Source organism: Vibrio sabulosilitoris, assembly GCF_055391395.1.
Genome location: NZ_AP029600.1, coordinates 1 through 57,671, shown reverse-complemented (window position 1 = coordinate 57,671; position 57,671 = coordinate 1). Strand labels below are relative to the sequence as shown.

The 57,671-nt window shown below is 47.3% G+C and carries 51 protein-coding genes and 1 pseudogene (1 of these 52 running past the window's edge); 36 read left to right on the top strand and 16 right to left on the bottom strand.

All coding sequences use genetic code 11. From position 1 onward, the window contains the following. The 4 genes from ACZ5R2_RS16235 to ACZ5R2_RS16220 form a co-directional block, all read left to right on the top strand. A protein-coding gene (locus ACZ5R2_RS16235; RefSeq protein WP_464903535.1) for a GntR family transcriptional regulator crosses the window boundary here: on the top strand, positions 1-250 show its final stretch. Its footprint begins 476 nt before the window's first position; 250 of the gene's 726 nt are visible here — the last part of the coding sequence; the start codon falls outside the window, past its left edge; its stop codon occupies positions 248-250. Between the two features lie 186 nt (positions 251-436). Next, entirely contained in the window at positions 437-1,804 is a 1,368-nt protein-coding gene (locus tag ACZ5R2_RS16230; RefSeq protein WP_464903536.1) for a PTS transporter subunit EIIC, read from the top strand. 61 nt (positions 1,805-1,865) lie between these two features. Continuing rightward, entirely contained in the window at positions 1,866-3,293 is a 1,428-nt protein-coding gene (locus tag ACZ5R2_RS16225; protein ID WP_464903537.1) for a glycoside hydrolase family 32 protein, read from the top strand. A 378-nt stretch (positions 3,294-3,671) separates the two neighbouring features. Then, complete coding sequence (locus ACZ5R2_RS16220) at positions 3,672-4,766, top strand: carbohydrate porin (RefSeq protein ID WP_464903538.1); 1,095 nt, start codon at positions 3,672-3,674, stop codon at positions 4,764-4,766. A 158-nt stretch (positions 4,767-4,924) separates the two neighbouring features. Here the strand turns inward: ACZ5R2_RS16220 and ACZ5R2_RS16215 are convergent, their stop codons facing one another. After that, positions 4,925-5,176: a hypothetical protein gene (locus ACZ5R2_RS16215; protein ID WP_464903539.1), complete on the bottom strand. Its 252-nt coding sequence runs from the start codon at positions 5,174-5,176 to the stop codon at positions 4,925-4,927. 188 nt (positions 5,177-5,364) lie between these two features. Continuing rightward, a complete protein-coding gene (locus ACZ5R2_RS16210) occupies positions 5,365-5,814 on the bottom strand; it encodes a dCMP deaminase family protein (RefSeq protein WP_464903540.1) in 450 nt (149 codons plus the stop codon). A 307-nt stretch (positions 5,815-6,121) separates the two neighbouring features. Here ACZ5R2_RS16210 and ACZ5R2_RS16205 point away from each other — a divergent pair, with 307 nt between their 5' ends. Continuing rightward, positions 6,122-6,817 (top strand): MaoC family dehydratase, encoded by a 696-nt coding sequence (locus ACZ5R2_RS16205; RefSeq protein ID WP_464903541.1) that lies wholly within the window; start codon positions 6,122-6,124, stop codon positions 6,815-6,817. A gap of 151 nt (positions 6,818-6,968) precedes the next feature. On the opposite strand, the gene ACZ5R2_RS16200 is transcribed toward ACZ5R2_RS16205, so the two are convergent. Beyond that, positions 6,969-7,793 carry a phosphate ABC transporter substrate-binding protein gene (locus tag ACZ5R2_RS16200; protein WP_464903542.1) on the bottom strand — a complete coding sequence of 275 codons (825 nt, stop codon included), beginning with the start codon at positions 7,791-7,793 and terminating at the stop codon, positions 6,969-6,971. Positions 7,794-8,057: 264 nt separating this feature from the next. Here ACZ5R2_RS16200 and ACZ5R2_RS16195 point away from each other — a divergent pair, with 264 nt between their 5' ends. Continuing rightward, entirely contained in the window at positions 8,058-8,426 is a 369-nt protein-coding gene (locus tag ACZ5R2_RS16195) for a DUF3024 domain-containing protein (protein WP_464903543.1), read from the top strand. 106 nt (positions 8,427-8,532) lie between these two features. On the opposite strand, the gene ACZ5R2_RS16190 is transcribed toward ACZ5R2_RS16195, so the two are convergent. Together ACZ5R2_RS16190 and rnb are read right to left on the bottom strand one after the other, a co-directional pair. Then, the gene (locus ACZ5R2_RS16190) at positions 8,533-9,144 is read right to left on the bottom strand and encodes a YitT family protein (RefSeq protein ID WP_464903544.1); all 612 of its coding nucleotides are present in this window, start codon (positions 9,142-9,144) and stop codon (positions 8,533-8,535) included. A 374-nt stretch (positions 9,145-9,518) separates the two neighbouring features. Beyond that, a complete protein-coding gene (rnb, locus tag ACZ5R2_RS16185) occupies positions 9,519-11,480 on the bottom strand; it encodes an exoribonuclease II (protein WP_464903545.1) in 1,962 nt (653 codons plus the stop codon). A gap of 411 nt (positions 11,481-11,891) precedes the next feature. Here rnb and ACZ5R2_RS16180 point away from each other — a divergent pair, with 411 nt between their 5' ends. Continuing rightward, complete coding sequence (locus tag ACZ5R2_RS16180; RefSeq protein ID WP_464903546.1) at positions 11,892-13,823, top strand: DEAD/DEAH box helicase; 1,932 nt, start codon at positions 11,892-11,894, stop codon at positions 13,821-13,823. Positions 13,824-13,994: 171 nt separating this feature from the next. Here the strand turns inward: ACZ5R2_RS16180 and ACZ5R2_RS16175 are convergent, their stop codons facing one another. Next, positions 13,995-14,288: a hypothetical protein gene (locus tag ACZ5R2_RS16175; protein WP_464903547.1), complete on the bottom strand. Its 294-nt coding sequence runs from the start codon at positions 14,286-14,288 to the stop codon at positions 13,995-13,997. A 78-nt stretch (positions 14,289-14,366) separates the two neighbouring features. Here ACZ5R2_RS16175 and ACZ5R2_RS16170 point away from each other — a divergent pair, with 78 nt between their 5' ends. The 3 genes from ACZ5R2_RS16170 to ACZ5R2_RS16160 all read left to right on the top strand — a co-directional run bounded on the left by ACZ5R2_RS16170 (position 14,367) and on the right by ACZ5R2_RS16160 (position 20,442). Beyond that, positions 14,367-18,602, top strand: a complete 4,236-nt coding sequence (locus tag ACZ5R2_RS16170; RefSeq protein WP_464903548.1) for an Ig-like domain-containing protein — start codon at positions 14,367-14,369, stop codon at positions 18,600-18,602. A gap of 155 nt (positions 18,603-18,757) precedes the next feature. After that, on the top strand, positions 18,758-19,297 hold the full coding sequence (locus ACZ5R2_RS16165) for a DNA mismatch repair protein (protein WP_464903549.1): 540 nt from the start codon (positions 18,758-18,760) through the stop codon (positions 19,295-19,297). 500 nt (positions 19,298-19,797) lie between these two features. Beyond that, entirely contained in the window at positions 19,798-20,442 is a 645-nt protein-coding gene (locus tag ACZ5R2_RS16160; protein ID WP_464903550.1) for a murein L,D-transpeptidase catalytic domain family protein, read from the top strand. Positions 20,443-20,720: 278 nt separating this feature from the next. Here the strand turns inward: ACZ5R2_RS16160 and phnX are convergent, their stop codons facing one another. Genes phnX through phnW form a run of 3 tightly spaced genes read right to left on the bottom strand, consistent with a single transcriptional unit; the run spans position 20,721 to position 24,078 of the window. Next, positions 20,721-21,539: a phosphonoacetaldehyde hydrolase gene (gene phnX, locus ACZ5R2_RS16155; protein ID WP_464903551.1), complete on the bottom strand. Its 819-nt coding sequence runs from the start codon at positions 21,537-21,539 to the stop codon at positions 20,721-20,723. Between the two features lie 14 nt (positions 21,540-21,553). Beyond that, entirely contained in the window at positions 21,554-22,954 is a 1,401-nt protein-coding gene (locus ACZ5R2_RS16150) for an aspartate aminotransferase family protein (protein WP_464903683.1), read from the bottom strand. 11 nt (positions 22,955-22,965) lie between these two features. Continuing rightward, entirely contained in the window at positions 22,966-24,078 is a 1,113-nt protein-coding gene (gene phnW / locus ACZ5R2_RS16145; protein WP_464903552.1) for a 2-aminoethylphosphonate--pyruvate transaminase, read from the bottom strand. Between the two features lie 277 nt (positions 24,079-24,355). Here phnW and ACZ5R2_RS16140 point away from each other — a divergent pair, with 277 nt between their 5' ends. The 5 genes from ACZ5R2_RS16140 (at position 24,356) to ACZ5R2_RS16120 (ending at position 30,273) form a co-directional block, all read left to right on the top strand. Further along, a complete protein-coding gene (locus ACZ5R2_RS16140; RefSeq protein WP_464903553.1) occupies positions 24,356-25,363 on the top strand; it encodes a putative 2-aminoethylphosphonate ABC transporter substrate-binding protein in 1,008 nt (335 codons plus the stop codon). Positions 25,364-25,701: 338 nt separating this feature from the next. Continuing rightward, a complete protein-coding gene (locus tag ACZ5R2_RS16135; protein WP_464903554.1) occupies positions 25,702-26,853 on the top strand; it encodes a putative 2-aminoethylphosphonate ABC transporter ATP-binding protein in 1,152 nt (383 codons plus the stop codon). A 10-nt stretch (positions 26,854-26,863) separates the two neighbouring features. Then, positions 26,864-28,576 carry a putative 2-aminoethylphosphonate ABC transporter permease subunit gene (locus ACZ5R2_RS16130; RefSeq protein WP_464903555.1) on the top strand — a complete coding sequence of 571 codons (1,713 nt, stop codon included), beginning with the start codon at positions 26,864-26,866 and terminating at the stop codon, positions 28,574-28,576. A 78-nt stretch (positions 28,577-28,654) separates the two neighbouring features. After that, positions 28,655-29,359 (top strand): phosphonate utilization transcriptional regulator PhnR, encoded by a 705-nt coding sequence (gene phnR / locus ACZ5R2_RS16125; protein WP_464903556.1) that lies wholly within the window; start codon positions 28,655-28,657, stop codon positions 29,357-29,359. Positions 29,360-29,370: 11 nt separating this feature from the next. Next, positions 29,371-30,273: an EamA family transporter gene (locus tag ACZ5R2_RS16120; protein WP_464903557.1), complete on the top strand. Its 903-nt coding sequence runs from the start codon at positions 29,371-29,373 to the stop codon at positions 30,271-30,273. Positions 30,274-30,339: 66 nt separating this feature from the next. On the opposite strand, the gene ACZ5R2_RS16115 is transcribed toward ACZ5R2_RS16120, so the two are convergent. Continuing rightward, on the bottom strand, positions 30,340-31,992 hold the full coding sequence (locus ACZ5R2_RS16115; RefSeq protein ID WP_464903558.1) for an FAD-dependent oxidoreductase: 1,653 nt from the start codon (positions 31,990-31,992) through the stop codon (positions 30,340-30,342). A gap of 182 nt (positions 31,993-32,174) precedes the next feature. Between ACZ5R2_RS16115 and ACZ5R2_RS16110 the strand changes: the two genes are divergently transcribed. From ACZ5R2_RS16110 to cobA, 7 genes are all read left to right on the top strand, one after another. Next, positions 32,175-32,492 (top strand): ArsR/SmtB family transcription factor, encoded by a 318-nt coding sequence (locus ACZ5R2_RS16110; RefSeq protein ID WP_464903559.1) that lies wholly within the window; start codon positions 32,175-32,177, stop codon positions 32,490-32,492. 3 nt (positions 32,493-32,495) lie between these two features. After that, positions 32,496-32,918 (top strand): YeeE/YedE family protein, encoded by a 423-nt coding sequence (locus tag ACZ5R2_RS16105; RefSeq protein ID WP_464903560.1) that lies wholly within the window; start codon positions 32,496-32,498, stop codon positions 32,916-32,918. Positions 32,919-32,920: 2 nt separating this feature from the next. Further along, positions 32,921-33,346, top strand: a complete 426-nt coding sequence (locus ACZ5R2_RS16100; protein WP_464903561.1) for a DUF6691 family protein — start codon at positions 32,921-32,923, stop codon at positions 33,344-33,346. Between the two features lie 355 nt (positions 33,347-33,701). Next, on the top strand, positions 33,702-36,260 hold the full coding sequence (gene nirB / locus ACZ5R2_RS16095; RefSeq protein ID WP_464903562.1) for a nitrite reductase large subunit NirB: 2,559 nt from the start codon (positions 33,702-33,704) through the stop codon (positions 36,258-36,260). Between the two features lie 16 nt (positions 36,261-36,276). Continuing rightward, complete coding sequence (gene nirD / locus ACZ5R2_RS16090) at positions 36,277-36,600, top strand: nitrite reductase small subunit NirD (RefSeq protein ID WP_464903563.1); 324 nt, start codon at positions 36,277-36,279, stop codon at positions 36,598-36,600. Between the two features lie 119 nt (positions 36,601-36,719). After that, positions 36,720-37,571, top strand: a complete 852-nt coding sequence (locus ACZ5R2_RS16085; protein ID WP_464903564.1) for a formate/nitrite transporter family protein — start codon at positions 36,720-36,722, stop codon at positions 37,569-37,571. Between the two features lie 111 nt (positions 37,572-37,682). Further along, on the top strand, positions 37,683-38,441 hold the full coding sequence (gene cobA / locus ACZ5R2_RS16080; protein WP_464903565.1) for a uroporphyrinogen-III C-methyltransferase: 759 nt from the start codon (positions 37,683-37,685) through the stop codon (positions 38,439-38,441). A 3-nt stretch (positions 38,442-38,444) separates the two neighbouring features. On the opposite strand, the gene ACZ5R2_RS16075 is transcribed toward cobA, so the two are convergent. Further along, complete coding sequence (locus ACZ5R2_RS16075) at positions 38,445-39,413, bottom strand: integron integrase (protein WP_464903566.1); 969 nt, start codon at positions 39,411-39,413, stop codon at positions 38,445-38,447. Between the two features lie 297 nt (positions 39,414-39,710). Here ACZ5R2_RS16075 and ACZ5R2_RS16070 point away from each other — a divergent pair, with 297 nt between their 5' ends. From ACZ5R2_RS16070 to ACZ5R2_RS16060, 3 genes are all read left to right on the top strand, one after another. Continuing rightward, positions 39,711-40,097 (top strand): hypothetical protein, encoded by a 387-nt coding sequence (locus tag ACZ5R2_RS16070; RefSeq protein WP_464903567.1) that lies wholly within the window; start codon positions 39,711-39,713, stop codon positions 40,095-40,097. Continuing rightward, a complete protein-coding gene (locus tag ACZ5R2_RS16065) occupies positions 40,094-40,405 on the top strand; it encodes a hypothetical protein (protein ID WP_464903568.1) in 312 nt (103 codons plus the stop codon). Before ACZ5R2_RS16070 ends, ACZ5R2_RS16065 begins: the two co-directional genes overlap by 4 nt. A 118-nt stretch (positions 40,406-40,523) precedes the next feature. Beyond that, a complete protein-coding gene (locus tag ACZ5R2_RS16060; RefSeq protein ID WP_464903569.1) occupies positions 40,524-41,042 on the top strand; it encodes a hypothetical protein in 519 nt (172 codons plus the stop codon). A gap of 472 nt (positions 41,043-41,514) precedes the next feature. On the opposite strand, the gene ACZ5R2_RS16055 is transcribed toward ACZ5R2_RS16060, so the two are convergent. After that, positions 41,515-42,558 carry an IS110 family RNA-guided transposase gene (locus tag ACZ5R2_RS16055; protein ID WP_464903570.1) on the bottom strand — a complete coding sequence of 348 codons (1,044 nt, stop codon included), beginning with the start codon at positions 42,556-42,558 and terminating at the stop codon, positions 41,515-41,517. A gap of 229 nt (positions 42,559-42,787) precedes the next feature. Here ACZ5R2_RS16055 and ACZ5R2_RS16050 point away from each other — a divergent pair, with 229 nt between their 5' ends. After that, positions 42,788-43,213, top strand: coding sequence for a hypothetical protein (locus ACZ5R2_RS16050; RefSeq protein WP_464903571.1), 426 nt, complete (start codon positions 42,788-42,790; stop codon positions 43,211-43,213). A 467-nt stretch (positions 43,214-43,680) separates the two neighbouring features. Here the strand turns inward: ACZ5R2_RS16050 and ACZ5R2_RS16045 are convergent, their stop codons facing one another. Further along, positions 43,681-44,733, bottom strand: coding sequence for an IS110 family RNA-guided transposase (locus tag ACZ5R2_RS16045; RefSeq protein ID WP_464903572.1), 1,053 nt, complete (start codon positions 44,731-44,733; stop codon positions 43,681-43,683). A 234-nt stretch (positions 44,734-44,967) separates the two neighbouring features. On the opposite strand from ACZ5R2_RS16045, the gene ACZ5R2_RS16040 reads away from it, so the two are divergent. From ACZ5R2_RS16040 to ACZ5R2_RS16010, 7 genes are all read left to right on the top strand, one after another. Continuing rightward, positions 44,968-45,252 carry a MazG nucleotide pyrophosphohydrolase domain-containing protein gene (locus ACZ5R2_RS16040; RefSeq protein WP_464903573.1) on the top strand — a complete coding sequence of 95 codons (285 nt, stop codon included), beginning with the start codon at positions 44,968-44,970 and terminating at the stop codon, positions 45,250-45,252. 169 nt (positions 45,253-45,421) lie between these two features. Continuing rightward, entirely contained in the window at positions 45,422-46,654 is a 1,233-nt protein-coding gene (locus ACZ5R2_RS16035) for a hypothetical protein (RefSeq protein ID WP_464903574.1), read from the top strand. 128 nt (positions 46,655-46,782) lie between these two features. Continuing rightward, positions 46,783-47,310, top strand: a complete 528-nt coding sequence (locus tag ACZ5R2_RS16030) for a hypothetical protein (RefSeq protein WP_464903575.1) — start codon at positions 46,783-46,785, stop codon at positions 47,308-47,310. After that, entirely contained in the window at positions 47,234-48,181 is a 948-nt protein-coding gene (locus ACZ5R2_RS16025) for an IS30 family transposase (protein ID WP_464899512.1), read from the top strand. Before ACZ5R2_RS16030 ends, ACZ5R2_RS16025 begins: the two co-directional genes overlap by 77 nt. A 57-nt stretch (positions 48,182-48,238) precedes the next feature. After that, positions 48,239-48,541 carry a hypothetical protein gene (locus ACZ5R2_RS16020; protein WP_464903576.1) on the top strand — a complete coding sequence of 101 codons (303 nt, stop codon included), beginning with the start codon at positions 48,239-48,241 and terminating at the stop codon, positions 48,539-48,541. A gap of 75 nt (positions 48,542-48,616) precedes the next feature. Next, complete coding sequence (locus ACZ5R2_RS16015; RefSeq protein ID WP_464899543.1) at positions 48,617-50,230, top strand: IS1634 family transposase; 1,614 nt, start codon at positions 48,617-48,619, stop codon at positions 50,228-50,230. A gap of 121 nt (positions 50,231-50,351) precedes the next feature. Continuing rightward, the gene (locus tag ACZ5R2_RS16010) at positions 50,352-50,600 is read left to right on the top strand and encodes a hypothetical protein (protein WP_464903577.1); all 249 of its coding nucleotides are present in this window, start codon (positions 50,352-50,354) and stop codon (positions 50,598-50,600) included. Between the two features lie 538 nt (positions 50,601-51,138). On the opposite strand, the gene istB is transcribed toward ACZ5R2_RS16010, so the two are convergent. The 3 genes and pseudogenes from istB to ACZ5R2_RS15995 form a co-directional block, all read right to left on the bottom strand. After that, a complete protein-coding gene (gene istB / locus ACZ5R2_RS16005; protein ID WP_464899937.1) occupies positions 51,139-51,861 on the bottom strand; it encodes an IS21-like element ISVch3 family helper ATPase IstB in 723 nt (240 codons plus the stop codon). A gap of 10 nt (positions 51,862-51,871) precedes the next feature. Then, positions 51,872-53,404, bottom strand: coding sequence for an IS21 family transposase (istA, locus tag ACZ5R2_RS16000; protein WP_464899936.1), 1,533 nt, complete (start codon positions 53,402-53,404; stop codon positions 51,872-51,874). A gap of 249 nt (positions 53,405-53,653) precedes the next feature. Next, positions 53,654-54,699: pseudogene (locus tag ACZ5R2_RS15995) on the bottom strand (IS110 family RNA-guided transposase). 214 nt (positions 54,700-54,913) lie between these two features. On the opposite strand from ACZ5R2_RS15995, the gene ACZ5R2_RS15990 reads away from it, so the two are divergent. The 3 genes from ACZ5R2_RS15990 (at position 54,914) to ACZ5R2_RS15980 (ending at position 57,637) form a co-directional block, all read left to right on the top strand. After that, positions 54,914-55,336, top strand: a complete 423-nt coding sequence (locus tag ACZ5R2_RS15990; protein ID WP_464903578.1) for an SMI1/KNR4 family protein — start codon at positions 54,914-54,916, stop codon at positions 55,334-55,336. Between the two features lie 173 nt (positions 55,337-55,509). Then, entirely contained in the window at positions 55,510-56,178 is a 669-nt protein-coding gene (locus ACZ5R2_RS15985) for a hypothetical protein (protein WP_464903579.1), read from the top strand. 511 nt (positions 56,179-56,689) lie between these two features. Beyond that, positions 56,690-57,637, top strand: coding sequence for an IS30 family transposase (locus ACZ5R2_RS15980; RefSeq protein ID WP_464899512.1), 948 nt, complete (start codon positions 56,690-56,692; stop codon positions 57,635-57,637). Positions 57,638-57,671 lie beyond the last annotated feature (34 nt).

The following is a 57,671-nucleotide window of genomic DNA, read 5'->3' as shown; positions in this document are numbered from 1 at the left end:
GCAGTCGGACTTGGCGGCGTCAAAGTTTGAGTATCTCTCTCGGCATGGGATAGAGATGGTTAAAACCCATCAAAAACTGATACCAGCACTGGCTGAGCCTAGGATCCAAGAACTGCTTGATGTGAGTGAGCAAGAGCCAATACTGATCAACCAGTCACGGAATTTTTGCACGGAGAACGACGTGTTTGAATACTCGGTAGTGTATTACAAGTCGAGCTTATATGACTTTGAGATTATCGCTAGAGCCTAATACTTGCCCACTTTATGTGGGCTTTTTTGTCACTTTTGTTCCAGGTCAGCCACACTGAAAAGTGTGATGAGTCGCAAGATTACGTCGATGACTGACAAGAAGTAGTACAACCTGTATTTAACTTGTATTAATGTAATGCAGGTTTAATACAGGTTGTTATTTTTTGCTCTTTGGAGAACAAAACACATGGCGAGAGATGCGAATACCGTCGCGAATAAGGTGCTCAGCTTACTTGGAGGCGAAGCCAACATAGACAAGCTCAATCACTGTGCAACGCGATTGCGGGTAGTGGTACATGATGATGAAAAGGTAGACAGTGAGGCGCTGAGTTCAACCCCCGGAGTGCATGGGTATTTCTTTCAGAATGGTCAGCACCAAGTGATACTGGGTACCGGTTTTGTCGGTAAGGTATTTGAGGTGTTGAAATCAGGTGATACTGATCAGGTCAATCAGCCAGCGAGTCAGGACAAAGTGAACAAGGTCAGCACCTTCCAGTCGATTACACGCACCTTCTCAGACATTTTTGTCGCGATTATTCCAGCGTTAGTCGCTACCGGCTTGTTGATGGGGCTGCGAGGTCTAATTGTGAGCGGATTTGGTATTGAACTTTCACCACAGCTCACCATTCTTTCTCAGGTGTTAACCGATACCGCATTTATCTTTATTCCAGTGTTAGTCACTTGGTCGGCGATGCGCGTCTTTGGTGGTAATCCGGTACTCGGTATTGTGCTTGGTTTGATGCTGGTAGCTCCTCAATTAGCCAGTAAGTGGGACGTGGCGTTTGGCAGTGCTGAAGCGATGATCATCCCGTTCATGGGATTTGATATCGAGGTGACGGGTTTACAAAGCTCTATCCTACCAGCGGTGTTTATGGGCTGGTTTGCCGCGCTTATTGAGCGTACCTCGAGAAAGCTAGTGCCTGAAGTGCTGGATCTGATTCTCACTCCGTTTTTCACCCTGCTTATCTCCTTGATTGCCGGTTTGGTATTTGTTGGTCCAATCCTTCACGGGGTAGAGAAGCTGATCACCGACTTGGTGCTGTACTTTCTTAACATCCCTTACGGCATTAGCGGACTCATTTATGGGGGTGCGATCCAGTTTATGGCCGTCACGGGTATGCATCACACCATAGTGCCGGTGACGATTGCCATGGTCACTGAAACCGGCTTTGACTACATCAACCCTCTAGGTACGGCAGCGATTGCGGGTCAGTTTGGGGCGGCGATGGCAGTGGTCATGATGCAGACGGATAAAGTCAAAAAATCTGGTATGTTTGGCGCGACCTTGCCTGCGTTGTTTGGGATCACCGAGCCGGCGATGTTTGCCATCACCCTGCCCCGAGTGAAGCCTTTTCTTTATGGCTGTATTGGTGGTGCAATCGGTGGTTGCGTTGCGGCGATTGCAGGTATTGGCTCTGCTGGCACCGGTGCGACCATGCTACCGGGAATTTTGCTCTATCTTGGTGGCGGACTTGGCATGTATATCGTGGTGATGGTCATCGCCGCCATCGTCGCATTTACCCTCACCAAGCTGTTTTATAAAGAAACAAACTAATCAGCATTAGAGATAGGCTCCCACTCAGGTGGGGGCCTTTTGCTATTTTTCTGGAGTCGTTATGGATTTTTCTAATCGTCAAAACCGGTTTGTAAGACTGGATGAGGTCAGTGACGAGTATTTGGCTGACATTAAGCAACAAGCAAAAACCGACCCTTATTACCCGAGTTACCATATTGCCCCTCATCATGGGTTGATCAATGATCCCAATGGACTGAGCTTCTTTAACGGCGAGCATCATATCTTCTATCAATGGTTTCCACTTGGGCCTGTTCATGGTTTAAAGCACTGGTATCACGTTTCAACCAAAGACTTTGTTCACTATCAGGATCGTGGTATCGCAATGTATCCCGATCAACCCTACGACCAGCATGGGTGTTATACCGGGGTAGGCGTAGAGCATCAGGGCGCACTTCATCTTTTTTATACGGCCAACCTGCTTGATAAAGACGGGCGAGGTTACCCATCTCAGGCGTTGGCCGTGATGGATAGTCAAGGAAAGATAGATAAAAAGGGTGTGATTGTGCCGTTTAACTCCGAGTCATACACTCAGGAGTTTCGCGATCCGGTGATTGTTCAGCGTGGTGATAAGTTCCATATGTTGATTGGTGCTCAAACACACGACAAGTGTGGATGCCTCGCGCTTTACAGTGGTGATGCGATTGACCGCTATCAACACCAAGGGGATATTGATGTCGGTCTAGCGGATTTTGGCTATATGTGGGAGTGTCCAAATTATTACGAAGATGAAGAGCATGGAGTGTTTATCTTTTCTCCCCAAGGGGTGAGTTCAGACAGCAAGTATGATCTAAATAATGTGTTTTCAGTCGTATACATGCTTGGTGAACCGATCGATTTTAATAGTAAAAGTTTTAGCAATCAGGGCTATATCGAGCTAGATAAGGGCTTTGATTTCTATGCACCACAAACTTACCTTGATGACAAAGGGCGGCGTATCCTGATTGGCTGGCTTGGAAATTCGAAAAGCGAGTATCCTACTGATAAAAATAATTGGGCGCATATGCTGACGTTGCCACGTGAGCTGACCATCGACCAAGATAGATTGGTGCAAACGCCGATTAAAGAGCTGGAATCACTACGCCAAAGCACGCTCTCGTTAAAGCCAAGTCAAACCCTACAATCTACTGCGTTTGAGTTGGAGGTATTGGTCAAAGATGAATTTTCAATTACTTTTGCCAATCGACTTGGGCACAAACTGGTGTTTCGTGGTAACCGCGACGAGTTGACCTTAGACCGGACCCTAGTTTCCCAACCGCATGCTGAACGATTTGGCACTGTGCGTTATGCCAAGCGCCTTTTGCGAGAGCAAACCATAAGGATTTACGTTGATCACTCATCGTTGGAGATCTTTGCTGACCATGGCAAAACCACATTTACCAGCCGCCTATTTATTCACAAACTCGATCAGTTGGTCATTGAGCAGGGGGAGGGGAAACTCCACTATCTAAGCTCGTTGAGTTATTTATAGATAACAAACTAATTGCATAAAAAGGCCAGTCGAGAGACTGGTTTTTTTATTGAAAACGACTCAAGCGAAGCACAGGTTGACCTAAACATGATGAGAGCTAGCTCTCTTTTTAGGTATAAATACACATAAAAAATATAAATTTTAGATTTACATTTTTTATGTCACTGTTTTTAATGGATATTTTATGAATATCCTGTCTGTGATCTCTGTCCGCTAAATCGATTTAGCATGTTGTTTTACAGGCCGGGATTGATCAAGAATTCGCATGTCTTCTGCACATACATGAAGAAAACACAAAGTCTCCACTACACGAGAGACGTGTCTATTACTCGTTTCATATCGAGTGATTACGAATAACTATTCAACCCCGGGGTTAATATGAACAATACATTTAAGCTTTCTCTTGCAGCTGTAATCGTTTCCACTGCCATTTCAGCCAATGCTGGAATTAGCGTCATTGACAACGATAAGGGAAACTTCTCTATCGGCGGTAACGTAGAGTTGAACTTCAACTACCAAGACCGAGAGTCGAACACGAATGGCAACAGTGAATTTAATCAAGACGGTCGTGTACTGATAGAGTTTGCCGGTGAAAAATATTCGTCCACGGGTTACTACGTCGGCGTCAAAGCAGAGCCTCTGTTTGAAAGTACAGGTGCCGTTGCGCTGGATGATGCGTACTTCACCTTTGGTAAGCAAGATGGATGGGCAATCACGGCAGGACGTTTTGAGGCATACGATATGTTCCCAGTCGGCTTAGACGTCTTTCTTGAGTACTCGGGCGATACCGCAAACGACCTATACAGTGGCGATAGCGCTTACATCTATCAAATGAAAGAGGCACGTGGTCGCGGCTCAGACGGTCAAATCATGTATAACCAGACATTTGGTGATCTGTACTTAGAACTGAGTAGCATGATTGGCGATCGCACGGATTTGTTTGCCGACACTTATCATGGCGTTGAAATAGACAGAGAAGCATCAAAAGACTCGTTTATCGTTCGTCCGGTTATCGCTTATCAAATGGGTGACGTTACCCTAGCGGCTGCAATGGAGAAAAACCTGGTCAGCGATGCGATTGTGGATGTAAACGGCAGAGATATTTCGGATAGAACGGGTTATGGTCTAACAGCTAATTGGACAGCAGGTGATTGGGCAGTGAATGCAAACCTTGCGTACCTTGATGCTGTCGATGAGACCAACTCATCAGTTGGTGTGAACGCCTTGTACTCTGGTTTCGGCCTTGGTTACATCTACGCCGCGAATGAGTACGACTCAAGTTGGGCTACGGGTGATGTGAACGTTGGAACAGTATACGCTTCTTATGAGTTCAGCGATGTTCTGAATGTTGAAGACTTCTCTGTGCTTCTTGGTAGCTATTACACCTCGGTAGAAAATGACACTGCCCACAGCGAAGCTTTCGCTGAGCACGATGACTTTGGCGCACGAGTTCGTCTATTTTACGAGTTTTAATTAGAGCATCTTGAACAAAGTTGGCACAACCTTGCTTGGTCATGCTCTTAACGCTTATCTTTAATCCCCCGCAGTGATGGATAAGCGACGGGTGACCAAATGCGCTACAGTCTCTAATGCTGTAGCGCATTGGCAACGGGGATGTCTGGGTTTTTGAGTTACATCTCTTTGTTAGATGGAGCACAACCGAGATGTTGAAGGAGAATATAAAGACTTTCTTGGTCAAGGGCGACGCGGCGAAATAGGTCGGCAAACAAATCGTCGCCACCAAAGCAGGTCTGGATGTAGTGATTGATCTCTTGCTCGTTGTAGCCTTCGACATACATGGTTCTCACCCACTGATACTCGACCGATTGAAGGTTGTTGAGCGTTTGCTCACTAAGCGTAGGGCGTGCCAAAGGTAACTCCATGCATAAATTTCATTGCACAACATGATGTGCGTGTAACTTTCCTAACGTGCCACTGATTTAAACAGCTCAAAGTTAAGGAATGATGACAGCATCGAGTGTAGGGGTTGGAATGTCGCAGATATGCGCATTGCTTGGAATAGAAAAGCCTGAGTTTTACTCAGGCTTTTTAGTCATTCTATTTTGGTGGCTTAGGGCTGTTCGAGCTGGTCAATAGGGAGCCAGTTGACCTTGACCCCAGCTTGCAGAAACATATCTTGGCTGACCTTAATCTTATCTCCCCAGCGTGACAGAAAGTCTTCACTTTGCTCAGGGCAGTGCACCGCAGCAATGCCAGTTTGAATGATCTTGGCTGCACAGTTTGGGCAAGGAAAGTGCGTTACCCAGATATCACAACCATCGAGGTCACGCTTGGCAAACAGGATAGCGTTCTCTTCGGCATGCAGAGTCTTTAGGTACTTCATATCGCGATCATCGGTATCAGCACTGTCAGAGATCCCGTGTGGATAGCCATTGAAGCCGACAGAAACAATCCGGTTATTTTTGGTGATCACGGCACCGACTTGTGTCGAAGGATCTTTACTCCACGACCCCACCAGTTGTGCCATTTGGTAAAAGCGTTGTGCCCATTTCGTAATCATAGGTTTTCTTCAGATCTAATCATTGAGTTATAAGAACTATGTAACCAGATTATTCCCCAAATTCAAGGCTTTTCACATTTTGAAACTAAACCGTCATCTGTGTCTAAACGCCACTACAAGCAGCCTGAATTGGCTAACGGGTACTAAGATCGACAATAAAATAGCGTATGGTTTATAACGTGATGATATTAAAGAAAAATGACCATTTCGGCATACGCGTGTTCGCAACAAACCTTTTGCACCTTGACAGTAAGCGAGTAAAATTGTGGTCTGTCCAGTTTTTCTGGAATGATTTTTTGAGGTATTTATGAAAGTTGTGGACATCTTTAAACATCGCAGTGAAGCGGTCTCTAAGTATCAAGAGGAGCTGTTGCGGAAGGTATCTCCAAGTGTTCTTGAATATTGGCATGAGATCCGTAGCAAAGCGAACAACCGCGCCCTGTTTACTCGCCTAAGAGATTTGAGCGAGCCAGCGGTGAATGAGCCGAGTATTGAACCGGTTGAAAAGCCCGCTGCACCAACCTTTGAGATCAAACCAGAGGCCCAGGCTCTCTACACTGAGCTGCAAACCAAACTTGGTGAGGTCATCCACACCGGTGACTGGATAACGGTTGATCAAGAGCGCATCAATAACTTTGGTGCGGTAACAGAAGACCAGCAGTGGATCCACACTGACCCTGAGCGTGCTGCTGATGAGTCGCCATTTAAAACCACGATTGCCCATGGCTTTTTGACGCTAGCACTGCTTCCGCGTCTAACTGACTCAGTCGACCCAAAAAACAATCTTTTCCCAACGGCGAAGATGGTGGTCAATATCGGCCTGAACTCAGTACGTTTCCCGTACCCAGTAAAATCAGGCAATAGAGTACGTGCCGAGAGTACCTTGACCAAGGTGACCCCAATCAAAAAAGGCCTGGAGATTGAGCGCGAGATCAAGGTCCAAATCGAAGGCGTTCGCCGCCCAGGCGCAGTAGTCACCTCAGTGATCCAACTACACTTTTGATTTGCCCCAATGTTAACAAAGCCGAGCACAAGCTCGGCTTTGTCGTATAAAAACCAATAAAGGAGCGGAGGAGCGAGTATTTGACCGCGTGCCTTGAACTCCTCGCTCCTCGTAGGGCAAAGCCCATATACGAACCTCGTCCCTCAAAGGATTATTTATCCTTTGCAATCGGAGTATACCCATACTCCTCAATCAACTCTTGAGCGCGCTCAGTTTGTAAATAAGCAAGAAATTGCTTGCTCTCTTGGCTGAGTTTCTCTGGGTTATACACTAACAGAAACGGGCGTGATAGTTGGTACTTACCCAGTGCGATAGTGTCATTGTCCCCGTCAATACCCTCAAATGCGACCGGCTTGACGGATCGGTCTACCGAACCCGTAGAGATAAAACCAATCGCTTGGCGGTTGTGATTGACGATGGTTTTCACCATGCTGTTGCTGTTCACCACCAGGTTGTTTGGGTCGATAGCGGAGACGGAGCGGTCATTGATCACTTTAGTCAGTCCAAGCAGGCTCTCAAAGCTGTAACGCGTCCCTGATGACGCCTCTCGAGTCACGACAGCAATAGTTTGGTCATGCCCACCCAGTTCTTTCCAGTTGGTCACTTTGCCCTTGTAGATATCATAAAGCTGCTCTCGGGTGAGATCAGCGACTGGGTTGGCACTGTTTACAACCACGGTCAGCCCATCATGAGCTAGCTGGGTGACGGTATACTCAGCTCGCTGCTCTCGTTCGGTCAGATAGCGTGACGTCATGGCGATCTCTACCACGCCATTAGCGACTAAGGTAATCCCTGCTGTAGAGCCAATGCCCTGCACAGCAACAAATGATTCTGGGTGGGTGCGGTTATACTCTTCGGCTAGCACGTCCATTAACCTTGCCACGGACGTCGAACCTGAAATGGTGATGTCTTTCGCCATCACTGAACTTACAGTGAGTCCCAGAGACAAAACCAGTGCCATTAATACTCGATACATACTACTCTCCATGTGTTAACTGGTTAATGATTCTATCGCTATCTTGCGACACTTTTGTGGAACTGTGAAGCTGCCGAGTGGAAAATAGTAGATCCCGTAGCCAAATCAATGGCAAAGTAAAACGAAGTCTATCAGTTGGTCATTAAACTGCTTGAAAACTTGCCTGGTGGTGGTTCAGGTAGTCTAAAATTGGATTGAGATTCGTACCGCTTATAACGGCCTTGGACGTTCGGGCTGCGGGGACGTGTCGCACAGGGAGTTTGTATGAGTTTAGTCAACTTACTGCAAAGGCAGGTCGAGAGCCGAGCGAGCGCGGCCTGCCATAATCGCAATCGTAATCTACCGGTCGACTTCGGCGTGTCGTGCTTTGAAGCGATCCCCAATGGCGTTGAGTTTATCAAGCGCCACTACTTACTCGATTCCGCCCACAGCGATTACTCCACAGGCGTTGCCCGCATCGTCTGGAATCACGACAGCAAACTGTGGGAACTGCAGATCCCCGTTGAGTCAGAAACGATTAAAAACCCACAAACCCTCTCCGATTGGATGCACTACCCCTACCTAGCCAGCAGCAACGACTTAACGGCTTTGATCCGCGAAGTAGAAAAAGACCCGAAAGGGTGTTTTTGGTAGGCGGCTTTCGCCAGGTACGCTTCGCTCCGGGGTACGGGTACGCTGCGCTTCGAGGTGCGAGGGTTCTCCAGCGCGCTAAAAATCTCTCGAATCTCGCTTCTCGCCTCTACCCCTCAGGGTAGCCCGCCGGATTGTAGCGCCCAGGCTTGTGGTTCATGGCGATAATGAGATTGGTCAGGATAGCTGCGCCAATCGATAGGCCGATGATCCACAGTGGCATGATCAGCAATGAGAGTGCGACGATGGTGCAGTCTAGGCCCATCTGAACTTTACCCGCGCGTAGGTTAAACCGCTCTTGCAAAAATAGCGCGAGGATATTAAACCCACCTAGGCTCATGCGATGGCGGAAAATTACCAATAAGCCCATACCTATTAAAGTGCCACCCATTGCTGCGCCATAGAGGGCGTTGACCATGGCAAAGTCGATAACTAGGTAAAGGTAGTCCACCATTACTGACACCAAAGTGACCGCTATAAAGGTGTTAATGGTAAAGCGCCAACCCATGCGGGTGACTGATAACAGGTAGAAGGGCAGGTTGATGGCAAAAAACACCTGGCCAAAAGAGAGCTCGGAGATCTTGGTGATATACAGTGCCAAGCCCGCTGTACCGCCCGTGAGTAGCCCCACCTGATTAAACAATGCCACGCCAAGTGAGACCAAAGCGCACCCTGTGACCAGTGCCAGCAGGTTTTCTACCAGTGAGTGCTCATTATCCATATGAATACACATCCTATTGTTCTTTATAGACTTATTGCTCAAGGATAGTGTTTGGCGCACGATTGTCGAATTGGGGAACGAATTAGGTTCTCATGCAGTGTAAAGCTATGAAGACACAAAGGGTTACAGAGGCGAGAAGCGAGAGTCGAGAGGCGAGTAAAACACTGCGCGCTGCATGTGTCAGTTCTCAAAGTTAGGGGGGCAGTAGTGGAACGTTCTCTTGATTTGTTGTTTATGGAGTAAAAAAAGCCAGACAAAAAGTCTGGCTTTAATCTAAGTGCGAGGAACTAAACTATGTTCCGAATAGCGACAAATTGTCTGCGCGCGCGAAACACCTCGAATCTCGAAGGGCGATAGCCCGCTCTCGCTTCTCGCTACTGCTCTTCAACAGGCTTAGCAACAAGACTACGCGTCTCTTGATTAACCTCAACAAGGGTTACTTTAAGCGTGTCACCTAGGCGGTATACGACCTCTTTATCGATCGATAGTGTGCCTTGGTCGCCGTCGCAGGCTAGGCGCTGCTTATTATCTAGCACGACTGAGCCTGGGATAAACGCGCTTGCGCCGTTTTCTAGTAGGCGTACGCGCATACCCGCGCGGTTGATATCGAAGATCTCAGCGGTAAATGGTGTTTGTGTGCTTGGTTCTTCAGATAGCGTGCGGGCGTATAGCCAGTCACCTACGGTGCGCTCAGCAATCTTGTGGAACTTACGGTGCAGGGCAAGCTCTTCACCGACGGTCTCGTCTGGGCGCTGCACTGGCTCTTTGTTCATGATGTGCGCTTTAAGCATACGGTGGTTAATCATGTCACCGTATTTACGGATTGGCGATGTCCACGTCGCGTAGATATCCAGACCCATGGCGAAGTGTGGCAGTGGCTCGTTGCCGACCTCACTGTAGGTTTGGAACTTGCGAATACGGTTATCAAGGTAAGCCGTCTCTTGCGTTGATAGCCAGCGGCGCAGCTCGGCAAAGCCTTCTAGAGTGGCGATTGATTCAACCGTAAACGGCTGCGCTTGGTCAGCGTTGACTAGTTCAATCACATCTTGCAGCTTCTCGGTCTTGATACCCGCATGGGTGTTGAAGACACCTGAGCCAAAGTGGCTTTGTAGCGTCTTACCAGCACAGATGTTGGCGGTGATCATCGCTTCTTCAACCAAGCGGTTGGCGCTGCGGCGCATATCGGCATGGATAGCCACCACATCGTTGTCTTCGCTTAGCTCGAAGCGGTAGTCAGGGCGGTCAGGGAAAACCACCGCATTGTTTTCGCGCCAATCGGCACGCGCCAGTGAGAAGTCGTAAAGGTCACGCACAACCTGCGCAATCTCATCGCTTGGTGTCCAGTGCTCAGAGCTGCCGTTCTCTAGCCAGTCAGAGACATGGTCGTAAGCGAGACGAGCGTGTGACTTCATATTGGCAGCAAAGAATTTGATATCGTTACCAATCACGCCATCTTTAGACACGGTGACGGTGCAGCATAGCGTTGGGCGAATTTCACCTTCAATCAGTGAACACAGCTCATCGGCCAGATCACGAGGCAACATTGGGATATTGCGGCCAGGCAAATAGATAGTGTAGCCGCGTTGACGCGCCACTTTGTCCATATCATCTTCTGGCATAATGTACGCAGTAGGATCTGCGATAGCGATGGTCAGCTCAAAGTCACCGTTGTCGGTCTTTTTCGCAAACAAGGCATCGTCCATATCCTTGGTTGATTCACCATCGATGGTCACAAACGGTACGTGAGTCATATCGACACGCTCAAGGTCCGCATCGTCTTTGATTGCCCAGTTCTCGATGCCCTCAGGCTCGGTATTTGGCAGATCGTTCTGCGCAAGTGTTACCCACCAAGGTACAATCTTGTCATTGGCATCGGTGATTTTTTCGGAGATCTCGACGAAGAAGTCGTTGTCACCCTTGAGTGGATGGCGGATCAAGTGCGCAACAACCCAGTCACCCTCAGCAAACTGGTCTTGCTTGAGACCCTTTTTGGTTTTTGCTTTCAATGACAGCTTTTTCAGCTGTGGGTGATCAGGAACTACGTTCAATTTACCCTTAAACAGCTTAATGCGACCAATAAAGCGGCCCACACCTTGCTCGATAAGCTCTTGCGGCTCAGCGACTTCTTTTTCTTTTTCAGTGCGGATAATGGCACTGACCTTGTCACCATGCATACACTTTTTCATGTACGGTGGCGGGATAAAGAAGCTGGTTTTGTTGTCGACTTCTAAAAAGCCAAAACCACGGTCGGTTGCTTTGATGGTGCCTTCTTTTTTAGGCAGGTTTTCTTGGATTTGCTGCTTAAGTTGAGCCAGTAGAGGATTGTCTTGAAACATAGTCTCGGGTGTTAGTTACAGAATCTGCGCCCACTATAATCATTGAACGTGACAATATCTATACTATTGTGTGTACGTAAAAGGCATTTAGCGAATTGTTGAGTGTTAGGTGTGTTTAAAAATTGAACAGCATGAATCGCTTGTGGGCTAGCAATTAATTGCGACAAAATGATTGCGTTGGCGTTTTTGTGCTGCATTTCATACAAGCGTAAAGAAAATATGTGAGCAGCCTCAATTTTTTCTGGCTTTTTTTGTGTATTTGCGGAATAATCCCCGCCCTTGATGATGTCCCTAGTGCTTGATGCGATTTAAAACTCATCCGCATCTGAATGGAATCAGCTCTTTATTGGATTGGTATTGGATTTGGTAGAGCTCGTGGGACCTTTTGTTTAATCTTTTATGGGATCCCCAATGCAAGATTCTGTTATCAAATTTAGCGATCTATCGCTGAATGATTCTATCCTTTCTGCTCTTGACGGAATGGGTTTTGTTTCTCCGACTCCTATCCAGGCAGCGGCTATTCCTCACCTAATGAAAGGTGGTGATGCTCTAGGTAAAGCGCAGACCGGTACCGGTAAAACTGCGGCTTTCTCTCTTCCTCTTCTAAACAAGATTGATCTCTCACAGCGTAAGCCTCAAGCAATTGTTCTTGCTCCGACTCGCGAACTAGCAATCCAAGTTGCAGCGGAAATGAAGAACCTAGGTAAGAACATCTCTGGCCTAAAAGTTCTTGAAATCTACGGTGGTACTTCAATCGTCGATCAAATGCGTGCACTGAAAAACGGTGCGCACGTTGTAGTTGGTACACCAGGCCGTGTTCAAGACCTAATCAACCGCGATCGCCTACACCTAGACGAAGTTCACACGTTTGTTCTTGATGAAGCAGACGAAATGTTGAACATGGGTTTTGTTGACGACGTGACTGAAATCATGGAGCACGCTCCTGAGTCAGCGCAGCGCGTACTGTTCTCTGCAACTATGCCGCCGATGCTGAAAAACATCGTTGAGCGCTTCCTACGTGAACCAGAAACTATCGATGTTGCTGGTAAAAACCATACCGTAGACAAAGTAGAGCAGCAGTTCTGGGTTGTGAAAGGCGTAGAGAAAGACGAAGCAATGTCTCGTCTACTTGAAACCGAAGAAACTGACGCGTCAATCGTATTCGTACGTACTCGTCAAGACACTGAGCGTCTATCTGATTGGCTAACTGCGCGTGGCTTTAAATCCGCCGCTCTTCACGGTGATATCCCGCAGTCTCAACGTGAGCGCACAGTGGATAACATCAAGCAAGGCGTGATTGATATCCTGGTTGCGACTGACGTTGTTGCACGTGGTCTTGACGTGCCACGTATTACCCACGTATTCAACTACGACATCCCATTCGATGTTGAGTCATACATCCACCGTATCGGTCGTACTGGCCGTGCTGGTCGTAAGGGTAAAGCGATCCTATTGGTTCGCACTAACCAAATGCGTATGCTTCGCACTATCGAACGCGTGACTAAGTCATCAATGGAAGAGATCCAGCTTCCACTGCGCGATAAAGTAGCAGAGGCACGTCTAGTCAAGCTAGCAGCTGAACTAGAAGCAGACAAAGAACACAAATCACTAGAGAAATTTGCTGAGCTAATCGAAAAGCTGCAAGAGTCTCTAGAGATTGATGCAACAACCCTAGCAGCGATTCTTCTGAAGCGTCAGCAAGGTAAGCGTCCTCTATTCTACATGGGCGAAGACCCAATGATCGCGGCTATCGAGCGTGATAAGCAGCGTCGTCGTGACCGTCGTGATGGTGGCCGTGATGGCAACCGTGGTGGCCGTGACTTCAACACTCAAGACTGGGATACGTACCAGCTTCAGGTTGGTCGCGAGCAAGGCGTTCAGGTTAAAGACATCGTTGGCGCACTAGCAAACGAGCTTGGCCTAACCAAAGGCTCTATCGGTGCGATCAAGCTAGACCGTGGTGAGACTTACGTACAGCTGCCAAAAGCGATGCCATCTGAAGTGGCTGGCAAGCTAAGCAAACTACGTATCCGTCAGAAAGAAGCGGGTGCGGTAGTGGTTGATTTCAACGATTTCCGTGAGCCTCGTGGTCGCCGTGATGGTAACCGTGGTGGTCGTGACGGTGGCCATCGTGGTCGTCGTGACGGTGATCGTGGTGGTTACCGTGGTAACCGTGACGGCAATCGTGAAGGTGGTCGTCGCGAAGGTGGCTTCCGTGATCGCGATGGTAATGGTAATCGTGAGGGCGGCGAGCGTCGCTTCGACCGTAACCGTGGTGGCGATCACCGTGGTAACTACCGTGGCGAGCGCGGTCATGGCCGTCGCCGTGACAACCAAGAATAATCTCTAATACTTAAGTGTATTGTGAAAGGAGAGCCGAGTGCTCTCCTTTATTGTATCTGCTGATAAATCCTCCTCCTCCCACTGACACAATACGAATACGATCGCCGTTTACTACACTTAATTACTTGTCTTCTCATGTGCGCAGTGTTGTGTGGAAACCGATCACTTTACTTAATATAACCCACTGATTTTGTTACGAAGCATTTCTGAATAGTGTGATTTTGTTTCAAAAAATGCGCTAATACACTCAGTTTCATTAGCGGCTTGGCCACAGTGGAACCAATTGTGGTTTCCACCTTTTTCTCTTTCTACCATTTGTTGTGTTGATAGCCATTCTGCAAAACGGTTTGTGGTTATTGAACTCCAACCCGCTGGGGGATTGGAGGGCTTTTTTGTCGATGCACAAATCCTCTCAATGGCTAAAGGACTTTCAATGGTAAAGGTGGAGGCAGTTGTCGAACTCATTATGACTTATCTTAGGGAAAAGTAATGAATTTCAAATGGTTGAGTATTCCTTTAATACTCATATTATTAGGGTGTAATATGAGCTCTGATCAAGAGAGCCCCCCACCACCTATCGACAGTCACCGCTTTACGATTTCAGGTGATATCTTAGCCGATACTTTAAGTGCTGAGCGCTTGGATGTTATTGCGGGAACACAATCCGTGCATATGGCACGTGATCTTGACCAAGGAGAGTATCAGGTTAGCTTTGAGCTTAATGCGGATGAATACCAAGCCTTGAGCGATCAGCCGATCACACTCCGAGCCAGCCTGTCAGATCGTTCCGAGCTAAGTTATTTTACCGCGCAGACCCTCGCCGATTTTGTGGATGACGAGTTGAGCTCCATGGTTCTCTCGTCATTAAGCTCAGCAGAGTATGTACTTGCAGACGAGGATGGACAGGGTTTTGTTGATCACGACCAGTGGCACCGATACCTCGAATATCGCTCACCAGATCACTCGGATATGTCACTGTTGCAATTGGCGACAGCGCAGCAGCATGTTTTACTCCATGGCAATGATCAACCGGCTGACTATCAATGGTTGGAGAGCCTTAAAGACAATCGTAATTGGAATGATTGGCTGGCCAATAATGAACAAGACCTTGGCGCCACGTGGGAGAGTTTGTTTATCGGTGAAGCTGCGATTGAGCTAGAGCGTGTATTGGATCTCGACAATCAAGACGCAGAGCTTGAAGACTGGTTTGACAAGGCTGATGATATTCTCGATATCAACCCAAGCGCCTGTTTGATATCAATTATTCATGATGGTGACAGCGCGTCTGGCCGAGGTGAAGTCGGTGATGAGTGGGCACTGAGAGCATTTGCGGTCGATGCCAACAGCGGATTGCCAATCAGCAGTGTTCATTCATGGCACACCAGTAATACCAGCGTGTTAGATATCACTCAGCATGGGCACGTGACCCTAAAATCGCCGGGTGTTGAAACGCTCTCTGTACAAACTACTTACAATGACCAAGTTTGTTTTGACGCCTTTGACGTTACGGTGACAGCGCCTGACAACGAGGTGGAGCTAACTGGGGTGCGTATCGCTACCTTACCCGAGTGGCTTTACCGCTCAGAATCCGTCGCGGTAAAAGCGATAGGCACATGGTCCGATGGCACAATGACCCAAATTGAGAGCTTAGGTAACTGGCACTCAAGTAATGAGGCGATCGCCAGCTTTGACCAGAACCGGGTCTTTGCTCACAAGGCCGGTGAGGTAGCGATTAACTTTGACTATCAAGGTGAAAGTGCCACCGCCTATCTAGAGGTCAAATCACTGCCAGATCAGGTGCCGAGCGTTGATTTTTTGGTGATGCACGGTGACATTATCGACAAAGAAGTCGGCAGCACGTGGACCTTATCAGCACGCGCGCACTACTCTGATGGGGAGCAGCGTGATGTAACGCATATGGCGCATTGGGGATCATCAAACCCACGTGTGGTCAGTGTCGCAGAGGGGAGGGTGACCGCACTATCGCCGGGCTATGGTGACATTATGGTGCTGCTTGATGGCCTGAGCCAAAATGTGCGCCTGACCGTGACGGAAACCGATGAAGTGCCAGCCAAACCAGAGTCACTACGCATCGAGGGTTATGATGGCCCGAAACTGGTCGGTGAGTCTTGGCAGCTCGATGCGATGGTGACATTCGATAATGGTCGCGTACTGAACATGCGCAATAACGCCATTTGGACCTCATCAGATACGTCGGTGGCGACAGTGCGCAATGGCTTAGTGTCTGCCGTGGATGAGGGCAGCGCTGAGATCAGTGCGACTTACGCTGGTGTAACGCATCAAGTGAGTGTGGAAGTTTACCTGCCAGAGCCTGAGCTGACCGCAATCAAAATTGAAGGGAAAAACGTGCCTAAGCCGATTGGCGGCGCGTGGCAACTGCAAGCCTTTGGTTACTTTGATAATGGGCAAAAGCTGGAGTACACCGACTTAGTCGATTGGCACAGCAGCAACTCGGCTATCGTCTCGGTATCGAGTGGTGTCGCCACCGCTATCGCACCGGGTACGGTAAGTATCAAGGCCACTTTTGAGCAGTTTGAACATACAACGATGCTCACCGTTAATGCACCTTCGCCTACCCATATTGAGATTGACTTTGCCTCGGACTCACTTGAGATAGGCCAATCGCAGCCGCTCAAAGCCTACCGTGTGTATGCCGATCAGAGCCGCGATGAGTTGACCGATAACCTAATTTGGAACTCTTCGACGCCAAGCGTCGCCCATATAGAGCAAGGGCGTGTAATCGCCAACAGCGAGGGGCACACCACGCTTTCCGCGCGCTACTTTGGCTATCACGCCGAGCGAATGCTGTCGGTGACCTATCCAGTGCCTGATGCCGTCTACTTCGAGGGCAACTTTGACGGAATACGCAAAGGGGATGTGCGCAACATTCGCTTGTACGCCGACTATGGCGATGTGCTTGAGCCTCAGGATGTGACGCTGCTTGCCGCTTGGGGCTCAAGTGATGAGAGCATTGTCCAGGTGACTCACGGACGACTTGAAGCGATCGGCGTCGGTTTAGTCACGCTTTCGGCAAGCTGGAATGGCAAACAGACCGAACACACCTTTGAGGTCAGCCCGCCACAACTAGTCTCGGTATCACCGGATATTACTGGCAACGACTTGACCATCAAAGAGGGTGAGGGCATGAATGCGGCTTTAACCTTAACCTACTCGGATGATTCTCAGGTATTGGTTGGTGAGACGTGTTTTAACGCTTCGAGTGTTGATAAAGATGACTCGGATTTACGCATTTTAGTTGATTCTGATTGTGAGATCCGTGCATTACGCTCAGGTCAGTCAACAGTACGATTGTCTCATATTCCAGAGGAGCTGGTGGATGACTTGGAATCGCTTGGGATTAATATCCTTTGGTCCAGCAATTCTCGCTATGGTCATTACGCTCCGCTTGATGTAAATGCGCAAGAAAATCTGGCGCACTATCGCTGGGATAGAACGAGAGCGTCAATTCCACAAGGAATTACCAGCTCCTTGAACAAGCGTTTTGTTCAAGGTGAGCACGTATACAATCTCCATCGTGTATTCATTGCTAATAATAATATTGAGTATTGGCTAACGGAGCGTGCGGCAACTGGAAATGTCACCGAGAGAAAACTGACTAACATTGGTGAAGATACTCCGATAGTCATCCCGTCCTTGTCGGGTGGCGGCAGTGGCTACATCATTTATTTTACCGGAGGTCACCACCAGGGGTATGAAAATTACATCTATCATCTGGAGACTGATAAGCGGCAAAAAATTAGCTCCCATCCCGCGTTAGACCCCACTGATAATGGCAATATTTTTAATCCGAGTAATATTTATGAGCAGCTCAACTGGGTGAATGAGAATGGTGATATTATCGTGATTCGTCATGGCTATCACAGTGGTGCAGATAATCGCTTTCAGGTTAACTCTTACTACTATACCTACGCAACGGATAGCTGGCAGCATGTTGAAAAGATAGCGGAAGCAGATGGAAACCATAATAAACTGCATATCGCAGAAACGCGCAAGGGTGATCATTTTATTGTTATTGAGGCCTCCCAAGAAAAAGGTGGCGACAATCGTGTTTACTTGATCGATAAAGCGACGGGCAAAACGGTTCGCACTGATGATTTCTTGATGTCTGGCGATGGATTGTGTACCCCATACCACCAATACTCCTATACGCATGCGTGGAGTACAACCTTTACGGGCAATGGCAGCTATCTGTTTAGTTGTCGAGATGGTGATAACGACCGCAATTTTGTCTGGCCGGAAAGTGAGGATTTCGAGCTGAGTATAGCTTGGCCTGATGGCTATGAGCAGCGTGAGGACCCGGTTACGTTTCACCCCTATGGCGATAAACTCTTTGTGAGTATGGGAGTCGGTCGCTACAGTCCAGGTTCACGAAGAGATGTGATCATGGCCCAAATGGACTTACAGAGCCATGAGGTGGAATATACTCACTTTGAGCAGTTACTGATGCGCAGTATTTATGTGACTGGGTCTAACAGTAACGTTATAGCCAATAGTGTGAGGCATCTGAACTCTGATGCTCAAGATAAAATGCTGATCAATCCCTACGTCGAAGATGAAGTTGTGCTGATGGCCGGCGAAGGGCAGATGTTGGTGTACCGACAAGGTGAATGGAAGGTTGACCTCGATATGTGGGGTATTCCAGACGGGGCTGTTGGTGGCCAACTTTACGCTGTGGATGGTACTTGGGTCATAGTACACAATCACGATTTCTGGACCTTGCGCCTGCGAGAGCAGTAAATGCACTCTACTAATCTATAAGCCTTAGTGAACAAAGCCACCTAAAACAGAGGTGGCTTTTTATTATCAAGAGCTTCACTTAGCCAACCCGCAAAATGATCATCGAGTCTATTATTGAGCATAGATGGTGAGTTAAATCAATTTGTGGAGAGCCAATGACATCCTATGGTGTGAGCATCAAACAACATCTCCCCCCACCTTGGGTTTTAGTCTTTATCGGCTTGGTGCTCAACGTCATGGCCATCTTAGTCTCAAGCTTGGTGCTGGACTCAATCAACCAAAATATCAGCGCTCTAAAGGCCAGAGAGGCGCAGAACCAGTATGCCATTACCCTAGATTGGAACAGTGTGGAAACCTTGGAGCGTAAACGGGAGGTGACACTGCTGCATATGCAGCTTGCTAGTCTGGCGCCCGCCAATCCTAAGATAACTCAGAGCTTGGTAGATCAATTGCAACTGTGGACCTCAGCCACGGTTTCTGAGTTGTCTGTCGAGACAGTCAGTGAGGTGATGTTCGCGATTGATCAAAGCCAGCAGCAGTTTCGCAATCGGATTGATAGCCATTACTTAGATAATCTTGAGGTAGCCGAGCAAGTTCTGTCTTGGGAAGAGAAACTGGTTCACTACAAAAACATAGCTCTGTTTTTGCAGATCTTTGGCTTGGCGTTGATCCTCGCGCGTGATCTGGCGCGTTAACTAAAGGGGCTAGGAACACATCGATAGGTGTAGCTTCGAGTACCTCATGTGGTAGCTGAAAACCTTGTTGCTTATAGGTCCTTGATAATTCTAATGAGCGACTCCATCGTCAGGGCTATGAAAACTTTTGTCACATTTTTTGATTAAAGTTTGATCGATGGATTTGGTGGTCTAGGTTATTGATATTTTTACCAATTAGCACTGTAAGTCCCGCCACTGTAGGTTTTGATTGGTTGTTAGCTGTCGTAAAACTACAAGTTTGCAGTTTTATTAATCGATCAAATAATATACTATCTCGTCGCGCGGTTAAGTCACGGAAAAGAAAAGATTATCAATGGCTCAAAGTGGTCATTAATTCGCCGATTTCGATGGGTTTTGCTATGCACAATTACTCATAATCACCTGCTCGTGTGGGGGATAGGGTAGCTTTGGGAGATTGTATATTTCATTAAATATATAACTGATATTCACTTTTTATTGCCAAATTTGCAGTTCTGACAATGAAAATTTTTGCATTTTTAGGGGTATGGATAGCTTGTGTCTTACCCGCGGTGGCGGTTGCTGCCCACAATAATCACCCGCTGAGTGAGCTCTCTCAGGCGGAGCAAGTTATAGAAAAAACGTTTATTAAAGTTGGCTTGGAAGGGGTATTGAGTTACGAGCTTTATCGTGATGCTTACCTTGCCTATCAGGAAATCAGCGAGCGTAGAAAGCCGCTCTTGACCATTATTGATTACAGTCGTCCCTCTACTGAAAAACGCTTTTTTGTGATCGATTTGGATAAGAATGAGTTGGTGTACAACACCTATGTTTCCCATGGGGTGAACAGCGGTGGTAAGAATGCCACGCGCTTTTCTAATGTGGTTAATTCAAGAAAAACCTCTCTCGGGGCATTTTTGACCGATGATACCTACTACGGAAGCAACGGTTACTCGCTGCGTCTTGATGGTTTGAATCAAGGGGTAAATGATCGTGCCCGTGAGCGTTATATCGTGATCCATGGCGCCGACTATGCGACCGAGTCGTTCATCCAACGCAATGGCTATCTTGGCCGCAGTTGGGGTTGCCCGGCCCTGCCGCCGGAGTTGACGCGTGAGATTATCGACTTAATCAAAGACGGTAGCGTGATTTACGCTAGCGCCTAATTCAAGAGGCGAGAGTCGAGATCGGGCTTTGCCCTGCGAGGACGCTGCGCTCGAGGTGGTGGAACACTTGACAGCAGCGGCAGAGGTTGAAAAATTTCTCGCTTCTTATCAGATTCGAGAGTCGAGATCGGGCGTTGCCCTGCGGGTACGCTGCGCTCGAGGTGGTGGGGCACTTGACAGCGGTGGTCAAGGTTGGAAAATTTTCTCGCCTCTCGCCTCTCGCCTCTCGCCTCTCGCCTCTCGCCTCTCGCCTCTCGCCTCTCGCCTCTCGCCTCTCGCTACGGGCGTTCGCCAGCAGCTAGGCGGCGTTCGATGTCTTCGATTACTTGTGGTAGGTCGGCGATGGTGTCGATTAGGTAGTGTGGTGATGATTTTTGCATTACCGAGCGGGCTTTCTCGCGAGCCGCGCTTAATGTTGCCTCATCTGCGGCTTGATACTCTGCAAACGTTAAACCTGCCTCGTTGCCTGACAGTAGTAGACCTACGGTCCACATACCCGCATTATGGCCTTCTTCGATGCCAGGAGTGGCATCATCAACCTTGATACAGGCACCGACATTGGTCACGCCAAGATCGATCACGTTCTTTAGTGCCATAAATGGGGCTGGGCGGCCGCCTTGTGGTAGGTCGTCAGTGGCGACAATACAGTCTGGTTGGTAGCCGTAGTCGGCTGCCACTGGGATCAATACATCCATAACCTCGCGTGGGTAACCTGAGCAAGAGCCAATTTTGATGCCTTTTTGCTTGAGGTTATTGACGACTTCAATCGCATTGAGGATCGGCTCTGCATGGTCTGATACTTTGGCTTTTTGCAGGGGCATAAACATCTCATAGATGCGATCCACATCTTCATCGTTCATCGAGCGGCCGAATTTTTCTGTCCAACGCTTATCAACCGACTCCAGCTTGCCGACTGCTTTGATGTGATCCCACTTGCCAAGGCCCATAGGTACACGGGCTTCTTTAAGGCTGATATCGAACTCAAAACCACGCTTGAAAGCTTCAACGAAGATTGAAGTAGGGGCAAAAGAGCCAAAGTCGACGATGGTGCCGGCCCAGTCGAAGATGACTGCTTGAATTTGTGATGGGTTGTTCATGTTGATTCCTTGGGTTATTTCACTACTGGGTAGCCGAAGGTTTGGCTAACTTGTTGGATAGCTGACTCAAAAATATCCAGCGCGGCTTGTAAGTCGGTGCGCTCAATGATCAGCGGTGGGCTCAGTTGCACCACGTTGCCTTGGGAGACTTTAAAGCTCAGGCCATTATTCAGGCATTGGTAAAGCACGGCTTCGGCCTCAGCAAATGCACGCTGTTTACTGCCACGGTCAGTGACCAGCTCAACGCCCCACAATAGGCCGATACCACGCACATCACCGATGATTGGGTATGTGTCTTTCATGCGGCCTAGCTGCTCTCGAACAAACTCACTGTCGGCTTTGACTTTGTCTAGTAGCTGCTCTTGCTCAATTGCTTCCATCGTCGCTAGGGCAGCTGCGCAGCCAATCGGGCTTTTCTCGTGGGTGTAGTGACCCAATGAGACTTGCGCTGCGGTGTTGTATTTATCTTTGGTCACCATGGCTGCGATAGGCACTAAGCCACCGCCTAAGCCCTTGCCGATACATAGAATGTCCGGCTCGATGTCGTAGGCTTGGTAGGTGAACCATTCGCCACTGCGCCCCATGCCGTTAGGGATATCGTCGATGATCAGCATCACGTTGTGCTTGTCACAGATCTCGCGCACACGCTTCCAATAGGCCTTGCTTGGTACTTGCACGTCGGTATTGCGCACTGCTTCAGCGATAAATGCGCCGATGCCGCCTTCTTTCTCGATCACGTACTCCAGGTAGTCGGCATAATGCACATCACGCTCTTCTTCGCTGGCGTCTGGACGAGGGAAAGCGCCGCGGTAAGAGACCGCCGGAGGAATACGCTCAACACCGGCCATTAACGGCCCCATACCCTCACGAAAACAGGCCTCGCCACCAACAGAAATCGCATCAAGAGACGCACCGTGAAAAGAGTCCCACAGGGAAACCACTTTGAAGTTGTTGGTCACATGGCGTGCTAGTTTGAGTGCCATACCAACCACAGACGTACCGCCTGGGGCAAACAGCACACGGTTGAGTTCACCGCCGCAGATCTCGGTCAGTTTTTCCGCGCACGCCACCGCGGTTTCATTGGTAAAACGGCGTGGAGAGAAGGGCAAATTAGCCATCTGCTCGGTGACCTTATTGATCACATGCGGGTGGCCATAGCCAAGCTGATGAACATTATTGCCGTGAAAGTCCATGTAGCGCTTGCCCTTGGTGTCTTGTAGATAGATACCTTCCGCTCCCTCTAGCGTATCAAGACACGGCGTCGACATTGCCTGATGAAGAAATACATCTTCATCACGTTTAAGCAGCGCTTGAGTGCGCTCATCTTGTAATGACTGGTTCCATGCTTGGCGAGCAGGTGTGGTATTGATGTCACCCTCACTGCGAAAGAGCGTGCCGCTATCCTCGGTGTGCATCTCTGGTGTAATTAGGCCCATGCTGATACCTCCCAGTACATCGCCGTGCTCACGGCTTTAATCAGACGCTCAATATCTTGCGGGTGCACATCACCGATATTGCCGATACGAAAACAGTCGGCGTTAGAGACTTTACCCGGGTAGATGACAAAACCCTGCTCTTTTAAGTGCAGGTAGAACTGCTTAAATTGATAATCGCTATGGGTTGGCGAGTAGAACGAGGTAATAATCGGTGAGTGCAGTGACTCATCAAGCAGTGGCGTAAAGCCTAGCTTTTTCATTCCTGCCACCAAAGTGGTCTGGTTGGTTTGATAACGCTGGTGACGTGCCTCGATGCCGCCTTCCTGCTCGAGTTCAATTAGAGCTTGATAGAAGGCTCGCACGGTGTGAGTTGGCGAAGTGAAGCGCCATTTTCCATGGTTGGTCTGCATGCAGTGCCACTGCTCAAAAAGATCAAGACTCAGTGAGCGTGCACGTCCCTGACACAACTCCAGCTGGTCTTGCTTAGCGATCACAAAGCCAAAGCCTGGAACGCCCTGGATACACTTATTCGCCGAGCTGATCATAAAATCGATGCCCATCTCACCGATATCCATCGGAATGCCACCAAAGCTCGACATCGCATCAAGGATGACAACTTTTCCATGTTGCTTAGCAAGTTTGGTAACGGCTTCAATCGGATTAAGCATGCCGGTGGTGGTTTCACAATGGACAATCGCCAAATGGGTGATGCTGGTGTCTTGGTTTAGTGCCTGTTCAATCTCGGTGAGGTTTGGCTGAGTGGTCTCACCCGGCGCAATCACCTGACAGTCTATATTCAGGTAGGCCGCGATTTGGGCAATACGCGCACCGTAGGCGCCATTATCGATAACCAATAGCTTATCGTCTTGCTTCATTACTGAGCCAATGGTGGCTTCCACCGAGGCGGTGCCACTGCCTTGCATCAGGACACTGGTATAGCCAGGTTGTGACGTCGCAAGCTTGGTCAGTTTACTGCGAATAACCTCAACAACCTCTTTGTTGTAGTCATCATCCCAGGTGCACCAGTCTTTAAGCATCGCCGAGCGAACGGTCTCTGTGGTTGACAAAGGGCCTGGTGTTAAAAGTAGGTAATCGTTTCTCATCGTTAATCTTTCTCTTGGACTATACCAATATGAATGCACTTTAGCAGTGGCGGGATTAGCGGGTAAATAGCCTAAGACGGATCTTAATAAAACTTTCATACAGATATACGCGGTGTTTTTGGCATCGTGCGCTGAATTAAACTGTCATAATCTGTTTTAAAATTGCCATCAAGCGTTCACAAAATCGTCACATCACCAAACTAGTGTAATTAGCGTTATCTGGTACAGACCAAATTTACGGACGAACACACTTACACAATCTTTATTGGAGAAGATAATGAGCAACCGTTTTGTTAAAGGTTCAATCGCAGCCCTAGTTTCTCTACTAGCGACTAACGCATTTGCAGCACAAGAAGTGACTGTATACACCGCGTTTGAGACTGACATCCTGGCGAAATACAAGAACGCATTTGAGAAAGACAACCCAGACATCTCAATCAAATGGGTACGTGATTCAACAGGTATCATGACTGCTAAACTACTGGCTGAGAAAGACAACCCACATGCAGACGTAGTATGGGGCCTAGCAGGCTCTTCAATGGCTCTATTGAAGAACGAGGGCATCCTATCGGCTTACACTCCAAAGGGTGTTGAGAACCTACGTGCGAGCCTAAATGATCCTGAGGGTGAGCAGGCATGGTACGGTAACGATGCCTTTTTTAACGCAATTTGTTTCAACGAAATTGTGGCTAAGCAGCATAATCTGCCGATGCCAACCAGCTGGGATGACCTAACAAAACCTGAGTATAAGGGCCACATCTCAATGCCAAACCCAGCCTCTTCAGGTACGGGCTACATGCAGGTGTCTGCATGGCTACAAAACATGGGTGAAGAGCAAGGTTGGAGCTACATGCAAAAGCTCGATGACAATATCGCTCACTACACGCACTCAGGCTCTAAGCCATGTGTTGAAGCGGGTATGGGTGAGGTTGCTATTGGTATTTCTATGGCAAGTCGCGGTGCACGATTGAAGACACAAGGCGCGCCATTAGAGGTGATCACGCCAGCGGGCATCGGTTGGGAATCTGAAGCCGTGGGCCTAGTGAAAGCCACTGAAGCAGCCCAGCGTGTTGTTGATTGGTCTATCTCGAAAGCGGCTAACGAACTGTACGTAGAAATGTACCCAGTGGTTGGTCACAAAGAGGTTGAAGCGACCGTTGCTCACTTCCCTGATGTCGAGTCAAACATGGCAGAAATGGACTTCGGCCGTATGGGTAACGAGCGCGCTGACGTACTGAAAAAATGGGCAGCCAAGTTCGACGCGAAATCTGAACCACGATCTTAACGTTCAGCGAATATAGATAATTTAAAGGCTGGTGCGAGAGTATCGGCCTTTTTGAGTTTCTGGGAATAGAGGCGAGAGTCGAGATCGTTGCACTGCGAGAACGCTTCGCTCGAGGTGAAGCAACACTTGACAGTGATGGTAAAGGTTGGAAAATTTTCTCGCCTCTCGCCTCTCGCCTCTCGCCTCTCGCCTCTCGCCTCTCGCCTCTCGCCTCTCGCCTCTCGCCTCTCGCCTCTCGCCTCTCGAACCTTTCTTAACCGTTTTGATAGAAAACTGTCACCCCACTGCAATACTACACTTCTATTATTGGTATATACCATACAAAGGAGTGTCGAGAGATGACCACCCAACCTTACCTGAATATTGAAAATGTAGTGAAGCAGTTTGGCCAGTTCACTGCGTTAAAACAGATTTCTCTGGCGATTGAAAAAGGAGAGTTCGTTTGTTTCCTCGGCCCGTCTGGCTGTGGTAAGACAACGCTGTTGCGCGCGATTGCGGGCTTAGATCTGCCGACCTCGGGCTCGATTTCACAACAGGGGACAGATACCACATTTCTCCCGCCTGAAAAACGCGACTTCGGTATTGTGTTCCAGTCTTACGCCTTGTTCCCGAACCTGACGGTGCAAGACAACATCGCCATTGGTCTTAAGAACCAAGGAATGCCAAGCAAAGAAGCGATGGAGAAGGTTGAGTATTGGTTGGATATGATCGGTTTGCCAACCTCGGGTAAGAAGTACCCAAGCCAGCTGTCGGGTGGTCAACAGCAACGCGTAGCGTTAGCGCGGGCGCTGGCTCTCTCTCCTGGTCTTTTACTATTGGATGAACCTTTGTCTGCGCTGGATGCGAAAGTGCGTACTCACCTGCGTGAAGAGATCTGTCAATTGCAACGCAAGCTTGGCATCACCACCATTATGGTAACCCACGATCAAGATGAGGCGCTGACGATGGCGGATCGCATCGTGGTTATGAACCATGGCGTGATTGAGCAAGTCGGTACACCGGAAGAGATCTATCAGCAGCCTGCCACACGCTTTGTTGCCGAGTTTGTCGGTAGCATGAACTTTATCGAAACCTCGGTGGTGAGCGATAGCCAAATACGCATTGGCGAAAGCCTGATCGACAAACCAATGCTGGATAATATCGAGCTTAGCAGTGGTGATTATATTGATATCGCCGTGCGTCCCGAGCAGATCCGCTTCGTTACAGATTACAATAATGCAGTGCCAGTTAAAGTGGTGGGTGTTGAGTTCCTTGGCGCCTTCTGTCGAGTAGAGTGTCGTTTGCAAGACAGTCGCGATAGCAAGGCCATAGATGTCGATATGCCGGTGCGCCAGTGCAATGAGCTTAAACTGACGCGTGGTGATGTGCGTTATATCGCATTCGACCAGCAGGGCCTGCGAGGCTATATCAGAAACGTAGTGGTCAGAAACGACGTTAAAGCGATTGATTCAGCCGCCATTCGTTCACTAGCCATTCATTCAGCGGCATAGGGAAGCGATTATGGAGATCACATCAGTGAACACCAGAGCCGCTTCGTCACGCTCTTGGTTCAATCGAGTCAGTAAAGACAACCTAGTGTTGGGCGGCTTCCTATCGCTGCTTTCGGTATCCATGGTTCTGTTTATCTTGATGCCGCTATGGGCAATGCTGAAAAAAAGTCTGCAAAACTCACGCGGCGAGTTCGTGGGATTGGAAAATTTCGCCACCTACTTTGCCTCTGATGCCTTGTGGCGCTCGGTGGAAAATACCTTTACTTTGGGCCTCTTGGTTACGGTTGTGGTAACAACTCTTGCATTCGGCTATGCGTATGCGATTACCCGTTCTTGTATGTCGATGAAGGGGCTGTTTCAAGTGTTAGGCACAGCGCCAATCCTAGCGCCATCGTTGCTACCTGCGATCAGCTTGATTTACTTATTTGGTAACCAAGGCGTCGCGCGTGAATTGCTGATGGGGAATTCGGTCTACGGCATTATTGGTATCTCTATGGGCCTGATATTCTGGACTTTCCCTCACGCACTGATGATCTTGACCACCTCGCTGCGCACCTCAGATGCGCGCTTGTATGAGGCGGCGCGTGCTCTGAAAACTTCACCGCTGAAAACCTTTTTTGTTGTCACCTTGCCGGCGGCTAAGTATGGCTTGATCAGTACGCTGATTGTGGTGTTTACGCTGGTGGTGTGTGACTTCGGCGTGCCTAAGGTGATCGGTGGTAGCTATAACGTTCTAGCCACCGATATATTTAAGCAAGTTGTTGGCCAGCAGAACTTTTCTATGGGTGCTGTCACGAGTATTTTGCTGCTGCTTCCTGCCGGTTTGGCGTTCGCGGCGGATCGCTGGGTAAAGAAAAAGCAAAAAAACCTGTTTGATACACGCTCAGTGGCTTATCAGCCAGAGCCTAATAAAGTGAAAGACACGCTTTGTTTTGTCTATTGCAGCCTGATCTGTGTCGCGGTCGTGACCGTTTTAGGGATGGCCGTCTATGGCTCGCTAGTGACATTCTGGCCTTGGAACAAGACCTTAACTCTTAATAACTACAACTTCTCACAGATGAGTACTTACGGCTGGGCACCATTCTTCAACTCTCTTAAGCTGGGTTTTTGGAGTGCAATTGTCGGTACGGTGGTGATCTTTACTGGCGCGTACTGTATTGAAAAGGGGCGTGCGTTTGCCCCTGTGCGCCAGATGATGCAGATGCTCAGTATCGTGCCGATGGCCGTTCCGGGTATGGTTTTGGGCCTGGGTTACATCTTTTATTTCAATGATGTCAACAATCCGCTCAATGTGCTCTACGGCACGATGATCTTCCTCGTAATCAACACAGTGGTACACTATTACACGGTGGGTCATATGACAGCGGTAACCGCACTCAAGCAGTTGCCAGCAGAGATTGAAGCAACGGCGGCCTCAGTCAAGTTGCCTCAATATAAGTTATTCTTTAAAGTGACTTTACCTGTTTGTATGCCAGCGATTTTAGATATTGCCACGTACATGTTTATTAATGCCATGACCACGACATCGGCGGTGGTGTTCTTGTACTCGACCAAAACCATACCGGCCTCGGTTGCGGTGTTGAATATGGATGACGCCGGGCAGACGGGGGCCGCGGCCGCGATGGCGGTGATGATCATGTTGTCCGCAGCGTCGGCTAAGCTGTTGCACATGACACTGGGTAAGTGGATTGAGAATCGTACTCAAGCTTGGCGTAAGCGCTGATTAACGCCTCTCACCTATAAAAAATACACCTCAGCTTAAGCATGCGTTAAGCAGAGGTAGATAACTAAGGATACACAATTGCAGTACGTAAAAATTAAAGACGTTATTGTTGAGCAGATTGAATCTGGTATGTTAGCGCCAAGGCAGAAACTGCCAGCAGAGCGCAAGCTTGCCGAGTCTTTTGATACCACTCGAGTGACCCTGCGCGAAGCGCTATCGCTGCTTGAGTCTGAGGGGCGTATCTACCGAGAGGATCGTCGCGGCTGGTTTATTTCGCCAGAGCCAATGGTGTATGACCCGACGCAAACGCTAAACTTTATGAATATGGCCGAGGCACAAGGGCGGAAACCGAGCACTAAGTTGCTCAGTGCCAAGACCATTATTGCGCCTAAGCATGCTGCAAGTATGCTTGGCTTAGCGCCATTCTCAGAGGTGCACCGTATTCAGCGTGTTCGCTCACTAGAAGAGCGTCCAGTCATGTACGTGACGAACTATATTCGCCCTGAGCTGTTTCCAAATTTGATGGATTATGACCTATCCCTGTCACTGACCGATATCTACCGTGAGCACTTTGGCGTGGTCTATTCGAAGATTAAGTACCGCGTCAGCACCAGTTCACTGCTGGGTGATACGGCGCAAGCGTTGCGCGCGACATCGGGTACCCCAGCGATGGTGGTTGAGCGAACTAATTACAGCCAAACCGGTGAGCTGATCGATTGTGATATTGAATACTGGCGCCATGATGCCATCAGTATCGAATCTTTGGCCGAATTGAAACGATAAGCTCTCATTTTATGTCATTTTGGGCGTTTTTTTTGGTCGTGATTTCGGCCTTTCTTCATGCTGGCTGGAATATACTCGGTAAATCCAACCAAAGCTCTGGTCCAGCGTTTTTCCTTGCCTCAACTGGCGCAGCTGCGAGTTTGCTTACGCCCTATCTGATCTGGTATTTGGTGACGATTGGCTTTGATTCTCTGCCGATGCTGTTTTGGCAACTGCTGTTTATCAGCGGCGTGTGTCAAATGATCTATATGATTGGTCTGGCTTATGCTTACAAGCAAGCTGACATAGGGGTGATCTACCCAATGGCACGCGCCTTGCCGGTGTTGATGGTCGGTTACGGTACCTTCTTGCTTGGCTATGAGCTGAGTGTGTCGCAGTGGCTTGGCTTTATGGTCATTACCTTAGGCTGCTTATTGGTGCCCTTGACCCGCTTCAGAGAGTTGAGCGTTAAAGCCTATCTCAATCTAGGTGTCTTGTGGGCCTTGGTTGCCGCTATCGGCACCACAGGTTATTCCATCGTGGATAAAGAGGCGTTAATTCAGCTCAACCAAGTGGCTGCTGCGCTGTTGAGTGACTCATACTCAGCCATTTTTTATCTAGGGATGCAGTTTTGGGCGATGTTTTTCCCATTGATTATCTGGGTATGTTTGTCGGGTCATCGACATGAGCTAGCCAATGCCATCTCGATCATTAAGCCATCGGTGACGGCAGGGGTGATGATGGCGACAACCTATGGTTTGGTGCTCTATGCAATGACCATGACAGACAATGTCAGTTTAGTGGTGGCGCTGCGCCAAGTCAGTATTATCTTTGGCCTGCTGATGGGAATTGTGTTGTTGGGTGAGCAGTGGTATCGCACCCGCGCAACCGGCGTTATCATGATTGCACTAGGCTTGGTGTTGTCATTGAGTTAAGCGTGGCTCTAAATAGATCACCACGACGCTGTTGATCTCATCATCGCGTCGTGGTGATTAGGCGAGTTAGGCGCGGGCTGATTGGTAAGTGCGATAGCCGCCAATGAGGTTGCGGGCTTTAAAGCCATGGTTAACTAATTGACGGTAGGCGACATTGCCGCGCAAGCCGACCTGGCAGTAGATGATGATCTCTTTATCTTCTGGCAACTCGTTCATACGCTGTCTGAGTTGGTCAACGGGGATATTAATGGCACCCTTGATAAAGCCAACATTTTCTAGCTCATTCGGATTGCGCACATCGAGCAAAACCTGCTCCTCACTAAGCTGATCGATTTGATCAAAGTGGATCGGTGTTGCATCGCCTTGAAGGATGTTATTGGCAACAAAGGCTGCTTGGTTAATCACATCCTTGGCGCTACCAAAAGGGGGTGCATAAGTCAGTTCAAGATGCTGAAGCTGTTCAACCGTCATCCCAGCGCGCTGCGCGACGGCCATTACATCGATGCGCTTATCAATGCCGTCTTTGCCGACTGCCTGTGCGCCGAGAATCTTGCCGCTTGCTGGGTCAAACAGCATCTTGAACGAGACCGTTTCTGCGCCCGGATAATAGCTCGCATGGCTAGCGGTATGGACGTAGACCTTTTCATAAGGCGATCCCGCGCTAATCAGCTGCTTCTCGTTTTTACCGGTTGAGGCAACCGCAAGGTCAAACACCTTACAAATTGCGGTACCTTGTGTGCCTTGGTAGTGCTCGTTGCGACCGAGCATATTATCCGCCGCCATCCGCCCTTGGCGATTGGCTGGGCCTGCAAGCGGCACTAGGCTTTGTTTGCCAGTGACAAAATCTTGCTCTTCAATTGCATCGCCAACGGCGTAGATATAAGGATCGCTGGTCTGCATTCGGCTGTCGGTTTTAATCCCGCCAAGCTCGCCAATTTCAAGCCCAGCCTCACGGGCAAGCTGAGTTTCCGGGCGCACACCAATGGCCATGATCAATAAGCCAGTATTGAGTGACTCACCATTGTTGAGCGTCAGTGTCAGCTGTGACTGCTCTTGATGGTAGGTGACACCAGATAGGGCCGTACTCAGGCGCAGATCAATACCTTTGTCTCGGATCGCCTGATGAACCAATCCTGCCATCTCACGGTCGACTGGGGTCATCACTTGATCAGCCATCTCAAGTAACGTGGTTTGAATGCCAAGTTGATGGAAGGCCTCCATCATTTCGAGGCCAATAAAGCCGCCGCCCACGACAGTGGCGTGTTGAACATCCTGATTTTTCAGGGTGGCAATAATGCGGTCCATATCGGGAATATTCCGCAGCGAGTGAGTCAGCGGATTATCGATGCCCGGGATCGGCGGTACGACGGGCGCCGCGCCGGGGCTAAGTAGCAGCAGATCATAGCTCTCTTTGTACTCTTCACCACTGATAAGGTTTTTGACTGTGACGAATTTTTGCTCGCGATCGATATAGGTCACCTCACTGGTAACGCGCACGTCGACGTTGAATCGCGCCAGAAAACTCTCAGGTGTTTGAAGCAGGAGCTTGCTGCGCTCTTGGATATCGCCACCGATATGGTATGGCAGGCCACAGTTAGCAAACGAGACGAACGGCGAGCGCTCAAACATAATAATCTCTGCCTCTTCGCTCAGTCTGCGGGCTCGTGCTGCCGCTGATGCACCGCCGGCGACACCGCCAATAATTACGATTTTAGTCATAGGAAACCCCTTATCTCGGATCGCGGCACCACACCGCTCAAACTGCAATGGCTAAATCATAATCAGCTAAATTAGAAATGTCTAATAAAAACTATACTAAATTTATAAACACTAAATTAGCATTGACTAAATTAGACGATGGCTTATCCTGTACAGTATTGAATCAATGATTGAGGTGAAACATGCAACTAGACGATAGTGAGTTGATGGCGATGCGTTCCAACGTCAATGAGGCTGCTGAGATGCTAAAGATCCTGGCGCACCCGGATAGGTTGCTGGTGCTGTGTCAGCTTACTCAGGGTGAGGTGGGCGTTGCCCAGTTGCAGAGTCAGTCGAACCTCAGTCAATCGGCGTTTTCTCAGCACTTGACCGTGCTGCGTAAGCATCAGTTGATCAAAGCCCGTAAATCGGCGCAGCAGGTGTTCTATTCGCTCGCTGACCCCCGTGTCGAGGCCTTGATCACCAGTTTTCACACCATTTTTTGTCATCAAGAGAAATAGATTATGAGTTTTTCGATCCCGTGGGCATCCTTGTTTGGCGGTATGTTATTAGGTGCTTCGGCATTGTTGTTGTTGCTGGTTAACGGAAAAATCGCCGGGATCAGTGGTATCGCGAGTCGCCTATTCGACTCGTCGGTCAGCGATAAGCTTTGGCGCGCCCTGTTTATTCTTGGCATGGTGGTCGCAGGGGCGCTGAGCATCTCAGTCTTCGACCTTGCGGTGCCTGAGCAGCCAGCTGGCAGCTGGGTAGGTGTCTTGATCGCCGGTTTGCTAGTGGGCGTTGGCACCCAGATTGGTAATGGTTGTACCAGTGGTCATGGTATCTGTGGTATTGGGCGCTTTTCGTTGCGCTCTTTGGTGGCGACCTTAGTGTTTATGGGCACTGCCATTATCACTGTTTTTATTCGTTTGCACTTAGGAGGTTAACCATGAAGCAAGGTACTGTTTCCTCATTAACTGCATTGGTGGCGGGCTTACTGTTCGGTTTTGGTATGTCGTTTTCCGGCATGGTCGACCCACAAAAAGTGATTGGCTTTTTGGATCTCGCTGGTGAGTGGGACCCGAGCCTCGCGTTTGTGATGTGGGGAGCGCTTGCGGTGTTTATCCCAGGTTATCAGTGGATGGTGAAACCGCGCTCGAAACCGATGGCAGGCGAGTCGTTCAGTGTGAGTTTGAAGACGGCAGTGGATAAGCCGCTTGTGGGTGGCGCGGTGCTGTTTGGTATTGGTTGGGGGATCTCCGGAATCTGTCCAGGTCCTGCAATAACCAGCCTTTCATTCGGCAACCCACTGATTTGGCTATTTGTCTTGGCAATGTTGGCCGGCTCGATGATTGTGACAAAAGTGCGAAATTGAATCAGTTATATTGCAAAAATCATACAAAAGGGGTAATTCAAGCTACCCCTTTTTCGTTGCTTAATGGCGACGTATTGCATGCGTAGTCATTTTAGGTGGGCTTTTATGCGACAATTCCCAGTTATATAGGTCAGCGCTTTCAATAAACATCCATTTCAGCACTGAAAGTTAATGATCAAAATAAGTTTAATTGTATTACTTAAGGATTTATTTGGACTGCTTTTTAATCAATCTACCCCTTTAGAGTAGTATTTATCGGTAATTGATTTACATCATAGGTAAATCCAGTTTCACAAATAACAATGTGCTCAGTTATGCAGTCCACCCTGCAATTTGAATATTTTCAGGAATCCGTATGAGCAAGATGAAGCTGGTTGTCATTGGTAATGGCATGGTCGGTCACCGATATCTCGAAGATTTGGTTGAAAAGACTGATGTATCCAACCTCGATATTACTGTTTTTTGTGAAGAGCCTCGCGTCGCTTACGACCGTGTCCACCTCTCTTCTTACTTTTCTCACCACACCGCTCAAGAGCTTTCTTTAGTCAAAGAGGGTTTCTACGAGAAGCATGGCATCAATGTTTTGCTTGGCGAGCGTGCGATCAATGTTAATCGTGACAAGCGCACGGTTTACTCAAGCTCAGGTCGTGAAATCCAATACGACAAGCTGATCATGGCAACCGGCTCGTACCCATTTGTCCCGCCAATCCAAGGCCGCGAAAGCAAAGACTGTTTTGTCTATCGCACTATCGAAGATCTCAAAGCCATCGAGGCGAGCGCTAAGAAAAGCAAAGTTGGTGTGGTGATAGGTGGTGGCCTGCTGGGCCTTGAAGCGGCAGGCGCGTTGAAAGCGCTAGGTGTCGAAACGCACGTGGTTGAGTTTGCGCCTAAGCTGATGGCTGAGCAACTTGATCAAGCGGGTGGCGATCAACTTCGCCAAAAAATCGAAAGCATGGGTGTGAAGGTTCACACCAGCAAAAACACCCTAGAGATCGTGCCGCAAGGCAAGAGCGCACGTAACGTGATGCGCTTTGCCGATGGCACTGAGCTTGAGACTGACTTTATTGTTTTCTCCGCTGGTATTCGCCCGCAAGACAAACTCGCACGTCAGATGAACCTTGAGCTTGGCGCACGCGGCGGTATCGCAATCAATGATTTCGCCCAAACCTCAGATGAGAACATCTACGCCATTGGTGAATGTGCCGCGTGGAATGACATGTTCTATGGTCTGGTCGCACCGGGTTACAAGATGGCGACTGTTGCCGTTGACCACCTACTGGGTAACGATAGCCAGTTTGAGGGTGCCGATATGTCCGCCAAACTCAAGCTTTTGGGCGTTAAAGTTGGCTCGATTGGTGATGCCAATGGCCGCACGCCAGGCAGTAAGAGCTACGTCTACCAAAACCAAGAGCAGGAGGTGTATAAGCGCCTGATTGTCTCTGAGGACAACAAGAAGCTGCTTGGCGCAGTGATGGTCGGAGACACCTCTGACTATGGCGACCTTCTGCAGTTGATGCTTAATGAAATTGACCTGCCAGAGCACCCAGATACTCTGATCTTGCCTGCGCATGCTGGCGCTGAGAAGCCAACCCTAGGCGCAGATGCGCTGCCAGAGAGTGCGGTGATCTGTTCTTGTTTTGATGTGACCAAAGGCAAAGTCGCGCAAGCGGTCGCTGATGGGCACCACACGATTGCCGATATTAAAGCGGCCACAGGCGCAGGCACTGGCTGTGGTGGTTGTATCCCACTGGTGACATCGGTACTCAATGCCGAGCTTGCCAAATCGGGCATCGAAGTGAAAAACGATATCTGTGCGCACTTTGCCTACTCGCGCCAAGAGCTGTTCCATCTGATCCGCATTGAAGAGATCAAGACGTTTGAAGAGCTGCTGGAGAAGTACGGTCAGGGCTACGGCTGTGAAGTGTGTAAACCGACTGTTGGCTCAATCCTCGCTTCATGCTGGGGTGAGCACATCCTCAAGCCGCAATTGGTCAAGCTGCACGACACCAACGATAATTTCCTTGGCAACATGCAAAAAGACGGCACCTACTCAGTGATCCCGCGTATGGCGGGTGGCGAAGTAACGCCACAGGCGCTCAAAGTGCTGGCTGACGTGGCGGCAGAATACAATCTATATACCAAGGTAACGGGCGCGCAGCGTATCGGTCTGTTTGGCGCGCAAAAAGATCACCTACCAGCGATCTGGAAGAAGTTGATCGCGGGTGGCTATGAGACGGGTCAAGCGTACGCCAAAGCTCTGCGTATGGCGAAGACCTGTGTTGGCTCAACTTGGTGTCGCTTTGGCGTTCAAGACTCGGTTGGCCTTGGTGTGACGATTGAAAATCGCTATAAGGGCATTCGCACTCCACACAAGATGAAGTTTGGTGTCTCTGGCTGTACCCGTGAGTGTGCCGAAGCGCAAGGCAAAGACCTAGGTATTATTGCCACCGACGCGGGTTGGAATATGTACGTGTGTGGTAACGGTGGTATGAAGCCGCGCCATGCAGACCTTCTGGCCAGCGACCTAGATGAGGCCACTCTGATCAAATACATCGACCGCTTTATGATGTTCTACATTCGCACCGCCGCGCCACTACAGCGCACCTCGGTATGGCTTGAGAACATGGAAGGCGGCGTCGATTACCTGCGTGAAGTGATTGTGGAAGACAAACTTGGAATCAATGCGCAACTGGAAGCTGACGTGGCGAAGTTGGTTGAAGCATTCCGTTGTGAGTGGGCTGAGACAGTCAACGACCCATCGCAGCATGCCCGTTTCTCTCACTTCATCAACTCAGATAAGCGTGATGACAACGTGATGTTTGTCGATGAGCGTGCCCAGCACCGCCCAGCCACGTTCACTGAAAAACACCCACAAGCGAAGGGCGATATCCTTCACGTTGAAGTCACAGAGTAACCACGGAGAAGTCAGTATGACATTTGAAAAAGTATGTGAAATCACAGACATCGTCCCTGGTACTGGTGTGTGTGCCTTGATTAACGATCAGCAAGTGGCGGTGTTCCGTCCATCTGACGCGGAAGAGGTGTTTGCCATCAGCAACATGGACCCTTTTGCGCGTTCAAACGTGCTATCGCGTGGCCTGATCGGCGAGCACAAGGGCGAGCTTTGGGTCGCCAGCCCACTGAAAAAGCAGCACTTTAACCTGGCAACAGGGGAGTGCATGGAAGATGCGCGCTTTAATATTAAGGCATTTGAGGCTCGCGTTGTGAATGGTGCGGTAGAGGTTGCAGGCTAAGCCCGCACTACCTCTTAAGAGTCAATAGATTAAAGGCTCCTGCTTTGCCTTGCAGGGTAGTGAAAGTGGGAGCCTTTCCCTATTTACTTTTTAACTTTCAATTTTTAGGAGAGACATGTATGTCTGACTTTAAACCTGCTGAATTTGTCCAAACGATGATAAATATCGGCGAAACCAAGGTAAAAACCAGCACCCGCGATCTGATTTTGCGCGGCACTATGGCGGGTATTATCCTGTCGCTGGCCGTTGTTGTGGCGATCACCGCGATCACCCAAACCGGTATTGGTATTGTAGGCGCGCTGGTCTTCCCAGTGGGCTTTTGTATCCTTAGCCTGATGGGCTACGACCTAGTAACGGGTGTGTTTGGTCTTGCGCCGTTGGCTAAATTTGAAAACCGTCCAGGCATCACTTGGGGTCGCGTTCTGCGCTGCTGGGGTCTGGTTGGTCTTGGTAACCTGATTGGCTCATTGATTGTCGCTTTCTTGATTGCGCTGTCTTTCACCATGAACTTCTCAACTGAGCCAGGCGCAGTCGGTCAAACCTTTATCAATGCCTCAACAGCGCGTACGGTTGGCTTTGAAGAGCTGGGCGCAAATGGCTGGATCACCTGTTTTGTGCGCGGCATTCTGTGTAACCTGATGGTGTGTTTGGGTGTGGTGGGTAACATGACCGCACGCACCGTATTCGGCAAGATTGCAGCGATGTGGCTACCGATCTTTATCTTCTTTGCCCTAGTGTTCGAGCACGCAGTTGTGAACATGTTCCTGTTCCCACTGGGTATGATGTTGGGTGCGGATTTTGGTATCGCAACCTGGTTGAACTTCAACCTTATCCCAACTCTCTTGGGTAACCTTGTCGGTGGCCTTTTGTTTACCTGTGTGCCACTTTACCTTACTCACGCAAAAACAGCGCCATCTCTAGATGCACAAGAAGAGCAAGTGCAAGCTGAGCCAGCGTTTAGCGCGAAATAATCTCTTTTGCCCCGCAGCGCGCTGCGGGGTTGATTGATGATAATAAGTGATGATCACGCTATGCCATTGTCGATTGTCACTTTTTATCCTTAATTTTTACGAGTACTCCTTATGTCTACCCACGCTACCGCCTCGCACCATGTAGGTTTTGTCTCTTTAGTCGGGGCCGGGCCTGGCGATCCTGATCTGTTAACGGTTAAGGGATTGAAAGTCATCCAAGCAGCGCAAGTGGTGGTTTACGACCGACTGGTTTCAAAAGAAATTCTTGACCTTGCCTATGATGAGGCAGAGATGATCTATGTTGGCAAGCAACTGGACTTCCACTGCGTTCCGCAGCACTTGATTAACCAAATCTTGGTTGAGAAAGCCCAACAAGGTAAGCGTGTGGTGCGCCTAAAAGGCGGAGACTCATTCATCTTTGGTCGCGGCGGCGAAGAGCTAGAAGAGCTTGCCGAACACAATATCCCCTTTGAGGTTGTTCCGGGCATCACCGCCGCAGCAGGCGCCACCTCTTACGCAGGCATCCCACTCACTCACCGCGATCACGCTCAAAGTGTGCAGTTCATCACCGGTCATATCCAAAAAGACGGCAAACAGATCCACTGGCCATCGCTAGCGCAAGACAATAACACCCTTGTGTTTTACATGGGGCTCAAGCAGTGTCGTAATATTCAAACCAATTTGCTGGAGCATGGGCTCGATTCATCGACGTCATGCGCCATTATTGAAAATGGGACACGTAAAGAGCAGCGGGTGTTTACCGGTGAGCTATCTCAGTTAGCTGACTTGGCGGAGCAGGCACAAAGCCCGGCGCTGATTGTGGTGGGAAGTGTGACTTGTTTGCATGATAAGTTGAGTTGGTTTAACTGAAAATTATAAACGTGAGAGTGGGCTTTGAACCCCTTGTGCGCCTCGCTCTAGTACATGAGTATAAATCTGAGTGGTCTTGACATCGACATGGCCAAGCTGCTCTTGCACGGTGCGAATATCAGCGCCACTCTCAAGCAAATGTGTTGCAAATGAATGGCGTAAGGTGTGTGACGTCACTGGTTTATCGATTTGCGCCTTATGAGCTGCTGCTTTTATCGCACGCTGAAGGGTGCTGACATCGATATGATACCGGCCAAGCTGACCACTGCTTGGGTTTTGGCTCAGTCGATGAGAAGGAAAGACGAACTGCCATTCAAGTGATGTGCTGGCATTGGGATACTTTTTGGCTAATGCTGCCGGCAGGCTTACTCCATCATAACCACTGACTCGAATATCTTGCTGCCAATAATATTTAACCTTTTCCAGTTGAGCATGAAGCGCTGGAAGCAACTCCTTGGCCAGAGTCACTGTGCGACTCTTGTTCCCCTTTGAAACCAGTATCCGCAAAGCAAGATAATCAAAGTCGATATCCGCATATCGAAGCCTTATACACTCTTTCACTCGCAGACCAGAGCCATACATTAACTGCATTGGCAATAGAAGGCTTGGCTTAGCGCACTGTAACAACATGCGCATTTCCGAGGGCGTGAGTACGATAGGAAGCTTTTTCGGTTTGGTTGCTTTTCTAAATTTCATATCGACATCAATTGGTTGAAACAGAATGTGTTTATACATAAAAACCAACGCATTGAGTGCTTGAGCTTGGGTATTCGCTGAGACGTGGCGAGTCAGCGACAGGTGGGTAAGAAATGCTTCCACATGAGGTGAACCTAACTGGCTAGGGTGCTGCTTTTGATGAAAGAGGATGTATTGCTTAACCCAGTACAAATAAGCCTCAATGGTACTTTTTGCATAGTGACGCGAGCGCATAAAAGCTTCGATTTTCTGCAGAAAAGGAGAACGAACTCGCATCAGGCTTTACTCGTTGCATTGGTTAAATGGATTCTAGTTCGCTGTCTGAATGATAGGTGGCAATATGCATCATATTGCGACGCATGTTTGATTTAGTCGCTTGATAATCTGGTGAAATGTAGGGATTATGTTGATGTAGGTATGATTTTGGTGGTTTGTTAGGTGGCGATGCTAAAGGGGATTATGCGGCAGGTTGCAACATAATAAGCGTTAGGTTAAATCACTTTAGGTTCCAGTCTGTATACGTTAGAATTATATGGTTTATGTCTACCTCAAGCATATGTAAAGGTTGAGAAAGTGTCGGAAATTTTCCTTAAAAATCCTTGGGTACGCTCCTTCGTACCACTGATTCTGATTGCTGTGTCTAGCGTTGTAGCTAGTACATTAGTCGTTGAAATCGCTGAAGGGAACACGATTAATTGGGCAGAGCTACCAAAGAAGGAGTCTTTTTATTTCTTGTTAGCCGCTACAGTGATGATGTGCATTTATCAGGTGCTTATTTTCAAGCATGATTCAAAGCTAATTAAAGGAATCACACCTAAACAGTTTGAAGCTTCTCTACGAAATGAAGTTGCTGAAGCAACGGCGAAACGAGCCAAGAAGCACATAAAAGACGGTAGAATTGACTTGTTAGAAGAAGAAACATTGAAATTCCAAAAACTGTTTGGAGAGGGTGGTCAATGAATATATATATCACTGAGCAGTTTAATAAAGCTGTAAGTAATTTAAATGAAGTAGACCAAAAAAAGGTCTTTAATACATATAAGAAACTTTCCAATATGGAGTTGACTGATTTAGTTAACTCTAAAAGCTTTGTAAAAATTCACAATTCAAAAGAGAAAGTGTTTGTTTATCGTGTATCTTCGAACTTAAGAGTATTTTGTACATTTGAAAGTCACAATCATGAAAATGGATTACTTCTTCTCGATGTTGTAAAGAAAAGTAGCGCTAATCAGAGATACCCTTTTAACCTAACAAAGCAATCAAGGTGATGCGTTACACTCGCCGGTTTTGATAGGAAGTTCGGTGTGCTTTGCTGGTTAAGTGGGGCACACCTTATTGCAGGCGTTAGCTTACATAATAGAAACTTTAACTAAAGAAGGTTTATAAATGCCAGATACATGGTCTTTAATAACAGGAATCGTAGGTTTGCTATCATTTCTGATGGCAGTTAATGATAAGTTTGCAAACCTCAAGCGTTTCACAATCCCAGTGGCTTGTGCGCTCGTCGGCTTTGCTGTGGGGCGGCTTTCGTATGTAGGTACAATTGGCTCGGCTAGTAGTGACGGTAGCTTGGGAGTAATTAGCATCATTGTTGTGACATTACTTGTTATTACAGCAATTACCTACTTGTTCATTAAAGTTGGGCAAGACGGGTTCGCATATATCGTATTCATCATGGGAGCAACTATGCTTCCTTCTAAGTTTGTTGACTCTTATAACAACTCAATGGATAAGCTTTCATACAATGACTATATTCAACTTTCTCAGGTGAAGCTCAGCAACTCAGATTATGACTCAGCAATCCGATTACTAAAATTAGCAAAAGAGAAAGCCGATAATAGCGTAGTAAAAACAGAAATATCATCCCGAATTGATGAGGTATATAAGAAATCCGTGAGCCTATAAGCTAACACATATGAGCCCCGAGCCTGTCAATAGACAATATCTATCCTTGGCTGCGTCAGCGGCCAACATAATCGAACAACAAAGCTGACTACTTCGCTCTGTCGATGGGGTCGTTAATCGTTACTTACGACAAACACATATTGAGGGTCTCTTATCGCGGCCTCTACCGCTGCCAATACAAAGTATTGGGCCAGACTAGGCGTCCCCCACGACATTCATCGGTTAACCCAAGCTGGCACTACTCAAAGAGAATGGCTGTTTTACGCCAGTTAGTATCAGGCTCAGCTTGGGTGTAAGCAACTTTGTTGTTCGTATCGGTGCGCAACAATGGGATGGCTAATCAAAGCAAAGGGGCTTGAACGTCGAATGCACAGCAGGCTAGGTCTTAGTTTCTTGGCTATAGATATTATGGCTCTGCAACGTGCTAATAATCAGCACCAGTTAGACTTTCAGACTCATCCCATTGTGCGACTTATTCAGGCAAAAGCCTTTGTTCATCAAACACAGTTTTGTTTTTGAGCATGAAGTAGACGCAGCGACCAAGTTTGTGCGCTAGAACGGAGAGCGCTTTGGCTTTACTCATGCGTTTTTGTAAACGGTTTAGGTAACGGCGAGCTTTGTCATTACCACGAAGGTAGAGAACGGCCGCTTCTGAAAATGCCCACTTTAAGTGTGCGTTGCCAATTTTGTTCCCGCTAGTACCATAGGTTTTTCCTGCTGACTGAGCCTTGCATTTCACCAGCCGAGAGTATGAGGCAAACTGCTGTACGGTAGGGAAGCGTTCGATATGACCGACCTCATACAAAATGGTAAGTGCGAGGATCCGCCCCACGCCTGGTATCGTTCGCAGCAGTTGGTAGTCTTGCGGGTTATGTTGCTTTGCATTCATCTCAATGAAGTGTTCAAGACTGGACAGTTCTTTGGTAAAGAAGGCAATGATGTTGAGGTCTAAGTCGATATTGCGATTGATAGATGTTTGCTCGAAGCGCTGTCTGACTTCTTCTCTGGCGTAGGGGTATCGCAGTTGAAGATTAGGTGATGGTTGATTGTATTGAGTGAACGTATTCGAAACATGCGCCTTAAGGTCAGCTCCGTGGCGGACAATCTTAGAACGACGCCGAAGCAAGTCTCGTGTCGCCCGCATCGCTTTAGGATAGACATAGGCAAGGGGAAAATTACCGCCCCTCAACAAGGCGGCAATTTTGTATGCGTCAATACGGTCATTTTTGGTTTTACCCCCATGAATCGCTTTCATGTAGAGTGCATGGCCAAGGACAAAATCGACGGCATAGTCCAAACAGAGGTCACTGACCCAGTACCAACAGTGCATACACTCAACGCCAACAACGATCTGATTTTGATAGGGTTGTAAGATATCGAGTAGCAGATCTGGGTTGGCATCAATTTTCTTGTGGAGTACTTTATTACCATCATTGTCGAGAATACAGACATAAAGAATGCGAGCATGAAGATCAATGCCACAGTAATAGTCGTGCTGTTGATTGTAAAATCTCATCGAGTCTTCTCCTGTTTGGTTTTGTCGCCTACCAGCATAGTTAGAGATAGCTATGTTGGGGGAGAGGGCTCAATGAGTATCAAGCAATTTAAGAGGGATTCACAACGCTTGGCATTTTTGCTTCTACTTAAAATTTAGTGTTTATGGCACAATGCTTTAGGTTTGGGTGGCGGCGTTGTTCACCCCTTAATTGGGCGTTATGTGCTATCGATAAAAGGAGATATTGAGTATGAACTCATCGTTAAGTGTACCAACCGACAACCCTTATAAGTTAATGGCAATTGTTGGCGCCGTTGTTTTCGTATTCAGTCTTTATTTCTTACTTAGCCAAACTAACACATACAACGATATTGTCTTCCAAGCAGCTGAGAAAATTTCAATTATTGAAGCTCAAGATGACTTGCCTGATAGTGTTAAGGAAGACCGTATTTCTATTGAAAATAGGAAAATTGAGATTGTGAGTAAAGATAGGAAATATTTCCCTTATCTTTGCGGTGTAATTGCTGCCTTGGGTGGACTGCTGTGTGGTATTGGGTTCAGGCACTGGATATTTGAAGTTTATCCAGACGAAGAAGCAATACGGAAAGAACAGTTGAAAAGTTTACGTTTAGCCAATAGGACAGAATCAAGAGTTAAGCTGGGAAAACGCACATAACATATATGAGCCTAACTCCCGTCAATAGGCAATAGCTCTCTTTTGGCTGCGTCAGCAGCCAAATTAGTCGAACAGCAAAGTAATCTACTTCGCTCTGTCATTTCGGCCGTTAATCGTTGCTTACGGCAAACACATATTGAGGGTCTCTTACTGTGGTCTCACCGCCGCCTACCAACTAGGTAGAGCCAGACTAGGCGTCCCCCACGACATTCATCGGTTAACCCAGGGAGGCGCTATTCAAAGAAAATGGCTAGCTAATGCTTCCAGTTATTGTCAGGCTCAGCCCAGGTGTAAACAACTTTGCTGTTCGTTGTGGTGCGCAACAATGGGGAGGCTAATCAAAGCAATTGGGCTTGGACAACGCTTGGCACAGCAAGCCACTTTTAGAGTTGCAACTCATGGCATCAGGCGTGCAGCGTGCTCTTACTCAGCATCAGTTAGACGTTCAGCTCACCCCACTGTGCGACTTACTCGGGTAAAAAACGTTGTTCATCGAATACGGTTTTGTTCCTCAACATAAAATAGACGCAGCGTCCTAATTTGTGAGCCAGTGCCGATAGAGCCTTAGCTTTGCTCATGCGCTTTTGCAGTCGGTTGATGTAACGCCGAGCTTTGTCATTACCGCGTAGGTATAGAACGGCCGCTTCCGAGAACGCCCACTTCAGGTGCGCGTTGCCTATCTTGTTGCCGCTGGTGCCGTAGACTTTGCCCGCCGATTCTGCCTTGCATTTTACCAGACGTGAATAGGAGGCGAACTGCTGTACGGTTGGGAAGCGTCGGATGGTTCCGATTTCATACAAGATAGTCAGCGCAAGGATGCGGCCAATACCGGGGATGGTTTGCAGCAGCTGATAGTCTTGAGGGTTGTGCTGTTTGGCGTTTTGTTCGATGAAGTGCTCAATACTGGCGAGCTCCTTGGTATAGAAGGCGACGATATTGAGGTCGATATCGAGGTTGCGGTTAATCGCTGGCTCGGGAAATTCCCCATATCGGCTGCGAACTTCTTCTCTCGCATGGGGGTAGCGCAATTGCAGTCGATGCGAGGGCAGATTGTACTGGCTGAAGGTATTGGATACATGCGCTTTGAGATCAGCACCGTGGCGCATTATCTTGTTTCTTCGCCGCAGTAAGTCTCGATAGGCACGCATGGTCTTGGGGTAGACATAGGCGATAGGAAAATTGCCGCCCCTGAGCAAAGCGGCAATTTTAAACGCATCAATCTTGTCGTTTTTGGCTTTCCCGCCGTGGATGGCTTTCATATACAGGGCATGGCCGAGGACAAAATCAAACGCGTAATCGAAACACATATCGCTCACCCAATACCAGAAGTGCATGCATTCGACCCCGACGACAATTTTATCCTGATAGGGCACGAGGAGGTTGCGGAGTTCATCCCGGTCAGCATTGATCTTTTGGTGAACGACTTTATTGCCGTGAGAGTCAAGAATACAGACATAAAGAATTCGCGCATGGAGATCGATGCCACAGTAATAGTCATGCTGTTGGTTATAAAATCTCATAGAGTCTTCTCCTTTTTGGGTTTTGTCGCCTTCCAGCATAGTCAGCGATAGCGATGCTGGAGGGAGAAGGTTCAATGAGTATCAATCTGTTTAAGAGTGATTCGCAACGCTTGGCATTTTTGCTATGCGTTGCGTTTAGTGTTTAAGGTGATATGTGGGAGCTTCGGCATTGCGTTGCTCACACCTTAATAGGGCGTTATTCGGTATTGAAGAATTTAACATTAATAGGAAGTTATGAAGTTATCTGAGTTACAAAGTCACATCAAAGAGTTCGACCATGCACCAGAACTATCTGAACATTACTTTCTTAAGTTGATCGAAGAAGTCGGTGAGTTATCAGAGTCTATTCGTAAAGGAAAAAGTGGTCAGCCGGAATTAGATGAACTCAAAGGTTCAGTGGCTGAAGAGCTATATGATGTATTGTATTACGTTTGTGCTCTTGCCAACATCCATGATGTTAACTTGGAAAAAACGCACGAACTAAAAGAAGTCTTGAACAAAGCTAAGTATGATCGCTAGATGCGTATAACAAGCCGCTCAAGCAGACCAAAAACACGGGGCAGTTTTGGTATGCAGTGACTTTGGTGTTTACGATGGCACGCAGAGGCTGCCGCTATTGTTTTTGGCTGCTTAGCGGAGCGTTAGCCTGTATGTGTTAGTTTTCAAAAACATTAAGGAAAAGAAACGAGTGGATAGGAATAAAATTTTGAGAGCAAAGGCTTCACTCGTGGAGTCTACAGAAAGAAACTCGCTGTTAGATGTTATTGAGAGTGACCTTGAAGCTTTTCAAGGAAGTCGAGTTGTATACTCAACAGACAATGCAGGTGCTCCCGTAAACAATTTTCAAGATGAGGAGTTGTTTGCTGACGTGTTCTCAAGGTCTAAGCTGCTTGTTTACTCTGAAGAGATAATGGCTCAGATGAAGTCTAATCAAGCAGATCTTGCTTTCAAACAAAGAGCATTATTTGATACAAACTTGGTTTCTGATCTTCCAAAATACTTTCGTGGTGAGACTCTGACGACCAGAGAGCGGGTTGACAAAATCTTAGATACTGTAATTACAAAATTGGGGGGAGGATACGATTTTGGTTTTCCTATGCTGGAAAACCTGCGCTTTTTCGTTTCTGATAATTGCCAATGGCCTATATACAAGGTGGCTGCGGCGCATTACCTCGATGAGAGAATTTTTAACACATCGACCGGTAAAAAAGAATTTTCCTTTGAAACCACACCTGAAATGTTCAAAAAAGCTCAAGAAACTTGGGATGTATACAGATCTAACAATTTTGTTTGGAAGCAACTTGATCGTCGGGATCTAGTTTATCTTCTAATGCTCAAAACAATGAATATTTGTTGGGAGGCTCCAAACCTTGTTCTAGAAAACGCACTGCACGAACTTATTGAGTTTTGCTTAACAGAACTGAATGTTTTGCCTTTGAAAGAACTATATTTTGCGTGGAAGGTGTTGATTGGCTTTATTTATCAAGACTTCACTCCTGTCTTTGATGAGCCTGGGCTAAAGTCTCCGAAAGAAAAATCACTTGAAAGGATTCGGGCTCTTTCATGGGATCTGTTTCTATTCCGTTATACGGAAACTCTCCTTTCTGAAGAAAAAGGTAACATTATTAGTTTACCCTGTGTAACAACCCTAGACAGAGATCTGGTCAAAACAATGAAGTTATGTAAAGTGAAAGCTGTTTTGATGTATGAACAAATAGGTTTTGTTGAAACTATTTTCGAAGATGAGGGTGAGTTTCAAGTTTGTCTAGACGCTTCAATGAATCAACACCAGAAATCTGTACTTCATGAACAGAATCGACAGATAAATGACCGTTATGTGTCTAGGTTTACTTTACAAAAAGAAATAGCACAACAAGAGCGTATGATTAATAAAAAAATTAGAGCTGCAAAAACAGGCTAACAAACGCTTCAACCTGACTGCCAACCTGTGGCATTTCTGGTTCGGTTTAGCGTTAGTGATTACGGTGGCCTGTTTGAGTTCAGTGCAGTTGGCAGCAAGTTAAGCGGGCGTTATAGCTTTGGGGAAATATGAAGACAATAATTGATACATTTCAAAATAAAATAAACGATAATTTTTCTGAATTTACTCTTGCGACATCATGTGCTGAAGCTGGCTTAAATTTGATTTCTCAAAGTAGGAGTGACTCGACAGTAAGTTTGTATCTCGGTGATGATCTCCACACTGAGCCTGTTCAGTTTACTGAATTACTCGACATTTCAAGTGATTTTATATCAAATACGGTCTCTCTATACCAAAACATGATGGTAGCTGCTTGGAGTGACTTACTAGATGATTTATTTAATTATTATCTGGAGTTGCATTTTAGTGGGAATTTTTCATTTTTAGCTTTAAAAACAAAATGTAAAAATAGACCCCGATTTCAGATAATAAGTGCGACATTCATGGGAAGGTGTAGAAGAGGAAGCCAACTGCTGAAAGTGGTACGCTCTTCTCGCCAAAGAAACAAGCAGTACTACCATGAATTATCAGCAGTTGACCGAGGGCAGAAGATACCAGATTTCTGCTCTTTTGGAACGGGGAATTTCAGTTTCTGAAATCGCTAAAACAGTTCAATGCCATCGCTCGACGGTTTATCGAGAGCTAAAAAGAGGCCGTAAGAGCAATCATTACTGTCCAAGCACGGCACAGATGGTGTCCATCACCAGACGGAGAGCTGCACTAAAATACCGAATTCCAAAGGAACGTGTTGACTTTATTCGTCTTCTTCTAGAGGCGGATTGGAGTCCAGAGCAGATATCCAACGTCTTAACGAAAGCCGGCGCAGCAGTCAGCCATGAGTGGATTTATCGTTTTGTTGCTAGCGACAAGCGCTCAGGCGGTAAATTATATCGCCACTTGAGGCAAGGCCATAAGCGGTATCGTCGCGGTAAAAAAGAGAAAGCTCCTGCGATTAAGAATGCCGTTTCAATTGATGACAGACCAAGCATTGTCGACAGCAGAGAGCGGTTTGGTGACTGGGAAATTGACACTGTTCTAGGTAAGCATGGTACAGGCGCAATGGTAACTATTTTAGAGCGTAAGACCCGGTTTTACTTGGTAAAGAAAGTACCATCTAAGTCAGCCGATGACGTTACCCAGGCGACAATAGAGCTACTCATGCCTTACAAGGAGCATGTGCATACCATCACCGCGGACAACGGGCGAGAGTTTGCAGGTCATGAAACTATCGCAAAAGAGTTGGAGGCAGATGTGTACTTTGCTCATCCCTATAGCTCTTGGGAGCGAGGTGCTAATGAGAATGCGAACGGCCTTTTGAGGCAATATGTGAAGAAAGGAACCGATCTATCGACGGTGACGGACATTGATATAGAGTTTGCTTTATCGCGGATAAATTATCGACCAAGAAAGTGTTTAGGCTTCAAACAGCCAGCCATTGTATTTACCAAAATGGCTTTAGCTGCTTGATATTGGAGAGTGTCGCACTTCGCAGTTGAATTCGGGGACTTTGCATCGGATGTTAGTTTGGAGTCTCAAATTAAGGATGCACTTAAGAGAGATTTTGCATTCAAAAATTATAATGAAAAAATCAAACTTATTGTGGAAATTTTAGGGAAAAAGTCTAGTAATACACGCGAGTTGAATACAATAAGAAAGCATGTACTCATACGAAATGCCGTTCAGCACCATAGCGGTGTCGCATATTCTGATATGTTTAAGCTGTTAGGTTCATCTTCAATGGAGATAATGGATCGTCATGGTAAAGCTCAAACCGTCATTCCGCACCTAATTTTAGAATTAAAACAGTGTGATCCAGTGAACATTTAGCAGTGAAAAGGATGATAATATCTTGACCGCGATCTGCAGGTTTGATCTATTACTGTTATTTGACGGTTTTAAACTATGCCTACTCAGCAACCTGTTATTAAGCGTTTGGATCACCTCGGGCTCATTGCTGCATTTTGTCACGAGATTGGCCTATCAAAAATGATAGATTCAGTCATTCCCAAGTACTCTAATCACAACGTTTCCCATGGTGATGCAGTCTTAGCCATGATTCTCAATGGGTTAGGCTTTCACAGTAGAACATTGCATATGTTCTCTGACTTCTTTGAAACCAAACCCATCTCTAAGTTGCTTGCTAAGGATATTGAAGCGCACCATCTCACCGATGATGTACTCGGCCGAACCTTGGATGCGCTGTATGAGGCCGATGTCTCAGCGCTTTATCAGGTCATCGCCGAACGTGTGGTCGATAAACTTGGCCTCGCTAGCGACTCTGTACACCTTGATATCACGAGCTTTCACGTTGATGGTGAGTATGCGCACGAGGAAGATACCAAGGCAATCAAGTTAGTGAAGGGCTATAGCCGAGATCATCGTCCTGAGCTCAATCAGGTGGTTCTTGAGCTCATTTGTGAAAACCAAGCTGGCCTTCCTGTTTATATGCAGGCGCTTAGTGGCAACACCAATGATGCCAAGGCATTCGCTGAAGTCACTAGTAATCATATCCATTGCTTAAAAGCGGCACAGAATAGTCGATACTTTATCGCTGATGCAGCCCTATACACTGAAGAAAGTATCTGCTCACTTGATGAGCAAAAACAAAAGTTCATTACCCGTGTTCCAATGACTATCAAGCAAGCAAAACAAGCACTACTTAGCCTAGAGCCAGAGCAGTTAAGTAAGATTGTAGATGGCTATTCAGGATGTTGGGTAGACTCAAACTATGGCAAGGTTGCTCAGCGGTGGTTGTTGGTTCACAGTGAGCAAGCAACTAAACGAGAAGAAATTACCTTCTACAAGAACTTAGAGAAAAACATCGCCAAAGAAATCAGAGCGTTGAACAAGCTCAGTAAAAAGCCATTTGCATGCGATACTGATGCTGAGCATGCGCTTAAGGAGTTCAAGGCGCAGTGCCTGTTACTAGGCTTTGAACACTCCGCTATCGTCAAAGCTGCTATTTATGCCAATCCAGGTCGTCCGAAGAAAGGCGATGAACCCTCAGGATATCAGTATTTTATAGAGGCCGTGCCGTACACCGACCTAGAAAAAGTGAAGCTAGCAAAGCTCAAAGTAGGCATGTTCATTCTAGCCACTAATGACATCGGCAACGAAAGTCTGACAATGGCAGCGCTTCTAGATCACTACAAGTCTCAACAAAAGGTTGAACGTGGCTTCCGTTTTCTAAAAAGTCCCGAGTTTTTGACCTCTTCAATATTTTTGAAAAAGCCCCAACGCATTGAAGCGTTACTCATGATAATGACATTGAGTCTGCTAGTTTATGCCAGCTTAGAGCACAAGATCAGAGAGCAACTGGGACAAACCGAGGAGTTTTTCCCGAGTATGGTTAAGAACAAGCAAACATCGAAACCGACTGCACGCTGGGTCTTCTTGAAGTTCGAGGGAATAGATACCTTAGATATTAACGACCAACGATTCATTACAGGGCTTCAAGAGCACCAAACTCGGCTGCTTAGTTTACTGGGTAAGTTCTATGAAGCGGTTTATTCCTGAATAAGGTGCGGAATCTCGGCTCAAACAGTATCACCTGCCGAAAAAATCTTAATTTCAGTTCCTGAATTCGATTTACTAAAAAGATCTTTGCAGTTAGTCACTCAAACTTGGAGAAGTTCTAATGCCTAAAATTCAACTATCAATTATTCCTGAACCTAAAACCAACACAGCTTCGGTATTAATAAGGCAGCCAAATTACGCCGAAATGGAGCCGTACTTGGTAATTTCTGGAGGTGGCGATACAGACTATTTGTGTGGTGGGTGTAGAGTGGTGCTAGCCTCACAGATTTCACAAGGTCAAGTTAAGTCATTAGTCTTTAAGTGTGGTAAATGTCACTCTTACAATGCGGTGCGTGGAACAAAGCTATAACACATATGAGCCCCAAGCCTGTCAATAGACAATATCTATCCTTGGCTGCGTCAGCAGCCAACATAATCGAACAACAAAGCTGACTACTTCGCTCTGTCGATGGTGTCGTTAATCGCTACTTACGACAAACACATATTGAGGGTCTCTTATTGCGGTCTCTACCGCTGCCAACACAAAGTATTGGGCCACTAGACATTTTTCGGTTAACCCAAGCTGGCACTATTCAAAGAAAATGGCTGCTTTAGCGCCAGTTAGTATCAGGCTCAGTTTGGGAGTAAGCAACTTTGTTGTTCGTATAAATGCGCACCAATGGGATGGCTAATCAAAGCAAAGGGGCTTGAACGTCGAATGCACAGCAGGCTAGGCTTTAGTTTCGTGACTAGAGATATACAGGCTCTGCAATGTGCTAATAATCAGCACCAGTTAGACTTTTAGACTCATTGCGTATTTCGGTGATTGCGATCGCTCATTTCGGTTTATTCCGATCACATGAGTCTGCCGTTTTTCTCTCTTCCTATTTTTACTCTAAGTGATCGGATTACGCCAGTTTTCTCATTGACTCACCTCCCAGTTCTATTCGATGACTATTGTGTACCAGCCGATCCATGAGAGCGTCTGCAACGGTTGCATTACCGATCATGTTGTACCATTCCTTAACGGGCAGTTGACTGATAACGATCGTACTGCTGTTTTGGTAGCGGTCTTCCAGCACTTCCAGAAGATGGCCTGCATGCTCTTGAGTCAGTTTTTCCATTCCCCAGTCATCAAGGATTAGCAGTGTTTTTTTAGCAAGGGACTGAAGTTGCCTTTGATAGCTGCCATCCAGACGACCTGCGGTCAGGTCGTCCAGTAGTCTGCTTAGTCGGTAGTACCTTGCTGTTTGCTGCTGGTCACAGGCATTGGTTGCTAGTGCGCAGCCAAGATACGTTTTGCCTGCTCCCGTTGGGCCTGTGATCAAGATGTTCTGGTGCTTGTGTAGATAACTGCCCGTTAGTAGTTCACTCATCTGTTTGCGGTTCAGGTTTCGTCCCTCCTTGTAGATGAGCTGACTCGGCTGAGCATCCACTCTCAGCTTGGCTTGCCGTTTTAGCCTTTGGATTTTGGACTGGTTACGGTTCAAGATCTCACTTTCCAGAAGCAGGCTTAACCGTTCCTCGAAGTCCAGCTCTGCGTAGGTGGTTAGTTGCTCTTGTTGCTGCTCTAGCGCTTTCGCGGCATGGCTCAAGCGCAGAGTTTTGAGTTGGTCGTTCAGTGCGTTCATCTTTCTTCTCCTAGTGGTAACAGTTCGGGCCACGAACATTGCTATGAACGAGGTTTGGTGTACTCACTTTGTCTTTGCTTAGTTGGCCTTCACGATTGTGCTTCAGCAGGTTGTTGATGAAGGTGTAATTGGGTTTTGTTAGCATCAGCGCATCTTTACAGGCTTGCTCTAGGCGCGATTTACCATGGGCTTTGCTTAGGTTGAGTAACCCAAGACAAGAGCGATAAGACTGCTCTGGGTGAGGCTTAGAGTTCAGCATCTTATGGATGACTTCTCGTGTGGCTGGGCCAATATTGGCGCCCCAGTTGAGTAACCGACCAGGTGACCACTTTTGATGTTGATGATTGCTTGGCATGTGCTCAGGCTGTGTGCTGTTGCCGCGCTCTCTTTGGCTGCGTGGATGTTGGGCGACCAAGTTACCTTGATGGTAGATCTGCACCAGACGGTTGGAGGCTTCCAGTTCGACATGGTGACCAACAAGTTGATGTGGAACCGAGTAGTAGTGACGACGATATTCGATGTGATAATCAGGCCCAACTTTGGCTCGTTTGGTTTCGGTGTACAGGTAACGCTGTTTGGGCAGAAGCTTTAGAGCGGGTTTATCGAGTTTGTCGAACAGCGCTTTACGACTCGCGCCATACTGTTTCATCTCACGTTCGTTTAAGTCATTCATAAGCTCATGGATAGCAAGGTTCAGTTCTTTGAAGGTATGGAAGGTTTGATGTCGCAGCCGCATCATGATCCAGCGTTCCACTAGGAGCACGGCATTCTCTGCCTTGGCTTTGTCTTTCGGTTTGTAGGGGCGAGCTGGCATCACTGCGGTTTGATAGTGATTCGCCAGTTTCTGATAGCTGTCGTTAAGCCTTGGCTCATAGCGGTTCGCTTTGGTGACCGCGCTACGTAGATTATCGGGAACTAAGAGTTGTGGCACGCCGCCGAAGTGTTCGAACGCATTCGCATGAGCCTCCAACCAGTAGGACTTCCCTTGGCTAGGGAAGGCTTCAACATAGGTGTAATTGGACGCACCTAAGGTCGCCACGAACACTTCTGCTTCGCGTACTTCACCTGTATCAGGATTGACCACTTGAAGTCGAGGTCCACAATAATCGATAAACAGCTTGTCACCTGCAACATGGAGCTGACGCATGCTGCGCTTTTGGGTTTTGAACCAACGAGTGAAGTGCTCGCAGAACTGAGTGTAAGCGTAAGCTTGCTCTTGATATTGCTCATGATATTCCTGCCAGAGCAACATCTTCGTCATGCCTTTACGTCTGAGTTCGACTGCGTATTGAGTGAAGTCTGGCATGACTTTATCGCGACTGGCTTTCTTGCCGTGATACAGAGCTTGAGTGATCTCAGCATCGCTACAACTTTCAGGTAGAGGCCAACCAAGTTTGCTTTGTTTAAAGCGAGTAAGGAGTTCCGATATGGTGGAAGGGCCGAGTTTAAGGCAAGAAGCGATGCTGCGATTTGAGAGACCACAGTCGTACTTAAGGCGTAATACCTCTTTGATTTTGTTCATTGGAGTTCTCTTTTTTGCCATTGTCGCTTCCTTACCTTCTTGTTTAAGAAGTAAAGAATAGCGAGCTATTGATTTAAAAGAGAAAAAGGTAGGATTTCGGACTTTCCGATCGCGGTTTTCGCTATTCCGATCACCGATTTCAGAGTTAGGTTAAAAGTGATCGGATAATCGCGGAATCAGTGATCGGTTTAAACCGAAATAGGTGATCGGATAATCCCGAAATGACTGATCGGAATGCTCCGAAATACGCAACTCATCCCATTGTGCGACTTATTCAGGTAAAAGCCTTTGCTCATCAAATACGGTTTTGTTCTTTAGCATGAAGTAGACACAGCGACCGAGTTTGTGTGCCAGGACGGAAAGCGCCTTGGCCTTACTCATGCGTTTTTGTAACCGGTTAAGGTAGCGACGCGCTTTATCATTGCCACGAAGGTAGAGAACAGCCGCTTCTGAAAATGCCCACTTTAGGTGTGCGTTACCAATTTTGTTCCCGCTAGTACCATAGGTTTTGCCTGCAGATTGAGCCTTACACTTCACCAATCGAGAGTATGAGGCGAACTGCTGTACGGTAGGGAAGCGTTCGATATGACCGACCTCATACAAAATGGTGAGTGCGAGGATCCGCCCCACGCCAGGTATCGTTTGTAACAGTTGGTAGTCTTGTGGGTTATGTTGCTTTGCATTCATTTCAATGAAGTGCTCGAGACTGGACAACTCTTTGGTAAAGAAGGCAATAATGTTGAGGTCTAAGTCGATGTTGCGATTGTGACAGGCGCTTGGTCAAAGCGTTGCCTGACTTCTTCTCTAGCGTAAGGATAACGCAGTTGAAGATTAGGTGATGGTTTATTGTATTGAGTAAATGTATTGGAGATATGCGCTTTGAGATCAGCTCCGTGGCGGACAATTTTAGAACGACGTCGAAGTAAATCTCGTGTCGCCCGCATCGCTTTAGGATAGACATAGGCAAGGGGAAAATTACCGCCCCTCAACAAGGCGGCAATTTTGTATGCGTCAATACGGTCATTTTTGGTTTTACCCCCGTGAATCGCTTTCATGTAGAGTGCATGACCAAGAACGAAATCGACGGCATAGTCCAAACAGAGATCACTCACCCAGTACCAACAGTGCATACATTCAACGCCAACAACGATCTGATTTTGATAGGGTTGTAAGATGTCGAGAAGTAAGTCAGGGTTGGCATCTATTTTCTTGTGGAGTAGTTTATTACCAGCATTATCAAGAATGCAGACATAAAGAATGCGAGCATGAAGATCAATGCCACAGTAATAGTCGTGCTGTTGATTGTAAAATCTCATCGAGTCTTCTCCTATTTGGTTTAGTCGCCTACCAGCATAGTTAGAGATAGCTATGTTGGGGGAGAGGGCTCAATGAGTATCAAACTGTTCAAGAGGGATTCGCAACGCGTGGCATTTTTACTATGCGTTGTTTTTTGTGATTAAGGCGGCATGCGGCGGCTTCGGTATTGCGTTACTCACCCCTTAACAGAGCGTTAACTGCTAGGAGTATAACTTGAATTTCGAAATTCCTTTTTATCTAATGAAAGTTATGAAAAGTGGCGAGCTACAGCGTGATGTCGGTAGCTGGCAATTAAAGAACACTAACGACTCATATGGAAATCACCTGGAAACAGAATTGGGACAATTATGCCGTAATATTGGTGAAATTGAATTGTTCACCAAAGATTTGCCTTTGGGCTTTGTCGCTGATGGTTACTACGGTGAACTTGGTTTAAGCGGGTATCCTGGAGAAATCGAGGATATCACTGATTTTTCGAAAATAATATGTTTTGGTTATTCTTCTGATGGTGCTCCTTTTTGCTTTGACTATCGTGAGAGTGGGGAGCCTAAAGTGATCTGGTGGGATGATATATACTGGCGTGTAGTATCTCTAAATTTTAAAAGCTTTATAGCTCTCTTTGAAGTAAGCAGTTAACAAGGTCATCAAGTTGACCCTTAACACGGCACATTTTTGTATGGCTTGGCTTATGTGTTTATGGTGGTATGTTTGGCTTTTGGGGCGGGCAACTTATGGCGGCATTATGCCAATGTTTCAATATGTTGTGAGTTTGATACTATAGAATGCTCACTCAAACATAGACCATTGATATGAAAGACATACTTTCTGATAGTTATTATTTCGCTAGAACAAACTTGAGCGATATTCTTAAAATTGTAGGACCTACCTTTCTTTTAGTGTCAATTATTGGTGCTTTAGTAGGCAGCATGAGTTACAGCAGTGTAGCTGTTCTCTCATTCGCATTACTTCAAACTGCAGCCCTTTCATTCGTGATGTGCCGATTGATTAAATATATGGCGTCTAAGATTACAAATCAGCAGGCTGATCTCACTGTGACGCTCCCTGAGTGGGGAAGGTTAGTCGTGGTATACATAGTCTATGGTTTTGTCGTTTTAATCGGTTTCATTGCATTGATAATTCCGGGTATATACTTGACTGCTAAGTACGCATTTGTCGACTTTGAAATAGTTTTAAACAAGCAACCAACCTTCAAATCCTTCGGTATTAGCTGGCAATTGACTAAAGGCTATGTATTTAAGCTAGCTCTAATTGTCGCACTTATAGGAGGCGCTCAGCTTCTATTGGCATCACCTCTCGGCTACTTGTCTGACTTGTCTGTTATGTTCAAGATTGTATCGGAGTTCACGTCATACATGCTGTCGTTTGTGTCAATGGCATTTATGTCAGTGGTTTATTTTCGCGTGTACGTTTTGGCCTTGGATTCAGCACCTGTAATTAAGCGGCAATGCCATTTATAAATGTCATCTCTTTCACGATGTAGAGCGCTATTTCCTAGTATTCGGTCAACCCGCTGTATAGCGTGCTTAACGGTAGTGGTGGTATCGAGGTTGCGGCCTAGCTTGGTGAGCGTGAGGTCAGCACCATCAAGCACGCTCTTGGTAGCAAGTACAAGAGATATCACTCTTTTTTTGTGAATGTTGGGGCATTGATTTTCTGAGGATTGTTGTAATATTTGAGTATCGTGCATCGCCATTCCTCTCTGTTCGAATGTTTGTTTGGCGATAACCATTAGATCAGAGAAGGCGATGTACGTTCATCTCATTGTTTAGAAAAGAGTAAATGAGGGGATTCGCTAGAAGCGGGCGTTAGGGCACTGATGAGAACGAAGAAATGGTAGAAAGAATAGTTATGAAAATGTATGTACCCGATTTCAGATAATAAGTGCGACATTCATGGGAAGGTGTAGAAGAGGAAGCCAACTGCTGAAAGTGGTACGCTCTTCTCGCCAAAGAAACAAGCAGTACTACCATGAATTATCAGCAGTTGACCGAGGGCAGAAGATACCAGATTTCTGCTCTTTTGGAACGGGGAATTTCAGTTTCTGAAATCGCTAAAACAGTTCAATGCCATCGCTCGACGGTTTATCGAGAGCTAAAAAGAGGCCGTAAGAGCAATCATTACTGTCCAAGCACGGCACAGATGGTGTCCATCACCAGACGGAGAGCTGCACTAAAATACCGAATTCCAAAGGAACGTGTTGACTTTATTCGTCTTCTTCTAGAGGCGGATTGGAGTCCAGAGCAGATATCCAACGTCTTAACGAAAGCCGGCGCAGCAGTCAGCCATGAGTGGATTTATCGTTTTGTTGCTAGCGACAAGCGCTCAGGCGGTAAATTATATCGCCACTTGAGGCAAGGCCATAAGCGGTATCGTCGCGGTAAAAAAGAGAAAGCTCCTGCGATTAAGAATGCCGTTTCAATTGATGACAGACCAAGCATTGTCGACAGCAGAGAGCGGTTTGGTGACTGGGAAATTGACACTGTTCTAGGTAAGCATGGTACAGGCGCAATGGTAACTATTTTAGAGCGTAAGACCCGGTTTTACTTGGTAAAGAAAGTACCATCTAAGTCAGCCGATGACGTTACCCAGGCGACAATAGAGCTACTCATGCCTTACAAGGAGCATGTGCATACCATCACCGCGGACAACGGGCGAGAGTTTGCAGGTCATGAAACTATCGCAAAAGAGTTGGAGGCAGATGTGTACTTTGCTCATCCCTATAGCTCTTGGGAGCGAGGTGCTAATGAGAATGCGAACGGCCTTTTGAGGCAATATGTGAAGAAAGGAACCGATCTATCGACGGTGACGGACATTGATATAGAGTTTGCTTTATCGCGGATAAATTATCGACCAAGAAAGTGTTTAGGCTTCAAACAGCCAGCCATTGTATTTACCAAAATGGCTTTAGCTGCTTGATATTGGAGAGTGTCGCACTTCGCAGTTGAATTCG

What these genes read in the sequence shown, in the direction of transcription:
- ACZ5R2_RS16175 (WP_464903547.1), bottom strand. Translation starts at nt 14,288, where the DNA reads ATGAGTTCGACAACTGCCTCCACCTTTACCATTGAAAGTCCTTTAGCC.
- ACZ5R2_RS16190 (WP_464903544.1), bottom strand. Translation starts at nt 9,144, where the DNA reads ATGGATAATGAGCACTCACTGGTAGAAAACCTGCTGGCACTGGTCACA.
- ACZ5R2_RS16110 (WP_464903559.1), top strand. Translation starts at nt 32,175, where the DNA reads ATGCAACTAGACGATAGTGAGTTGATGGCGATGCGTTCCAACGTCAAT.
- ACZ5R2_RS16210 (WP_464903540.1), bottom strand. Translation starts at nt 5,814, where the DNA reads ATGATTACGAAATGGGCACAACGCTTTTACCAAATGGCACAACTGGTG.
- ACZ5R2_RS16105 (WP_464903560.1), top strand. Translation starts at nt 32,496, where the DNA reads ATGAGTTTTTCGATCCCGTGGGCATCCTTGTTTGGCGGTATGTTATTA.
- ACZ5R2_RS16055 (WP_464903570.1), bottom strand. Translation starts at nt 42,558, where the DNA reads ATGAGATTTTACAATCAACAGCACGACTATTACTGTGGCATTGATCTT.
- ACZ5R2_RS16135 (WP_464903554.1), top strand. Translation starts at nt 25,702, where the DNA reads ATGACCACCCAACCTTACCTGAATATTGAAAATGTAGTGAAGCAGTTT.
- ACZ5R2_RS16060 (WP_464903569.1), top strand. Translation starts at nt 40,524, where the DNA reads ATGCCAGATACATGGTCTTTAATAACAGGAATCGTAGGTTTGCTATCA.
- phnX (WP_464903551.1), bottom strand. Translation starts at nt 21,539, where the DNA reads ATGAACAACCCATCACAAATTCAAGCAGTCATCTTCGACTGGGCCGGC.
- ACZ5R2_RS16165 (WP_464903549.1), top strand. Translation starts at nt 18,758, where the DNA reads ATGACATCCTATGGTGTGAGCATCAAACAACATCTCCCCCCACCTTGG.
- ACZ5R2_RS16010 (WP_464903577.1), top strand. Translation starts at nt 50,352, where the DNA reads ATGCCTAAAATTCAACTATCAATTATTCCTGAACCTAAAACCAACACA.
- ACZ5R2_RS16075 (WP_464903566.1), bottom strand. Translation starts at nt 39,413, where the DNA reads ATGCGAGTTCGTTCTCCTTTTCTGCAGAAAATCGAAGCTTTTATGCGC.
- nirD (WP_464903563.1), top strand. Translation starts at nt 36,277, where the DNA reads ATGACATTTGAAAAAGTATGTGAAATCACAGACATCGTCCCTGGTACT.
- ACZ5R2_RS16130 (WP_464903555.1), top strand. Translation starts at nt 26,864, where the DNA reads ATGGAGATCACATCAGTGAACACCAGAGCCGCTTCGTCACGCTCTTGG.
- ACZ5R2_RS16225 (WP_464903537.1), top strand. Translation starts at nt 1,866, where the DNA reads ATGGATTTTTCTAATCGTCAAAACCGGTTTGTAAGACTGGATGAGGTC.
- ACZ5R2_RS16015 (WP_464899543.1), top strand. Translation starts at nt 48,617, where the DNA reads ATGCCTACTCAGCAACCTGTTATTAAGCGTTTGGATCACCTCGGGCTC.
- phnW (WP_464903552.1), bottom strand. Translation starts at nt 24,078, where the DNA reads ATGAGAAACGATTACCTACTTTTAACACCAGGCCCTTTGTCAACCACA.
- ACZ5R2_RS16115 (WP_464903558.1), bottom strand. Translation starts at nt 31,992, where the DNA reads ATGACTAAAATCGTAATTATTGGCGGTGTCGCCGGCGGTGCATCAGCG.
- ACZ5R2_RS16030 (WP_464903575.1), top strand. Translation starts at nt 46,783, where the DNA reads ATGAAGACAATAATTGATACATTTCAAAATAAAATAAACGATAATTTT.
- ACZ5R2_RS16160 (WP_464903550.1), top strand. Translation starts at nt 19,798, where the DNA reads ATGAAAATTTTTGCATTTTTAGGGGTATGGATAGCTTGTGTCTTACCC.
- ACZ5R2_RS16205 (WP_464903541.1), top strand. Translation starts at nt 6,122, where the DNA reads ATGAAAGTTGTGGACATCTTTAAACATCGCAGTGAAGCGGTCTCTAAG.
- ACZ5R2_RS16195 (WP_464903543.1), top strand. Translation starts at nt 8,058, where the DNA reads ATGAGTTTAGTCAACTTACTGCAAAGGCAGGTCGAGAGCCGAGCGAGC.
- ACZ5R2_RS16220 (WP_464903538.1), top strand. Translation starts at nt 3,672, where the DNA reads ATGAACAATACATTTAAGCTTTCTCTTGCAGCTGTAATCGTTTCCACT.
- ACZ5R2_RS16085 (WP_464903564.1), top strand. Translation starts at nt 36,720, where the DNA reads ATGTCTGACTTTAAACCTGCTGAATTTGTCCAAACGATGATAAATATC.
- ACZ5R2_RS15980 (WP_464899512.1), top strand. Translation starts at nt 56,690, where the DNA reads ATGAATTATCAGCAGTTGACCGAGGGCAGAAGATACCAGATTTCTGCT.
- ACZ5R2_RS16040 (WP_464903573.1), top strand. Translation starts at nt 44,968, where the DNA reads ATGAAGTTATCTGAGTTACAAAGTCACATCAAAGAGTTCGACCATGCA.
- ACZ5R2_RS16100 (WP_464903561.1), top strand. Translation starts at nt 32,921, where the DNA reads ATGAAGCAAGGTACTGTTTCCTCATTAACTGCATTGGTGGCGGGCTTA.
- ACZ5R2_RS16200 (WP_464903542.1), bottom strand. Translation starts at nt 7,793, where the DNA reads ATGTATCGAGTATTAATGGCACTGGTTTTGTCTCTGGGACTCACTGTA.
- nirB (WP_464903562.1), top strand. Translation starts at nt 33,702, where the DNA reads ATGAGCAAGATGAAGCTGGTTGTCATTGGTAATGGCATGGTCGGTCAC.
- ACZ5R2_RS16025 (WP_464899512.1), top strand. Translation starts at nt 47,234, where the DNA reads ATGAATTATCAGCAGTTGACCGAGGGCAGAAGATACCAGATTTCTGCT.
- ACZ5R2_RS16140 (WP_464903553.1), top strand. Translation starts at nt 24,356, where the DNA reads ATGAGCAACCGTTTTGTTAAAGGTTCAATCGCAGCCCTAGTTTCTCTA.
- cobA (WP_464903565.1), top strand. Translation starts at nt 37,683, where the DNA reads ATGTCTACCCACGCTACCGCCTCGCACCATGTAGGTTTTGTCTCTTTA.
- rnb (WP_464903545.1), bottom strand. Translation starts at nt 11,480, where the DNA reads ATGTTTCAAGACAATCCTCTACTGGCTCAACTTAAGCAGCAAATCCAA.
- ACZ5R2_RS16150 (WP_464903683.1), bottom strand. Translation starts at nt 22,954, where the DNA reads ATGCACACCGAGGATAGCGGCACGCTCTTTCGCAGTGAGGGTGACATC.
- ACZ5R2_RS15985 (WP_464903579.1), top strand. Translation starts at nt 55,510, where the DNA reads ATGAAAGACATACTTTCTGATAGTTATTATTTCGCTAGAACAAACTTG.
- ACZ5R2_RS16180 (WP_464903546.1), top strand. Translation starts at nt 11,892, where the DNA reads ATGCAAGATTCTGTTATCAAATTTAGCGATCTATCGCTGAATGATTCT.
- istA (WP_464899936.1), bottom strand. Translation starts at nt 53,404, where the DNA reads ATGGCAAAAAAGAGAACTCCAATGAACAAAATCAAAGAGGTATTACGC.
- ACZ5R2_RS16215 (WP_464903539.1), bottom strand. Translation starts at nt 5,176, where the DNA reads ATGGAGTTACCTTTGGCACGCCCTACGCTTAGTGAGCAAACGCTCAAC.
- ACZ5R2_RS16045 (WP_464903572.1), bottom strand. Translation starts at nt 44,733, where the DNA reads ATGAGATTTTATAACCAACAGCATGACTATTACTGTGGCATCGATCTC.
- ACZ5R2_RS16065 (WP_464903568.1), top strand. Translation starts at nt 40,094, where the DNA reads ATGAATATATATATCACTGAGCAGTTTAATAAAGCTGTAAGTAATTTA.
- istB (WP_464899937.1), bottom strand. Translation starts at nt 51,861, where the DNA reads ATGAACGCACTGAACGACCAACTCAAAACTCTGCGCTTGAGCCATGCC.
- ACZ5R2_RS16050 (WP_464903571.1), top strand. Translation starts at nt 42,788, where the DNA reads ATGAACTCATCGTTAAGTGTACCAACCGACAACCCTTATAAGTTAATG.
- ACZ5R2_RS16230 (WP_464903536.1), top strand. Translation starts at nt 437, where the DNA reads ATGGCGAGAGATGCGAATACCGTCGCGAATAAGGTGCTCAGCTTACTT.
- ACZ5R2_RS16120 (WP_464903557.1), top strand. Translation starts at nt 29,371, where the DNA reads ATGTCATTTTGGGCGTTTTTTTTGGTCGTGATTTCGGCCTTTCTTCAT.
- ACZ5R2_RS16170 (WP_464903548.1), top strand. Translation starts at nt 14,367, where the DNA reads ATGAGCTCTGATCAAGAGAGCCCCCCACCACCTATCGACAGTCACCGC.